Source organism: Bacillus sp. SM2101 (assembly GCF_018588585.1).
GTDB classification, from domain to species: domain Bacteria; phylum Bacillota; class Bacilli; order Bacillales; family SM2101; genus Nanhaiella; species Nanhaiella sioensis.
This window is the reverse complement of the sequence record NZ_JAEUFG010000001.1, coordinates 57,672-115,342: the sequence shown is the minus strand read 5'-3', so window position 1 is coordinate 115,342 and position 57,671 is coordinate 57,672. Positions and strand designations below refer to the sequence as shown.

The 57,671-nt window shown below is 34.8% G+C and carries 63 protein-coding genes and 2 riboswitches (2 of these 65 cut by a window edge); of the genes, 56 read left to right on the top strand and 7 right to left on the bottom strand.

The genetic code is table 11. The features are described from left to right. The 27 genes from JM172_RS00620 to JM172_RS00490 form a co-directional block, all read left to right on the top strand. Window positions 1-228, top strand: partial view of a segregation/condensation protein A gene (locus tag JM172_RS00620; RefSeq protein ID WP_214480108.1) — the final stretch only. The gene continues 525 nt to the left of window position 1, outside the view; 228 of the gene's 753 nt are visible here — the last part of the coding sequence; the start codon falls outside the window, past its left edge; it ends in the stop codon at window positions 226-228. Window positions 229-235: 7 nt separating this feature from the next. Beyond that, window positions 236-814, top strand: coding sequence for an SMC-Scp complex subunit ScpB (gene scpB, locus JM172_RS00615; RefSeq protein WP_214480107.1), 579 nt, complete (start codon window positions 236-238; stop codon window positions 812-814). Window positions 815-936: 122 nt separating this feature from the next. Then, window positions 937-1,344, top strand: coding sequence for a hypothetical protein (locus JM172_RS00610; protein ID WP_214480106.1), 408 nt, complete (start codon window positions 937-939; stop codon window positions 1,342-1,344). A gap of 32 nt (window positions 1,345-1,376) precedes the next feature. Next, window positions 1,377-1,865, top strand: coding sequence for a YpuI family protein (locus JM172_RS00605; protein WP_214480105.1), 489 nt, complete (start codon window positions 1,377-1,379; stop codon window positions 1,863-1,865). Window positions 1,866-1,961: 96 nt separating this feature from the next. Continuing rightward, window positions 1,962-2,858 (top strand): superoxide dismutase, encoded by an 897-nt coding sequence (locus tag JM172_RS00600; RefSeq protein WP_352222587.1) that lies wholly within the window; start codon window positions 1,962-1,964, stop codon window positions 2,856-2,858. Window positions 2,859-3,066: 208 nt separating this feature from the next. Further along, on the top strand, window positions 3,067-4,209 hold the full coding sequence (locus tag JM172_RS00595; protein WP_214480104.1) for a D-alanyl-D-alanine carboxypeptidase family protein: 1,143 nt from the start codon (window positions 3,067-3,069) through the stop codon (window positions 4,207-4,209). Continuing rightward, a complete protein-coding gene (locus JM172_RS00590) occupies window positions 4,202-4,795 on the top strand; it encodes a nucleoside recognition domain-containing protein (RefSeq protein ID WP_214480103.1) in 594 nt (197 codons plus the stop codon). Before JM172_RS00595 ends, JM172_RS00590 begins: the two co-directional genes overlap by 8 nt. A 1-nt stretch (window position 4,796) precedes the next feature. Continuing rightward, window positions 4,797-5,330 carry a spore maturation protein gene (locus tag JM172_RS00585; RefSeq protein WP_214480102.1) on the top strand — a complete coding sequence of 178 codons (534 nt, stop codon included), beginning with the start codon at window positions 4,797-4,799 and terminating at the stop codon, window positions 5,328-5,330. Between the two features lie 96 nt (window positions 5,331-5,426). After that, entirely contained in the window at window positions 5,427-6,167 is a 741-nt protein-coding gene (locus tag JM172_RS00580; protein ID WP_214480101.1) for a pseudouridine synthase, read from the top strand. Between the two features lie 146 nt (window positions 6,168-6,313). After that, the gene (gene resA / locus JM172_RS00575) at window positions 6,314-6,838 is read left to right on the top strand and encodes a thiol-disulfide oxidoreductase ResA (RefSeq protein WP_214480100.1); all 525 of its coding nucleotides are present in this window, start codon (window positions 6,314-6,316) and stop codon (window positions 6,836-6,838) included. A gap of 12 nt (window positions 6,839-6,850) precedes the next feature. Further along, entirely contained in the window at window positions 6,851-8,506 is a 1,656-nt protein-coding gene (resB, locus tag JM172_RS00570; protein WP_214480099.1) for a cytochrome c biogenesis protein ResB, read from the top strand. Between the two features lies 1 nt (window position 8,507). Continuing rightward, the gene (gene ccsB, locus JM172_RS00565; RefSeq protein WP_214480098.1) at window positions 8,508-9,680 is read left to right on the top strand and encodes a c-type cytochrome biogenesis protein CcsB; all 1,173 of its coding nucleotides are present in this window, start codon (window positions 8,508-8,510) and stop codon (window positions 9,678-9,680) included. A gap of 75 nt (window positions 9,681-9,755) precedes the next feature. Then, complete coding sequence (locus JM172_RS00560) at window positions 9,756-10,472, top strand: response regulator (RefSeq protein ID WP_214480097.1); 717 nt, start codon at window positions 9,756-9,758, stop codon at window positions 10,470-10,472. Beyond that, complete coding sequence (locus JM172_RS00555; protein ID WP_214480096.1) at window positions 10,469-12,244, top strand: ATP-binding protein; 1,776 nt, start codon at window positions 10,469-10,471, stop codon at window positions 12,242-12,244. Before JM172_RS00560 ends, JM172_RS00555 begins: the two co-directional genes overlap by 4 nt. Window positions 12,245-12,464: 220 nt before the next feature. Continuing rightward, window positions 12,465-12,718: riboswitch (cobalamin riboswitch) on the top strand. A gap of 283 nt (window positions 12,719-13,001) precedes the next feature. Further along, window positions 13,002-13,985, top strand: a complete 984-nt coding sequence (locus JM172_RS00550) for an ABC transporter substrate-binding protein (RefSeq protein ID WP_214480428.1) — start codon at window positions 13,002-13,004, stop codon at window positions 13,983-13,985. Beyond that, the gene (locus tag JM172_RS00545; protein WP_214480095.1) at window positions 13,951-15,003 is read left to right on the top strand and encodes a FecCD family ABC transporter permease; all 1,053 of its coding nucleotides are present in this window, start codon (window positions 13,951-13,953) and stop codon (window positions 15,001-15,003) included. Before JM172_RS00550 ends, JM172_RS00545 begins: the two co-directional genes overlap by 35 nt. Before the next feature lie 7 nt (window positions 15,004-15,010). Next, window positions 15,011-16,489: an adenosylcobinamide amidohydrolase gene (locus JM172_RS00540; RefSeq protein ID WP_214480094.1), complete on the top strand. Its 1,479-nt coding sequence runs from the start codon at window positions 15,011-15,013 to the stop codon at window positions 16,487-16,489. After that, a complete protein-coding gene (gene cbiB / locus JM172_RS00535) occupies window positions 16,489-17,451 on the top strand; it encodes an adenosylcobinamide-phosphate synthase CbiB (protein ID WP_214480427.1) in 963 nt (320 codons plus the stop codon). The genes JM172_RS00540 and cbiB overlap by 1 nt, the downstream gene beginning before the upstream one ends. Then, the gene (cobD, locus tag JM172_RS00530; protein WP_214480093.1) at window positions 17,426-18,502 is read left to right on the top strand and encodes a threonine-phosphate decarboxylase CobD; all 1,077 of its coding nucleotides are present in this window, start codon (window positions 17,426-17,428) and stop codon (window positions 18,500-18,502) included. Before cbiB ends, cobD begins: the two co-directional genes overlap by 26 nt. Then, entirely contained in the window at window positions 18,499-19,074 is a 576-nt protein-coding gene (locus tag JM172_RS00525) for a bifunctional adenosylcobinamide kinase/adenosylcobinamide-phosphate guanylyltransferase (protein WP_214480092.1), read from the top strand. The genes cobD and JM172_RS00525 overlap by 4 nt, the downstream gene beginning before the upstream one ends. Continuing rightward, the gene (gene cobS, locus JM172_RS00520; protein ID WP_214480091.1) at window positions 19,071-19,859 is read left to right on the top strand and encodes an adenosylcobinamide-GDP ribazoletransferase; all 789 of its coding nucleotides are present in this window, start codon (window positions 19,071-19,073) and stop codon (window positions 19,857-19,859) included. The genes JM172_RS00525 and cobS overlap by 4 nt, the downstream gene beginning before the upstream one ends. 20 nt (window positions 19,860-19,879) lie before the next feature. Continuing rightward, window positions 19,880-20,311: a bifunctional adenosylcobinamide kinase/adenosylcobinamide-phosphate guanylyltransferase gene (locus JM172_RS00515; RefSeq protein ID WP_214480090.1), complete on the top strand. Its 432-nt coding sequence runs from the start codon at window positions 19,880-19,882 to the stop codon at window positions 20,309-20,311. Window positions 20,312-20,327: 16 nt separating this feature from the next. Then, window positions 20,328-20,921: a cob(I)yrinic acid a,c-diamide adenosyltransferase gene (locus JM172_RS00510; RefSeq protein ID WP_214480089.1), complete on the top strand. Its 594-nt coding sequence runs from the start codon at window positions 20,328-20,330 to the stop codon at window positions 20,919-20,921. 161 nt (window positions 20,922-21,082) lie between these two features. Continuing rightward, the gene (gene sigX / locus JM172_RS00505) at window positions 21,083-21,631 is read left to right on the top strand and encodes an RNA polymerase sigma factor SigX (protein ID WP_214480088.1); all 549 of its coding nucleotides are present in this window, start codon (window positions 21,083-21,085) and stop codon (window positions 21,629-21,631) included. Then, a complete protein-coding gene (locus JM172_RS00500) occupies window positions 21,609-22,847 on the top strand; it encodes a GerMN domain-containing protein (protein ID WP_214480087.1) in 1,239 nt (412 codons plus the stop codon). The genes sigX and JM172_RS00500 overlap by 23 nt, the downstream gene beginning before the upstream one ends. An 89-nt stretch (window positions 22,848-22,936) precedes the next feature. Next, window positions 22,937-23,920, top strand: a complete 984-nt coding sequence (locus JM172_RS00495; protein ID WP_214480086.1) for a peptidoglycan DD-metalloendopeptidase family protein — start codon at window positions 22,937-22,939, stop codon at window positions 23,918-23,920. A 213-nt stretch (window positions 23,921-24,133) separates the two neighbouring features. Continuing rightward, window positions 24,134-24,949: a histidinol-phosphatase gene (locus JM172_RS00490; protein WP_214480085.1), complete on the top strand. Its 816-nt coding sequence runs from the start codon at window positions 24,134-24,136 to the stop codon at window positions 24,947-24,949. An 84-nt stretch (window positions 24,950-25,033) separates the two neighbouring features. Here JM172_RS00490 and serA read toward each other — a convergent pair whose 3' ends face one another. Next, on the bottom strand, window positions 25,034-26,608 hold the full coding sequence (serA, locus tag JM172_RS00485; protein ID WP_214480084.1) for a phosphoglycerate dehydrogenase: 1,575 nt from the start codon (window positions 26,606-26,608) through the stop codon (window positions 25,034-25,036). A 277-nt stretch (window positions 26,609-26,885) separates the two neighbouring features. Next, window positions 26,886-27,036: riboswitch (FMN riboswitch) on the top strand. Window positions 27,037-27,260: 224 nt separating this feature from the next. On the opposite strand from serA, the gene JM172_RS00480 reads away from it, so the two are divergent. After that, window positions 27,261-27,848 carry an ECF transporter S component gene (locus JM172_RS00480; protein ID WP_214480083.1) on the top strand — a complete coding sequence of 196 codons (588 nt, stop codon included), beginning with the start codon at window positions 27,261-27,263 and terminating at the stop codon, window positions 27,846-27,848. A gap of 40 nt (window positions 27,849-27,888) precedes the next feature. Here the strand turns inward: JM172_RS00480 and JM172_RS00475 are convergent, their stop codons facing one another. Then, a complete protein-coding gene (locus tag JM172_RS00475; protein WP_214480082.1) occupies window positions 27,889-28,137 on the bottom strand; it encodes a ferredoxin in 249 nt (82 codons plus the stop codon). Window positions 28,138-28,417: 280 nt separating this feature from the next. On the opposite strand from JM172_RS00475, the gene JM172_RS00470 reads away from it, so the two are divergent. The 5 genes from JM172_RS00470 to JM172_RS00450 all read left to right on the top strand — a co-directional run bounded on the left by JM172_RS00470 (window position 28,418) and on the right by JM172_RS00450 (window position 33,006). Beyond that, window positions 28,418-29,503 (top strand): YpbB family protein, encoded by a 1,086-nt coding sequence (locus JM172_RS00470; RefSeq protein WP_214480081.1) that lies wholly within the window; start codon window positions 28,418-28,420, stop codon window positions 29,501-29,503. Further along, a complete protein-coding gene (locus JM172_RS00465; RefSeq protein ID WP_214480080.1) occupies window positions 29,478-30,995 on the top strand; it encodes a RecQ family ATP-dependent DNA helicase in 1,518 nt (505 codons plus the stop codon). The genes JM172_RS00470 and JM172_RS00465 overlap by 26 nt, the downstream gene beginning before the upstream one ends. Continuing rightward, entirely contained in the window at window positions 30,992-31,594 is a 603-nt protein-coding gene (locus tag JM172_RS00460; RefSeq protein WP_214480079.1) for a CPBP family intramembrane glutamic endopeptidase, read from the top strand. The genes JM172_RS00465 and JM172_RS00460 overlap by 4 nt, the downstream gene beginning before the upstream one ends. A 5-nt stretch (window positions 31,595-31,599) precedes the next feature. Beyond that, a complete protein-coding gene (locus tag JM172_RS00455) occupies window positions 31,600-32,214 on the top strand; it encodes a LysM peptidoglycan-binding domain-containing protein (protein ID WP_214480078.1) in 615 nt (204 codons plus the stop codon). A 330-nt stretch (window positions 32,215-32,544) separates the two neighbouring features. Then, on the top strand, window positions 32,545-33,006 hold the full coding sequence (locus JM172_RS00450; RefSeq protein WP_214480077.1) for a YpbF family protein: 462 nt from the start codon (window positions 32,545-32,547) through the stop codon (window positions 33,004-33,006). 21 nt (window positions 33,007-33,027) lie between these two features. Here JM172_RS00450 and JM172_RS00445 read toward each other — a convergent pair whose 3' ends face one another. From JM172_RS00445 to JM172_RS00435, 3 genes are read right to left on the bottom strand one after another with little or no spacing between them, the layout of a single operon-like run. After that, window positions 33,028-33,597 carry a manganese catalase family protein gene (locus JM172_RS00445; protein WP_214480076.1) on the bottom strand — a complete coding sequence of 190 codons (570 nt, stop codon included), beginning with the start codon at window positions 33,595-33,597 and terminating at the stop codon, window positions 33,028-33,030. 37 nt (window positions 33,598-33,634) lie between these two features. Then, complete coding sequence (locus tag JM172_RS00440; RefSeq protein WP_214480075.1) at window positions 33,635-33,898, bottom strand: spore coat protein CotJB; 264 nt, start codon at window positions 33,896-33,898, stop codon at window positions 33,635-33,637. After that, window positions 33,895-34,125 (bottom strand): spore coat associated protein CotJA, encoded by a 231-nt coding sequence (locus JM172_RS00435; RefSeq protein WP_214480074.1) that lies wholly within the window; start codon window positions 34,123-34,125, stop codon window positions 33,895-33,897. Before JM172_RS00435 ends, JM172_RS00440 begins: the two co-directional genes overlap by 4 nt. A 166-nt stretch (window positions 34,126-34,291) precedes the next feature. On the opposite strand from JM172_RS00435, the gene JM172_RS00430 reads away from it, so the two are divergent. From JM172_RS00430 to JM172_RS00405, 6 genes are all read left to right on the top strand, one after another. Further along, the gene (locus tag JM172_RS00430; protein WP_214480073.1) at window positions 34,292-34,924 is read left to right on the top strand and encodes a CBS domain-containing protein; all 633 of its coding nucleotides are present in this window, start codon (window positions 34,292-34,294) and stop codon (window positions 34,922-34,924) included. 61 nt (window positions 34,925-34,985) lie between these two features. After that, window positions 34,986-35,381 (top strand): hypothetical protein, encoded by a 396-nt coding sequence (locus JM172_RS00425; protein WP_214480072.1) that lies wholly within the window; start codon window positions 34,986-34,988, stop codon window positions 35,379-35,381. Between the two features lie 9 nt (window positions 35,382-35,390). Continuing rightward, window positions 35,391-36,161 (top strand): metallophosphoesterase, encoded by a 771-nt coding sequence (locus JM172_RS00420; RefSeq protein ID WP_214480071.1) that lies wholly within the window; start codon window positions 35,391-35,393, stop codon window positions 36,159-36,161. Window positions 36,162-36,329: 168 nt separating this feature from the next. Further along, window positions 36,330-36,920 carry a genetic competence negative regulator gene (locus tag JM172_RS00415; RefSeq protein ID WP_214480070.1) on the top strand — a complete coding sequence of 197 codons (591 nt, stop codon included), beginning with the start codon at window positions 36,330-36,332 and terminating at the stop codon, window positions 36,918-36,920. Window positions 36,921-37,261: 341 nt separating this feature from the next. Continuing rightward, window positions 37,262-38,542 carry a Glu/Leu/Phe/Val family dehydrogenase gene (locus tag JM172_RS00410; RefSeq protein WP_214480069.1) on the top strand — a complete coding sequence of 427 codons (1,281 nt, stop codon included), beginning with the start codon at window positions 37,262-37,264 and terminating at the stop codon, window positions 38,540-38,542. 278 nt (window positions 38,543-38,820) lie between these two features. Then, complete coding sequence (locus JM172_RS00405; RefSeq protein WP_214480068.1) at window positions 38,821-39,783, top strand: YpdA family putative bacillithiol disulfide reductase; 963 nt, start codon at window positions 38,821-38,823, stop codon at window positions 39,781-39,783. A 214-nt stretch (window positions 39,784-39,997) separates the two neighbouring features. On the opposite strand, the gene JM172_RS00400 is transcribed toward JM172_RS00405, so the two are convergent. Next, window positions 39,998-40,966, bottom strand: coding sequence for an asparaginase (locus JM172_RS00400; protein ID WP_214480067.1), 969 nt, complete (start codon window positions 40,964-40,966; stop codon window positions 39,998-40,000). Between the two features lie 207 nt (window positions 40,967-41,173). On the opposite strand from JM172_RS00400, the gene prsW reads away from it, so the two are divergent. The 9 genes from prsW (at window position 41,174) to fni (ending at window position 49,671) form a co-directional block, all read left to right on the top strand. Then, on the top strand, window positions 41,174-41,842 hold the full coding sequence (prsW, locus tag JM172_RS00395) for a glutamic-type intramembrane protease PrsW (RefSeq protein WP_214480066.1): 669 nt from the start codon (window positions 41,174-41,176) through the stop codon (window positions 41,840-41,842). A 791-nt stretch (window positions 41,843-42,633) separates the two neighbouring features. Next, entirely contained in the window at window positions 42,634-43,422 is a 789-nt protein-coding gene (gene sleB / locus JM172_RS00390) for a spore cortex-lytic enzyme (protein ID WP_250886450.1), read from the top strand. Window positions 43,423-43,436: 14 nt separating this feature from the next. Beyond that, window positions 43,437-44,783, top strand: a complete 1,347-nt coding sequence (gene ypeB / locus JM172_RS00385) for a germination protein YpeB (RefSeq protein WP_214480064.1) — start codon at window positions 43,437-43,439, stop codon at window positions 44,781-44,783. A gap of 97 nt (window positions 44,784-44,880) precedes the next feature. Beyond that, window positions 44,881-45,531, top strand: coding sequence for a flagellar brake protein (locus JM172_RS00380; RefSeq protein WP_214480063.1), 651 nt, complete (start codon window positions 44,881-44,883; stop codon window positions 45,529-45,531). A 237-nt stretch (window positions 45,532-45,768) separates the two neighbouring features. Continuing rightward, window positions 45,769-45,954: a YpfB family protein gene (locus JM172_RS00375; RefSeq protein WP_320208488.1), complete on the top strand. Its 186-nt coding sequence runs from the start codon at window positions 45,769-45,771 to the stop codon at window positions 45,952-45,954. A gap of 161 nt (window positions 45,955-46,115) precedes the next feature. Then, window positions 46,116-46,787: a (d)CMP kinase gene (gene cmk, locus JM172_RS00370; RefSeq protein ID WP_214480061.1), complete on the top strand. Its 672-nt coding sequence runs from the start codon at window positions 46,116-46,118 to the stop codon at window positions 46,785-46,787. Between the two features lie 5 nt (window positions 46,788-46,792). Next, on the top strand, window positions 46,793-47,386 hold the full coding sequence (locus JM172_RS00365) for a lysophospholipid acyltransferase family protein (protein WP_214480060.1): 594 nt from the start codon (window positions 46,793-46,795) through the stop codon (window positions 47,384-47,386). 84 nt (window positions 47,387-47,470) lie between these two features. Next, window positions 47,471-48,610, top strand: a complete 1,140-nt coding sequence (rpsA, locus tag JM172_RS00360) for a 30S ribosomal protein S1 (protein ID WP_214480059.1) — start codon at window positions 47,471-47,473, stop codon at window positions 48,608-48,610. 11 nt (window positions 48,611-48,621) lie between these two features. Continuing rightward, on the top strand, window positions 48,622-49,671 hold the full coding sequence (gene fni / locus JM172_RS00355; protein WP_214480426.1) for a type 2 isopentenyl-diphosphate Delta-isomerase: 1,050 nt from the start codon (window positions 48,622-48,624) through the stop codon (window positions 49,669-49,671). A gap of 355 nt (window positions 49,672-50,026) precedes the next feature. Here fni and JM172_RS00350 read toward each other — a convergent pair whose 3' ends face one another. Then, window positions 50,027-50,167 (bottom strand): YpzI family protein, encoded by a 141-nt coding sequence (locus tag JM172_RS00350; RefSeq protein ID WP_214480058.1) that lies wholly within the window; start codon window positions 50,165-50,167, stop codon window positions 50,027-50,029. A 152-nt stretch (window positions 50,168-50,319) separates the two neighbouring features. On the opposite strand from JM172_RS00350, the gene JM172_RS00345 reads away from it, so the two are divergent. From JM172_RS00345 to spoIVA, 8 genes are all read left to right on the top strand, one after another. Then, a complete protein-coding gene (locus JM172_RS00345; protein ID WP_214480057.1) occupies window positions 50,320-50,919 on the top strand; it encodes a YphA family membrane protein in 600 nt (199 codons plus the stop codon). 1 nt (window position 50,920) lies between these two features. Then, window positions 50,921-51,817, top strand: coding sequence for a YIEGIA family protein (locus JM172_RS00340; RefSeq protein ID WP_214480056.1), 897 nt, complete (start codon window positions 50,921-50,923; stop codon window positions 51,815-51,817). Further along, on the top strand, window positions 51,814-51,999 hold the full coding sequence (locus JM172_RS00335; RefSeq protein ID WP_214480055.1) for a capping complex subunit for YIEGIA: 186 nt from the start codon (window positions 51,814-51,816) through the stop codon (window positions 51,997-51,999). The genes JM172_RS00340 and JM172_RS00335 overlap by 4 nt, the downstream gene beginning before the upstream one ends. A gap of 296 nt (window positions 52,000-52,295) precedes the next feature. After that, window positions 52,296-53,606: a ribosome biogenesis GTPase Der gene (der, locus tag JM172_RS00330; RefSeq protein ID WP_214480054.1), complete on the top strand. Its 1,311-nt coding sequence runs from the start codon at window positions 52,296-52,298 to the stop codon at window positions 53,604-53,606. A gap of 272 nt (window positions 53,607-53,878) precedes the next feature. Beyond that, window positions 53,879-54,916: an NAD(P)H-dependent glycerol-3-phosphate dehydrogenase gene (locus tag JM172_RS00325; protein WP_214480053.1), complete on the top strand. Its 1,038-nt coding sequence runs from the start codon at window positions 53,879-53,881 to the stop codon at window positions 54,914-54,916. A gap of 458 nt (window positions 54,917-55,374) precedes the next feature. Further along, complete coding sequence (locus JM172_RS00320; protein WP_214480052.1) at window positions 55,375-55,575, top strand: DUF2768 domain-containing protein; 201 nt, start codon at window positions 55,375-55,377, stop codon at window positions 55,573-55,575. Window positions 55,576-55,604: 29 nt separating this feature from the next. Next, entirely contained in the window at window positions 55,605-56,327 is a 723-nt protein-coding gene (locus JM172_RS00315; RefSeq protein ID WP_214480051.1) for a hypothetical protein, read from the top strand. A gap of 201 nt (window positions 56,328-56,528) precedes the next feature. Further along, on the top strand, window positions 56,529-57,671 hold the 5' portion of the coding sequence (spoIVA, locus tag JM172_RS00310; protein WP_214480050.1) for a stage IV sporulation protein A. Its footprint extends 336 nt past the window's final position; only the first 1,143 of its 1,479 coding nucleotides appear in the window; it begins with the start codon at window positions 56,529-56,531; the stop codon falls past the right edge of the window.

Sequence of the window (57,671 nt, the reverse complement as noted above, 5' to 3'; positions counted from 1 at the left end):
AAAATAACTCGTCAAGAAATTCCAATTGAAAAGAGAATGGAAGAAATTATAGAAGAGTTATCGTCAATTAAAGGGAGAAAAAGTTTTTTTGATTTATTTCCCTATGAAGATAAAGGGCACATCGTTGTTACTTTTTTAGCCATTTTAGAATTGATGAGAGAAAATGCGATTAATATTGAACAAGAAAAGAACTTTGATGAAATTTTTTTAGCTAGTAAGGTAAGGTGATTTGGCAATGAACATTGTCGAGTGGAAAGCTGTAGTAGAAGGGCTGTTATTTGTCGCCGGTGATGATGGACTGTCGTTAAAGCAAATAGCGCTAGTTCTTGAAATTGACGAAAATATTGCTCATGACATTATTATTGAATTACAGGAAGAATATAAAAATAACAAACGCGGATTGCTTGTTTCAGAAGTTGCAAATACATACCAACTGACGACAAAGAAAGAACATGCAGCCTTCATAAAAAGGTTGGTAGAGTCTCCTGCGTCAACATCTCTTTCACAAGCTGCATTAGAAACATTAGCCATTGTAGCGTACCGTCAGCCGATTACAAGAACAGAGGTAGAGGAAATTCGTGGTGTGAAAACAGAAAGACCACTACAAACATTAATGGCAAAAGCGTTAATTAAGGAAGTTGGTCGTGTTGAAGGCACTGGGAGAGCTATTCTTTATGGCACAACAAAAGAGTTTCTTGAGTATTTTGGTTTAAGAACTCTTGAAGAGCTCCCGCCATTACCAGAGCAAGTTCAAGAGGAATCCGTACAAGAAGAAGCCGATTTGTTTTTTGAAAAATTTCAAGAAATTGAGTAAATAAGTTAGTCATAAATTCAAGTGTCATAATATACACTCTTTTTTTTGTATGTTAAGATGGAAGTAAAATAACTATTTTTTTACAAGATGTTGACGATTGCACAAATGGGACGGTGGGCTGTATGCTAATAAAAAATTGTATTGGTTATGAGCTTGAAAAGGAGAAGCCAAACACCTCAGAAGACTTTTTTAATCGATCTGAGGTAACATTTGTTGAAGATGGTGAAGAAAGAACATTTCATTTGCTATATATCCGTTATTTTGATGAACGCTTGAGTGAATTTACACCCTACAACAGTGATCCTGTTTTTACAATAGGAGAAAAAGACATCCATTTCAAAGATATTGTAGGATTAATTTGTTTACTAAAAAAACCACAATATCTTTCACGTAAACGCGTATATATAAATAATATTAATGAATTTGTAGAATATTTTAAGGATGTACAATTTGAAAAACTTCCAGAAATATTTCAGTCGATTGAATATAATGAAGGATATAAGGTCGATTCAACGTTATTGTTTAGTTAAGAAATATACTAATAATAATTTGGAGGGCTATGATGGGGAACAGTATCGTACAAACACAAACAGTAGAAGTTGAAGAATTTTTAAGTAAAACAGTCAACACATTATCAACGTATTTGAATGGCATAACTATTCATACACTACTTAAAGAAACTCCAGAAAATCAAGTTTATTTTGAAGATATTTTATCAGAAATTAGAAGATTAGTTGTGTATTGTGAAGAAGGGCTTGAAGCTTGTAGAATTGTATTATCAAATGTTCCATTTCGAAAAGCTGCGGCTGAGAAAACACTTTATAAAATATATCATCAATGTATTGAAGAGTTCTTTTCACCTAAAAAAGATTTATGGTATGAAGATAGTCGTTCAGCTTACACAGGGAATAACTCAATTAGATTTCGAGAAGTTCCCCCATCTTCTATTAAAGAACTGTTAGCATCTTTGGAAAAAGGTTTTCAAACGATTCGAGAAGAACTAGAATATTATGAAACTGATTATCATACAAAAATAATTCAATCAAAATAAGCTTGAGGTGGCAATTGCCACCTCTTTTTTATAGTTAACTTTTCACATTAAGCCTATTTTTGAATACGATATGTTGGAGTAGGAAGGGGTGAATGTGTGAACGATACTAATAACTATAGAAGATATATGAGTGATGTTACACAATGGGGAAAGGATGTTTTAGCCCATTTAAATAAGAGTAATGTTCATAATGTTAGTCTACAAGAAAGGATTCAAAATGTAATCTCAGAGGTCCAAGAAAATCTAAATAGAGATAGAATAATTTTAAAAGAGGAAGCAACACAGATACATGATCAAGTGCTGGTCTTACATCGCGAAGTAGCAAACATACCGCAAAGTGAATATAGTAGGCAATCGTTTAATGATCGTGTTCCTATCGGAGAGCATAAGCTTCCACCGTTGCCATATGACTATAATTCCTTAGAGCCTTATATTTCCGAAGAAATTATGCGTTTACACCATGATAAGCATCACCAAAGCTATGTAGATGGACTTAATAAAGCAGAAAAAATGCTTCTTAAGGCAAGGGAGTCAAATGATTACTCTCTTATTTTACATTGGGAGAGGGAAGCGGCTTTTCATGGATCTGGACATTATTTACACACGATATTTTGGAATAATATGACACCGAATAGTAGCGGAAGTCCTCGAGGGTCGTTATTAAAACAGCTTATTTTAGATTTTGGTAGTCTTGAACAATTTGTTCAGAATTTCACAGCGGCAGCCAAAGCTGTGGAAGGTGTAGGGTGGGCTATCGTTGTATGGTCACCTCGTTCGAGAAGGCTAGCGATTCTACAAACTGAAAAACATCAGTTATATACTCAATGGGATACGATACCAATTATGGTCTTAGATGTTTGGGAACACGCTTATTATTTGCAATATCATAATGACCGTGGGACTTATGTGGATAATTGGTGGAAAGTAGTGAATTGGCATGATATTGATGAACGTTTTGAACATGCGAGAACCTTACGGTGGGATCCGTATTAATTGTAAGTAGCTAAAAATTACAAAGTAAAACATCTTCGAACCTATTACTAAGCGTTTATTGATGGATTGAGTCACTAGCGTTTTTCCGAATTTTTAATCATATAGAAGCCTGTCTTGCATACACTTGTATTAGTCCGGGTTCAATACGAGGATAGGCTTTTTTTTATCCTCTCATAGAAAAATCTCGGGAAAAAGGGACGGGGATTTAATGGTATGCATGAGAAAATGTATGACATTTCTATTAATCATTGTTTTATTATTATCAGTTAATCAACAAGCTGCAGTTGCGAATAATAACGTAAGTGCCAAAAGTGCTATTCTTATTGAACAAGAAACAGGTAGAATCTTATATGGGAAAAATGAGCATACAAAGATGAGAATAGCAAGTATAACAAAGATAATGACTGCTATAATTGCTATTGAGTCTGGAAAACTTGAGGACATAGTGGATATTAGTGAAAGAGCAATATACACTGAGGGGTCGTCCATACATCTCGAGCTAGGTGATCAGATAACATTAAAAGATTTAGTATACGGCTTAATGCTTCGTTCTGGAAACGATGCAGCCGTCGCAATAGCCGAACATGTTGGTGGTAGTGTGGAAGGCTTTAATTTCTTAATGAATGAAAAAGCTGCAATGATTGGTATGACAAACAGTGAGTTCTCGAACCCTCATGGCTTGGACGATCACGAAAATCACTATTCAACTGCGTATGATATGGCATTATTAACAAAATATGCAATGGAAAATAAAGCATTTCGTGAACTGTTCGAGACTAAGCTCTACCATCCAACATATAAAAGTAAAGCATGGAAGAACAAGCATAAGCTAGTGACCGGAATGTATTCTTATACAACTGGTGGTAAAACCGGATATACAAAAAGAGCCAATCGTACTTTAGTGACGACAGCTGAAAAGAATGGCTTAGAACTTATAGCAGTTACTTTAGATTCAAACTCGAATGACTGGAACGACCATATTAGTATGTTTGAAACGGGATTCGACCAATATAATCTTATTAATATATTTGGTCAGGATAATTTGGAAATGGTAAAGGATGAGTTTTATAAAAATAAAATATTTGTGGAAAGAGATGTTCTTTATCCTTTAAATAAAGAAGAAGAAAATGAAGTAAATGTTGCTGTTCAGCTTATAAAGCCTCAAAAATCTTGGAAAAAAAATAAAGACGTTCCAACGATTATAGGTAAAGTAGTCATTAGCCTTAGTGATGATACGATCGAAGAAATTCCTGTTTTTTATGATCATGGGAATAGAAAATCGAAAAAGTCATGGTGGCCAATATTTTCACAAGTGTTTGCTATGATTATTGGAGTAAACTCAGATGGTTAATATTATTTGGGTTCTAATGACAGTCGTTGGCATCGTTTTTTCATTGCTAAATGGAACGATTGAACAGGTCAATGAAGCAATATTTAAAGGTGCTAGAGAAGCGGTGACGATTTGTATTGGACTAATTAGCATTCTCGTGTTCTGGTTAGGGTTAATGAAAATTGCCCAAGAAGCAGGGATGTTAGACAAGCTGGGGAAAATTTTCAAACCACTTGTAAGTAGGCTTTTTCCTGAAGTACCTGCTGATCACCCCGCTATGGGTTACATATTATCAAATATGATGGCAAATATGTTTGGTCTAGGCAATGCCGCCACCCCGATGGGGATAAAAGCAATGGAACAGTTAAAAAAGCTAAACGGTGATAAAGATGTAGCTAGCCGTTCAATGATAACTTTTTTAGCAATCAATACATCTAGCCTTACGCTAATTCCAACTACCATTATTGCTATACGAATCACTTATGAATCTTCAAAACCAACTGAAATTGTCGGGACAACCTTAATTGCCACCTTCTTTTCAACTATTTGTGCAATTTTAATTGACCGCTATTTTTATTATAGAAGGTTAAGAAGGGGTGGGAAATGATATGGCCACACTTACATTAGTATCTTTATGGTTCATCCCTTTTCTTATTTGTTTTATCTTAATAGTTGCTACAGTAAAAAAAGTCCCAACGTATGAAGTTTTTGTTGAAGGTGGTAAGGAAGGGATCAAAATTGCATTTTCAATCATTCCATTTTTAGTAGGGATGCTTGTATCAATATCGATTTTTCGGGCATCAGGAGCGTTGGATTATTTTATAGGGATGATGAGGCCATTATTAGAAGGGATAGGTGTACCAGCTGAAATTATTCCCCTCGCAATAATGAGGCCGATTTCTGGAACTGCAGCATTAGGAATGACCTCAGACTTAATTGGCACGTATGGACCAGACTCTTTTATTGGAAGATTAGCTTCGACGTTACAAGGAAGTACCGATACAACTCTATACGTGCTCACAGTATATTTTGGAGCAGTAGGAATTAAGAAAATGGGCGATGCATTAAAGGTTGGTCTGCTTGCTGATTTATGTGGCATCATCGCGGCAATCATCGTTGTAACAATCATTTTTGCTAATTAAGGCGCATCTCAATAGAGTAGCGCCTTATTTTTTTTATTCTGAAAACTTGTGAAAAGATGTTCAAACAAGTAAGATGTTATCGAGGTGAATTTTAATATGGAACGACTACAAAAAGTAATTGCACAAGCAGGAGTTGCTTCTAGGCGAAAAGCAGAGCAATTAATTTTAGATGGAAAAGTACGTGTAAATAATAGCACAGTTAAGGAGCTTGGAACGAAAGTTAGCTCACATGATAAAGTTGAAGTGAATGGGATTCCGATTGAGCGTGAAGAACCTGTTTATTATTTACTATATAAACCAAGAGGTGTTATTTCCAGTGTATCAGATGAAAAACAAAGAAAAGTTGTCACAGACTTTTTTCCTCATCTAAAACAACGTATATATCCTATTGGACGCTTGGATTATGATACATCAGGGTTATTGTTGCTAACAAATGATGGTGACTTTGCAAATATATTAATGCATCCTAAATACGAGATCGAGAAAGAGTATGTTGCAAAAATAAAGGGTATTCCTACTCGTGAAAATGTGAAAAAGCTTGAGAAGGGGATTCGTCTAGATGACGGAGTAACTTTACCGGCAAAAGTGAAAGTTAAGTCAATTGATAAGAAGAAAAATACTTCAATCGTGCAAATTATTATTAGGGAAGGTCGAAATAGACAAGTTCGGAGAATGCTAACGGCGATCGGTCATGATGTAATGAAGTTAAAACGTGAAAAATATGCCTTTTTAGACTTGAAAGGGTTAAATACGGGGGATGCACGTGAGCTTTCTCCTCATGAGGTGAAACAGCTACGCTCGGTAGCGAAGACTGGTAATAAAAAAAATATTTATTAAGTTTATGAATCTGTCACACAACATTCAAAATGTAAACACTGTGAAAAACTTATTTAGTGATATAATGTGGAGTGGATTATACTAGGTAAGTGAATGAGCAAGATACAGGGGGATTTTATATCGTCCCTAGGAGGGGGATTGGGATCATGAAAAAACAGCAACGGTTAATTATGCGAACGGTCATTTTAGTTGTATTGTTGGCGGCCCTTGGATATGCCCTATACTCAAATATATTTATGACAAAGGAAGCGGTTGCAAAGGGAGATCAAGCGCCAGACTTTGTGTTAACAGATTTGGAAGGCAATACTCATCGATTGTCCGATTACAAAGGCCAAGGGGTATTTTTGAATTTTTGGGGGACATGGTGTAAACCGTGTGAACTTGAAATGCCCTACATGAATAATCAATATCAATATTTTAAAGATAAAGGCGTAGAAATCATTGCAGTTGATATTGATGAGTCTGAATTTAGCGTGAAGAAATTCGTCGACAAACACGGATTAACATTTCCAGTTGTAATTGATGAAGACAGCCAAGTGATGAATGCATATGACGTTGGGAATTTGCCAACAACTTTTTTAATAGACAAAGATGGAAAAGTTGTTGATATTGTAAACAAAACCATGAGTGAAAGTGATGTTAAACAATACATGGAAAGCATCATGCCATAGGGAGTTAGAGAAATGGAAAACGTTAAGTGTGAATGTGGACACGTAAATCCGCATGGAACGGTTTTATGTGAGTCCTGTGGAAGGCAGATTGATAATGTTAATAATGAAGAGCAAAAGCAAGTTGATATGCGCTATGATGGTAGCGCAAGGCGTTCACAAACATATAACAAAACGGTAATTGATAAAATATGGAATTTCTTTTCTTCTGTAAAAGTTGGTGTTTGGTTAATAGTTATTACTTTAATAGCTTCAGCATTTGGAACGATTTATCCGCAATTAATGTATATACCGAATACAGCTAAGGCTGATCCAGCAGCATACTATGAATCTCAGTATGGGGTGACAGGAAAATTATATTACGAATTAGGCTTTCATGAGTTATACGGCTCATGGTGGTATTTAATCTTAATAGGGAGTATCGGTATTTCTCTCGTTATATGTAGTTTAGATCGAGTGATTCCATTATATCGTGCATTAAAAAAACAAGGTATTTCAAGACATCATAGTTTTTTAAAAAGACAAAGGCTTTATAGTGAATCTCAACTAAAAGGTAGTGAAAATTCGTTAGCTACAGTGAGAGAGAAGCTATTAAAGAAAAGGTATAATGTCCGTGAAGAAAATGGTAATATTCTTGCTGAAAAGGGCAGGTTCTCACGGTGGGGGCCTTATGTAAATCATGTTGGACTCATCATTTTTTTAATAGGTGTACTCGTTCGATCGGTACCAGGGGTCTATATTGATAAGTCATTATGGATGCGTGATGGAGAGACTAATGAAATCCCAGGTACGTATGGAAAATATTATTTACAAAGTCATGGCTTTAAGTTAGATGTCTATGAAAAAGACTCTGAAAAAGATGTTTTTGAAGATGCGTTAGCGAAAATTGGCGATGGGGTGTTAGCAAAAAACTATCAAACTGATGTTACGTTATATGAGCGTGTTGGTGATTTTATTCCAGGTGCGGAACCGGAGCTTAAAAAAATCAAGGATTTTGCTATCCGTGTGAACGAACCTTTAAAATATGACCATTATGCGTTATACCAGGCAGACTTTAAATTAAATGAATTTCGTGAAATGTCCTTTAAATTAATAGAAAAAGAAAATGAGGATGTAAGCCTGGGTGAATTAACGATAGACCTTCATAACCCCCAGGAAGAGTATGATTTGGGTGAAGGCTATCAAGTAAAGTTATTGAAATACTTTCCTGATTACTATTTAAATAGTAATGGTGAACCTGATACAAAATTAAAAATACCAAATAATCCTGCTTTTGTATTTGAAATGTATACACCTGATACTCCAGAAGGTGAAAGAAGCTTTGTTGCGATAAGGCAAAATATTGAGCCTAATGGGGATAATCAATATAAGATGGCTTTTTCAGGAATTGAAACGGTGAATGTCTCAGGGCTAACTGTAAGGCGTGATTTTTCATTAGCTATTATAGCCATAGGTGGAGCAATATTTATGATCGGTGTTATCCAAGGGATGTACTGGAATCATCGTCGGATTTGGTTCAAGCGTGAAGGGGATTTGATTTATATTGCAGGACATACGAATAAAAATTGGTTTAGTTTGAAAAAGGACATTACATCAATTATCGAGGGTACTCAGCTCGTCATGCCAGTTGATCAAGTTGAAGATCGTAAGAAGCAGGCAAAGGGGGATTAATATGGCAGAATTAAGTAGTAATTTACTATATATTGCTTTTTTACTATATTTAATTGCAACAGTTTTTTTTGGTGGGACGATAGGCAACAAACGCAGTGATAATAAAAAAAACCGTTGGGCACAAATTGGGATTATTATAACGATCTTAGGGTTTGTGTCACAGCTTGGCTATTTTATTTTGAGGTGGATTGTAGCTGGCCATGCGCCAGTCAGTAACTTATTTGAATTTACTACGTTTTTTGGAATGATGTTAGTCGGCGCATTCATTTTTATATATATTATTTATAAAACTAGTGTACTCGGTTTGTTTACACTCCCAATAGCTATGCTAGTTATTGCATATGCTAGTATGTTTCCAACTGACATTTCTCCTTTAATACCTGCGTTACAAAGTGACTGGTTATACATACATGTTATTACTGTATCAGCAGGTCAAGCAATTCTTGCAGTAAGTTTTGCTGCTGGGTTAATTTATTTAGTTAGATCAGTAGATCAATCGAAGAAAAGTAAACGGACGTTTTGGCTTGAATTAATATTGTATAGCTTAGTAAGCACTATAGGTTTTATTACCATTACTAGTGGGTTTAAGGTTTTAGATTATGAAGCGACATTCTCATATGTTGACAAGAGTGAACAGCCACTTGAGGTTACTTATCAACTTCCAGCTTTAGTTGGACCATATCAAGGGGAGCTTCTTACAGCTGGACGCTTTGAGCCACTAATAAGTATGCCTGCAGTTATCGATGCACAAAAATTAAATACTTTACTATTATCATTAATTACAGGATTAATTATATACGGCATGCTGAGGTTAATACTCAGGAAAAGAATTGGAGCTGCATTGCAGCCTATTGTGAAAAATGTTAACTTAGATCTAGTGGATGAGATAGGTTACCGTGCAGTAACGATTGGGTTTCCAATATTCACATTAGGCGGGCTAATCTTTGCGATGATTTGGGCGCAAATAGCATGGAATCGTTTTTGGGGATGGGATCCAAAAGAGGTATGGGCGCTTATTACTTGGCTCTTTTATGCAGCCTTTTTACATTTAAGACTTTCTAAAGGATGGCACGGTGAAAAATCAGCATGGTTAGCGGTAATTGGTTTTGCCATTATTATGTTTAATCTAGTTGCTGTTAACCTAGTCATTGCAGGATTACATTCATACGCATAATCATAAAGACAGATACGCATAAACCTATACGTTAACAATTTCAACTATTAACATTGTCTGAGGAGGACGAGACATATGGAAAGAGAAATTAAGATATTAGTTGTTGATGATGAAGAACGAATTCGACGACTATTAAGGATGTATTTGGAGCGTGAAGATTACGTAATTGAAGAAGCAGACAACGGTAATGATGGTTTACTTAAAGCTCTTGAAAATGACTATGACCTCATTCTTTTAGATTTAATGATGCCTGGTAAGGATGGCATTGAAGTATGTAGAGAGCTTAGAGAAAAAAAGGCGACACCTACAATTATGCTAACTGCAAAAGGTGAAGAAGTAAATCGTGTCCAAGGGTTTGAAGTTGGGACAGATGATTATATCGTTAAACCATTTAGCCCGAGAGAGGTTGTACTTCGAGTCAAAGCATTGTTAAGAAGGTCTTCACCGACTTCTTATTTACAAACTGAAACAACTACAAAAGATGTAATTGTATTCCCTCATTTATCAATTGATAATGATGCACATCGTGTATCTGCGGATGGGAAAGAGGTCAGTCTTACACCTAAGGAGTATGAGCTTCTTTATTTTCTTGCCAAGGCTCCTGATAAAGTGTTTGATAGAGAGCAATTATTAAAAGAAGTTTGGCACTATGAGTTTTTTGGTGACTTACGTACTGTTGATACACACGTAAAACGTCTACGTGAAAAACTGAATCGTGTTTCTGAAGAAGCAGCAAAAATGATCGTAACTGTTTGGGGTGTGGGTTACAAGTTTGAGGTAACCAATGAATGAAACTTTGGCGAAGTGTAGTAGGGAAATTATGGTTTACCATTTTGCTATTAGTTTCATTCGTATTATCAATTCTAACCGTCCTTTTACTCCAGTTTTTTGAAAATTATCATGTCAATGAGGCAAAGAATGATTTAACAAAAACAGCGACCAAAATAGCCTCGATCATGGAAGAATATGATGATAAACAATTAGCACGGAATATTTCATGGGAATTAATTGATGAGATGACGAAAGTCATTATTGTATATGATAAAGATAATTATTGGTATTCACCTGATAGTAATGTACTAGAAAACCTACCAATATCATCGATCTTTAATGATAAACAACTAGCCAGGGTGTTTACGAACAGGGAAGTAATAAGCGAAAAGAAATACTTACATGAAATCACAGCTCCAGTTGATAAAAACAGCCAATTGTTTTTAGTTGCTGCACCTTTAAAAGTTTCTAACGAAGAAAATGGCGCAGTAATTATATATCAGTCATTAAGGGCTGTTGAAGAGACATCACATCAAACAACTAAACTAATACTTTTAGCTGCGGGAGTCGCAATTGTATTAACGACCATATTTGCTTTTTTCTTGTCAACTAGAATAACTTCTCCACTGCTTAAAATGAGAGAAGCAGCGTTCGAAGTGGCAAAGGGGAAATTTGATACGAAGGTACCGATTTTGACAAATGATGAAATTGGTGATTTAGCTACTGCTTTTAATCAAATGGAGCGACAATTAAAGTATAATATGAACGCGTTAAGTCAAGAAAAAGAGCAGTTATCTAGTATTTTAAGCAGTATGGTTGATGGTGTAATTACTTTTAATAAAGATGGCTCGATCTTAGTTTCAAACCCACCTTCTGAGCAATTTTTGCAAGCATGGTATTACGAGCAAGGCAATTTAGAGAAGCCAACAGAAGAGCTACCATCAGAGGTTCGAGAATTGTTTAAACAAGTTGTTTCTTTTGAGAAAGAACAGACGATAGAAATCACATTACAAGGTAGGAATTGGGTTATCGTTATGAGCCCGTTATATGATAATAAATTTGTCAGAGGAGCTGTCGCAGTACTTCGAGATATGACTGAGGAACGAAGGTTAGACAAGCTACGAGAAGATTTTATTGCGAATGTGTCCCATGAATTAAGAACACCAATTTCTATGTTACAAGGATATAGTGAAGCGATCATTGATGATATTGCTAGTAGCGATCAAGAAAAGAAAGATATTGCAAAAGTAATATATGATGAATCTTTACGTATGGGTAGGCTAGTGAATGAGCTATTGGATTTAGCTAGAATGGAAGCTGGTCACTTAAATTTGCATTTAGAAGAGATAGATATTCAACCTTACATTCAAAGAATAATTCGCAAATTTCATGGGTTGGCACAGGATAAGTTAATTACCTTGGACGTGCAAATTAACGTAGTACATAAAACAATTATGTTTGATCCTGATAGGATTGAACAAGTATTAACTAATCTGATTGATAATGCAATACGTTATACTGATGAGCAGGGAACTGTTGTTGTAAAAGTTGATTCTATAAAAGATGGTTTGAAAATTGACGTCAAAGACTCTGGTTCAGGAATTCCTGAGGAGGACTTACCATTTGTCTTTGAACGCTTCTATAAAGCAGATAAAGCTCGAACGCGTGGACGTTCAGGTACTGGACTGGGCTTAGCAATTGCTAAGAATTTGATAGAGGCGCACAATGGAAATATCTTCGTTCATAGTAAAATTGATGAAGGAACTACATTTTCATTCTTTATACCACAATAATAAAATGGACGATTGTGCCATGTTAAGTAATTGATAAGCAGTCAAATTATTCTTGTCAATATATTAATAATCGGGTATTATGAAAAAGAATTTTTAAAAGGGCTCATTTCGTATATGGTGTTACTATTGTTAGTAAATATGCTAGAAATGGATTTATGGCAATTAGTTTTATCCTAAACGTCTTTGCATGAATAACAATAATCAATGCGTAAACAGCCTAAAAATGAATAGTGCTAGGTGTCTTTTCTATTATACTACATAGGAAATAAAGGGAATGTTAAAACATTCTCATAAAGACTTAAAAGGGAATTCTAGTGTGAATCTAGAACTGCCCCCGCAACTGTATTTGTGGACGAAATGATATTACCACTGTATGGAATAATAATATTATACATATTTATTGTTAGCCATATGGGAAGGATCAAAGTAGGATGAAGCATGAGTCAGTAGACCTGCCAAGCACTATATACGTTTTCAATTCTTCGGGGATTGAGTATTGAGACGGTCGAGTAGTGTATTTTTTAGTAACAATACATTTATGATGCCGTCTAACAGCTCATCCAATTCGGATGGGCTTATTTCTATTTAGGCTTATTTCGTTAACATTGTTGTTACCTGAACAACAGAGGATTATAATCATTCTCATCGTTGTATAGAAGAAAAGACAACACGTAACTCTAGTTGTCCTAATACGAAAAACAACAATGAATACGAAAACTGCCATATTAAAAAAGAAGGAGAAAAAAAGATGTTAAACATTAAAAAGTACTTCCCTACTGTCTTTATCGTTATTTTATCATTCATTTTATTAGTAGGTTGTGGTCAAACAGAGGTTAAAAATAATGAAGCTTCTACAAATGTAGAACAGGAAACTAAAGTTGATGATAAAGCAGAGTCTAGCTTTCCAGTAACAATTACGGATGGATTAGGTAATGACGTGACAATAGAAGAAGAGCCACAAGCAATAGTGTCGTTAATACCAAGTAATACAGAAATAGCTTTTGCGTTAGGTTTAGGTGATAAAATGGTTGGTGTAGGTGATTGGGCTGATTATCCACCAGAAGTAGCCGATATAGCAAGGGTTGGTGGAACAGAATTTAATGTTGAAAAGGTGATTTCATTAAACCCAGACGTCGTTCTTGCCCATGCCTCAAGTGCGCATAGCTCTACTGAAGGTCTTCAACAACTACGAGATGCTGGTATAAACGTGGTCGTTGTTAACAATGCAACATCATTTAAAGCAGTTTATGACTCTATTAAAATGATAAGTGTTGTCACTGGAACAGAAGAAAATGCAGACAAGATCATAAGTGATATGACAGAAAAATTGAATCTGATTAAAGAGAAGTCAGCAGAAATTAAAGAAGCTGATCAAAAGGTAGTTTGGATAGAAATATCCCAAGCTCCAGATCTATTTACGACGGGAAAAGGTACCTTCATGCACGAAATGCTTGAAGCAATTGGAGCAATAAATGCAGCAGGCGATCAAGAAGGTTGGCCACAATTTACAGAGGAAGATGCGGTATTGCTTAAGCCAGATGTTATTGTTATTACATATGGGTATTATGTCGATAATGCAGTTGATCAAGTATTAGCGCGTGATGCATGGCAAGAAGTACCAGCTGTAAAAAACAAACTGGTTTTTGATATTAACTCTAATTTAGTAACACGTTCTGGTCCACGTTTAATTGAAGGAGTAGAAGAACTTGCAAAAGCTGTCTATCCTGACATTTATCAATAAAAACCGTTCTCTACCATATATTATTACTGTATGTTTTGTTATATTTTCAATTTTGTTAGGGGTTTCGATAGGGACGTTATCGATCCCCTTTTCTACTATTTTAAACGTGATCTTTTATAGTGTTTTTCATTTAGGATCAATAGAGACGATTGATACAACAGTAGTAAATATTATAATGGCGATTCGCTTACCCCGAGTGATTCTAGCTTTTATAGTCGGATCTTCTCTAGCGATTGCAGGGGCTGCATTTCAAGGGTTGTTAAAAAACCCATTAGCAGACCCTTATACACTTGGAGTATCTTCTGGAGCATCAGTTGGAGCAGTAATTGTGCTTTTTTTTGGTATACATATCCCTTTTATAGGGAAATTTACTTTACCTATATTTAGTATTTCTTTTGCGTTTCAGTCCCTCATACTCGTATTAGTGTTTGCCAGAGCAGTTGAGAAATCCATGTCTGTGGAAACGATTATTTTAACTGGGATTATATTTAGCTCATTTTTAGGGTCTATTATTTCTTTAATGATTGCACTTACGGGTGAAGAATTAAGACAGATCATTAACTGGTTATTAGGTAGTGTAGCGATGAGGGGTTGGGATTATATTAAAATTATTCTACCTTTTTACATGGTAGGCATTGTATTACTACTCGGTAATGGAAGAGAGTTAAATGCATTTTCATTTGGTGAAGAGTCAGCTAAAGTTTTAGGGGTTAATGTGGCAAAACGAAAAATGACCATTTTGGCAGCTTCTTCATTATTAACAGGTGCAGCTGTTGCTGTGTCAGGAACAATCGGTTTTGTAGGTTTAGTTATTCCTCACATAACAAGGCTTCTATGGGGTGCGAACCATGTTCGTCTATTACCATTATCAATGCTTAATGGGGGGGCATTTTTAGTTATTGCTGATTTAATCGCTAGAACAATTATTACTCCACGTGAACTACCAATAGGAGTCATTACTGCCTTAATTGGTGCACCTGTGTTTGCTTATATTTTTATATCGAATCGAAGAGGATGATATTGTCATGATTAATGTAACGGAAGCTAGTTATCATTATAATCAAAAAAAGGTGCTGGATGATATTAACTTCACTGTTAAAAAAGGAGAAATTATAGGTATAGTTGGGCCTAATGGCAGTGGTAAAACAACATTATTAAAATTAATTAGTGGAATGTTACATGCTATTACAGGTGATATAAGGATAAAAGGCCAGTCGATAACAAAATATGAGCAAAAAAAACTAGCGAAAATCATTGCTGTTTTACCTCAAACAATTGAAGCTTCATTTAATTATTCCGTTCAGGAAACAGTTAAATTAGGCCGATATGCTCACCAAACAGGGTTATTTCCTCAGTGGACCGATGAAGATGAGAACGTTGTAAAAAAGTCAATTCAACTAACTGGTTTAACAGGGATGGAGGAAATGAGCTTAGCGACTCTAAGTGGTGGAGAGCGTCAAAGAGTGTTCTTGTCCCGTGCATTAGCACAAGAGCCTGAAATACTCATGTTGGATGAGCCGACTAATCATCTAGATATATCGTATCAAATACATTTGCTAGATTCTTTATCACAATGGTCTAAGACATCAGACTTAACTGTCATTGCTATTTTTCACGACCTGAATCTAGCAAGTTTTTATTGTGATAAAATTCTGCTGCTTAATAATGGAAAAATGATTGCAATGGACGCACCTAATAAAGTATTGAATGAAAAAGATTTAACGAACGTATACCGAACACAATTAACAGTAGGTGAGCACTCTACAGTACCGAAAACACTAATATCACTCGTCCCTAAATTACCTACTTTACCGCAAGAAAATGGGTTAATGTCACAAATATCAATGCACTTAACTAAAGAAATGATTGTTATTCAGACTAAACAACCATTTAAAACACTCTCTTCTTCAATAATTGGTGATGGAATCGGTTGGAAAAGCACCTTTGTAAACCGTCACGTCCACAAAAATTATAATTGTAATAGTCCAAGACAAGATATGACGTCATTTCTTCAAAGCCATAGTATGAATAGTCCTGATTGTATCGGTATGATGACTGCAGCAACATTAGAAGATGTAGCTACGGAAGCGCTTAATGTTAACAATCTTAGCATATTTACAGTCATAACCGCAGGTACCTCAAATGCAGTTGATGTGAGTAGAGCAATGCATAGGGAAGAAGAAGTGGTTTATCCAGGGACGATTAATATGATGATTTTTGTTGATGGAAGACTTACGGAAGCCGCATTTGTACAAGCAATAATGATAGCTACTGAAGCAAAGACAAAAGCGCTCCATGATGAACATATAATAGACCCATTGTCAGCAACTATAGCAAGTGGAACCTCGACAGATAGTATTGTCATTGCAGCATCTCAGACGAAAGAGCTTATAGAATATGCAGGATCTATTACTCAAGTGGGTAAAGCGATAGGGCATACTGTGTATGAAGCGACAAGGAAAGCTATTCAAAATAATAAAACAAGAAGAAGTGGTCATGAATGATAGAGCATATCTGTGCAATTATTATTGCTCTCGGTTTAGATTTTGTAATAGGAGATCCAAAGTGGCTTCCCCATCCAGTTAGAGGTTTTGGCTGGATGATTAGGAAGTGTGATCATGCGTTTAATGAAGGTAAATTTAGAAAAAGCAAAGGGGTAATAACAGTCATAGTTGTTTGTGGTTTTGCAACAGTCATTTCTGCGGCAGTTATATTTTACCTATATTCGTTACATTGGGTCATTGGCATGCTTGTTGAGGCACTTTTTATCTTCACAACAATTGCAACGAAAAGTTTAAAGGAAGCCGCCGTTGAAGTTAAGCTACCTTTAGTTGATAAAAATCTAGGTTTAGCTCGAGAGAAATTAAGCTGGATTGTTGGAAGAGATACGATTCATCTTGAAGAATCAGAAATTGTTCGTGGGGTCGTAGAGACTGTAGCTGAAAATACGAGTGATGGAATTACAGCCCCTTTATTTTTCGCAATACTTGGAGGTGGCCCTTTAGCTGTAATGTATCGAGCAGCAAATACGTGTGACTCAATGCTTGGCTATAAAAATGAAACCTATCGAGAATTTGGTTGGGCGGCAGCGAAATTTGATGATTTATTAAATTTTGTGCCTAGTCGAATTTCTGGAATATTAATGGTTGTTGCTAATGTAGCATTGGCAAAGCAATCATTAAAGGAATGTATGAAACTCTTATTTCGTGATGCTAGCAAACATCCCAGTCCTAACAGTGGTTGGCTAGAAGCGGCGATGGCTTCGATATTAAGTGTTCAGTTAGGAGGAATTAACTATTATAAGGGTGTTGCATCAAATAGAGCGACAATGGGTGAACCCATCGTTACACTGACTGTAAAGCATATAGATAAGGCAAATCAAGTGATGATCAGAACTGTTATTGCGTGTACTATTTTCTATGTTCTAGGAGGGATGTTCATTGAGAGTACCATCACATGGCGCTAACCCTAACAAACTGTACGAGGCATTTAATATCGTACCTCCAAAAAGCATAATAGATTTTAGTGTTAACACTAATCCTTTAGGAGCTCCTATCGCCTTAAAAAATGAATTCAACAAGAGCTTCCACTTTGTCACTGAATACCCAGATATTGAGTCAACTGAACTATATTCGGCTATTTCCCACAGTGAGAATATTCCAGCTTCAAAACTATTTGTCGGGAACGGTGGATCCCAATGTATTTATTTATTATCCCAACTGTTTGCTGGAAAGAAGGTAGGATTACTAGAGCCAACTTTTTCAGAATATCGAACTGCTTGTACCGCTTATTCATGTCAAATTCAATCGATTCTATTAAATGAATTTAATAACTGGCAACCTCAAATTAAGCGTCTTAAAGCTCTCATAAGAGAAGTTGATGTGATGTTTCTTTGCAATCCGAATAATCCTACAGGTACTGTAATAGATGAGGCTATACTACTCGACATTATTGATTATGCAAGGATACATCATACAACAGTCATTTTCGATGAGGCGTTTTACGATTTTTGTGAAACTTCAATTTCAATGATCAAGTATATCAACGAATACAGTCATATTATTATTTTACGCTCACTGACTAAAATGTACCATTTAGCAGGGATCCGATTAGGTTATGTGGTTGCATGTGAAAATATAATAGAACGTTTAAAGACGCTACAGCCACCATGGAGTGTAAACGGGGTCGCTCAACATTTAGGTGTGTTATGCATAAGTGATAAAGCTCATGTTACTAAGACAAAACAATTGGTTGATGAAGAGAGAAGGAGAGTATTCCAACACCTAGCACAGCTTCATTATTATGTTTCTCCTTCGACTGTAAATTATTATTTACTGAAAGACCCCGTATATAATAATCAACAAGATCTGCTAATCTATTTATTGAGGCAAGGGATTGTACCTAGACACACGTATAACTTTTCAGGGCTTGATGGTATGTATATAAGATTAGCTATACGGACAACAGAAGAGAACGACTTTCTGCTTGAAGTTTTAAAGAGGTGGAAGAACAAATGATGATATTTGTCTCTGGGGGTGTGAGAAGCGGTAAAAGCAGTTTTGCTGAACAAGTAGTTGAAGAATTAGCTGATGATTCAGAACAAGTTCATTATATTGCTACGTCAAAAGCTGTGGATGCAGAAATGATTGAACGAATTAGCAGACATAAACAAGATCGAATAGCTTTAAACCGCGATTGGATACTTTGGGAACAACCATACGATATAAAAAAGCTTATTTCTAATTTTTCAAGTAGCAATCTTATTTTAATTGACTGTTTGACGATTTTAGTAGCAAATGAATTGTTTAGAGAAGGGTATAATTGGACGAGTGAAGAATATGGTAAGAAATTAATACAACAGCTTTTAAGCACGTTCTATATGTTAAATGAAAAATGTAAACATATTGTCATTGTATCCAATGAATTATTTTCAAGTGGGGTAGCTTCAGATAAGGGGTCCTATATGTATATGTATGTGCTTGGTAATCTTCACCAAGCAATCGTTCAAGCGTGTGACGAAGCTTATTTTGTTCAATTTGGCATTCCTCAATTAATGAAGAGTAAAAATGAGATGAGGGAATTACGTTGAGAATCATCAATGGCTTTTTATTAGCAATTCAATTTTTTACGACTATTCCTTTTCAAAAAAACATACAATGGGATTCAAAAAGTGGAAGATGGTGTGTCCGATTTATTCCCCTTATTGGTCTTATTTTAGGTGTTTTACTAGCAAGTATACATACGTTATTCCTTAATTACTTTCCGATATCAAACGCGATGATAGCATTATTTCTTATGTTTTTCTCAGTTTTATTTTCTGGTGGACTACATGTTGATGGATGGATGGATTGTAGTGATGCATTTTTTTCGTATAAAGATAAAGATCGTAGACTAGAGATCATGAGTGACGCTAGAGTTGGTGCTTTTGCTGTGATCTCATTGTTATTCTTATTCGGCTTTCGTTATTTATTCATCTTTGAATCTATGGGTTCCTCTATCATAACTATCGCTTTACTAGTTATACCCATCTTATCTAGAACGTTTATGGTGTATTTGCTTGTTACAACACCACTTGCAAAACACGAAGGAATGGCGGCTGCATTTAAAAAGCATCTAACATCAGCTGATAAGTATTTTGTTTATGCTACTGTTATCTTGGTTTTAGTACTACTATACTTCTTCACTCATTTAACCTCATTGCTATTTACAGTAATATTAATGCTCGCATCTTTCTTTCTTTTTTTTAGAGGAAGAGCTTTTATTGTGAAGCATTTTGGGGGCATGACAGGAGATACATTAGGTGCCTTTGTTGAAGGGACAGAAACGGTGTTATGGCTCATTTGTTGGCTTTATGCTTCTTACTACATATTATAATCGAATGAGGGGGAAGTACAATGCATTTTGTATGTGGAGGTGCCTTCCAAGGAAAACGGAAATGGGTAGTGGAAACATATCAGTTACTAAATAAAGAAAGCTGTTACTGGATATGTGGATATGATGACGAGGCAAGTGAAATAAAAAAAGGTTTTTCGATCGTAGTTATCGAAGGAGTAGAAGCGCTAATAAAAAAATCCATCGATCATTGTGTAGATCATCAGCTGCGTAGTTTATGGCAGGAGAAAATTACTCAATGGTTAGATTGGGAGAATGAGTCTGAAGAAAATCTAGTTATCCTTATCGGTACAGATATTACTCAAGGTCTTGTGCCAATTGAAAAAACAGAACGTCTATGGCGAGATATTGTAGGTTGGTGTTATCAAGATATTGTGCAACAATCTATTAGAGTTGATAGAATTTGGTGTGGTATAAGTGAAAGAATAAAATAAAGAGGAGTAGATTACTTTGAAGCTATATACACGATCAGGTGATAAAGGACAAACAAGTATAATTGGTGGTAGAGTGGATAAAGATCATATTAGAGTAGAAGCATACGGAACAGTAGATGAGTTGAATTCCTTTGTCGGACAAGCTATGACTTTACTTAAGGAAGAAACATTCGCTGATATATATAGTGAGTTAGAGAAAATTCAGCACGAACTGTTTGATTGTGGTGGAGATTTAGCTGTAATTAACAATAAGCGGGCTTATAAGGTACAGTATGACATTGTTGAATTTTTGGAGACTCGAATTGATGAATATATTAAGGAGGCCCCTGCACTAGAAAGGTTCATATTACCAGGAGGGTCAGCACCATCTGCAGCCATTCATATTGCTAGAACAGTTGCCCGGAGAGCTGAACGAAAGATTGTGACGTTACAAAAGCAAGATGAAATCAATGATAATGTTTTAAAATATATTAATCGACTCTCTGATTATTTTTTTGCAATTGCACGTGTAATTAATGCTCGTGACGGAGTGAAAGATGTAGAGTATGAACGAAGCGCGATTGTTTTTAAAGAAAGAAAGATAAGGGATGTAAAGAAAGAAGATAAATAGCAAATACCATTAAAGGAAGAATTTACTTCAAAAATTCTTCCTTTTTGTTAAAATGATTAGTGTAGTTATCAAAGACAGGTATTTTTAATAATTGTAATATAATTTGGTTGTAACTTTTTAAGTGAAAGTTACGTCAAATACATTGAAACGGGGGGAAAGAGATGAACACCGTTTTCCAGAACTTCTATGAGAAATATCATCAAGATATTTTTCAATTTTTGTTTTATATGGTGCGTAACAAGGAACAAGCTGAAGACCTTGTTCAAGAGGTTTATATAAAAGTGTTGAAATCATCGGACCAATTTGAAGGAAACAGTAGTGAAAAAACTTGGTTGTTTTCAATTGCAAGACATGTTGCTATCGATTATTTTCGTAAACAAAAGGGCTGGAAGCAAAAGATTATAGACTCTTTTGATTGGCATAAACAACCAGTAAGAGATCAAACACCTCTTCCGGAAGAAATTGCAGTTCAAAATGAGGAGATTCAGCTGATGTACAAGTGCCTTGACAAATGTACTGTCGATCAGCGACTTGTGATTGTCATGAGGTACTTGCAGTCGTTATCTATCTCCGAAACCGCAGGGGCGTTAAATTGGACAGAGAGTAAAGTGAAAACAACTCAACATCGTGCGCTAAAAGTGTTAAAACGATATATGTTGGAGTATGCAGATAAGGAGGGTAACATACATGAAAAAATCACAGTTGAATGAAGAACGGATTGAAGAAATACTTAGGAAGATGCCTTCAATTAAGGACGATCGTGATCCGTTATCCATATATAACCAAGTATCCTCATCTGTAAATAAAAAAAGGAAGGTAATCTGGATTTTACCTAGCTTTGCAACAGCTGCTGCTATGATTATTGTTTTTATACTGCTGCAACCAATAATGAATGACTTTAATAATCAGGCTACCGAGGAGAGCACTGATAAATCTTTAGCAAATGAACAAATACAAGAAGCTACTACTGGAGAACTTCGAGATAGCGTGTCTGAGGCGAAGAAATCAGGAGAAGTAAAAAGTGATGAAGAGGCAAGTGAAAAATCGATAGCGAATGAAACTAATATCATTTCGCCAAAGGTTGAAAATAGTCGTTTTGTAGTGACTGAAGAGCAATTAAATGATAAAACACTCGTTACCTTTGCCATTCCTGATAAGAATATGCAAAATGTTATTCCAATTAGTTATTTAAGTGATACTACGAATCGATCAAGTATTGAATTAATGGAAAGTATGAAATTACAATTACCAGTTGAAGAGTGGGGGTTATCAGAGTTTGCTCTTAACGACTACTCTATAATTGAAGTGAATGATGATAATGAAGTAGGAAAAACGATTATTGTTGATATTCCACAACTAGATCAAGTACAAGATACGGGAACGTCTGAAGAAACTATATTAAGCAAAAGTGTCTCTGAAACATTTAGATGGATGGGTATCGAATCCGCTAAATTCATGTCAGAGGGGCAAGATGTTGAATTTGGTCATACAGATATGGGAGCTGTCAGCGAGATTAAGAAGGTAAACAAGAAAGCATATCTTCTATACCAAGCAAATGAACAATACCCGACATTTTTAACTCCTACTGAAGAATCGTTTAGTAGCTTAAAAGAAGCATTGATAAGTATGACTGTAGTGAATAAGCAGTATAATCTTAAACCTTCTATACCTGAAGGTGTAGAAATTGTAGCTGTTGAGTCTAGTGGTGATGGAACTCATGTTAATATTGAATTTTCAAAAACAACGGCACTAAGTGATTCCGAGCAGTATAGAATAATGATTGATGCAATCATGTTAACTGCACGTGAATTTGATATTCAAACTGTTTCATTTCCTGGAGCAAATATTTCTTCAATAGGTAATGTAGAATTGTTAGCAAAAAATCGAGTACCAGTGGCACCTAATTTAATGGATTTAGACGATTGAGGGATGTTTTTTCATCTCTCTTTTTGTTCTATTTTTGTCCAAGTCCTCATATATAAGATAACGATATATTAATGGGGAGGCTAACAAAAATGTTAGATTTTTTTAGACGCTTATTCGTTGTCTTAATGATAGCTTTCTGTATAGGGTTATTATTTGTAGGAGGGAGAATTGCAAAAGCTGAAGGGTTGTCAATAGAAGAACTTACAAAAAATTGGGTTTGGCCTGCTGAAGGTGAGCTAACAGATAATTTTACTGCTCGGAATGGCAGACATAAAGGTTTAGATATATCTGGCCAAAGTGGGAGTCCTATTATGGCTGCTGCTAGTGGTACTGTTCTGAAATCATATTATTCTAATACATATGGAAATGTTGTGTTTATTAAACATAATAACGGTATTGAGACCGTTTATGCACATATGAAAAATCGTTATGTTGTTGAAGGAGAAGAAGTGAAAATTGGGCAACAGATAGGCGAACTTGGAAGTACAGGTCGTTCAACAGGCCCACATTTACATTTTGAAATACACGTCGGAGAATGGAATTATGCTAAGACAAATGCAATTGACCCCTTATCTGTATTAAAATCTCCTCAACAACAAAATAAGAGGCTGTCTAATGAAGCAATAGCTAGTAATTATAAGCGGTTAATAACCGAAATGGAATTTAATAATGAAATCATTGAATGGCAAACAATTGATGTTGAAAATGGTGAGCGGTCTTCTGAAATAATTATTGGAAACCAGCTACTAAATTATGAAGATGTGCCTAAACCTGATAAGAAGATTACTGTGAAAGTTGAAGAAAATGATTCTCTTTGGAAAATTGCTTTAGAACATGAAGTTGCGATTAATTCTATTAAACAATGGAATAATTTACAATCGGATATCATTCATGTTGGCCAAGAGATCGTACTATATCCTAATAGTGAAGAAGTGTATATTGTAAAAGAGGGCGATTCCTTACCAGCAATAGCAGCTAAGTTAAATGTGACAGTTGACGAAATTAAGAAGTCAAATCAACTTACGAAGGATGTCATTTATCCATCCCAAGTGTTAGTCGTTTCAGGAAGATAACGGTTTATATCCTAAGACTGTTTTAGTATGGAAAAATAAAAAGGAATCTTTTTTCCTCGTTAAGTTAATGGTGCATTATATCTCTCAAAGTCGTTAAAATATATTGACAACAGCAACAAAGTTTTCGCAATGCGTTTATACTAATAATGTTATTGTTGTCCCGCGCTCATTGACAGGATATAATGAGAAAAAACATGCGGGAGGAACAGTCACATGCTTACAGATTATCATAATCATTTAGAAAAAGGTACATTAACGATCGATTATTTAAAGCAATTTACGGATGAAGCAGCTAAGAAAAAGATTGAACATTTTGGTATTTCAGAGCACGCTTATCACTTCTATCAAACAAAAGATATTTTGAGTAATCCTTGGGTTGATGAGCGCCGTTATTATGATATGGATGATTATGTTAAGCTATTTCATGATGCGTGGAATGATGGAATTGATGTGAAAATGTCTATTGAAATGGATTATACACCTAACAAGCATAAAGAAATGGAAGCTTTTATACAAAGCTATGATTTTGACTACGTAATTGGTTCGATTCATTGGGTAGGTGATTTCGGTATTGATTTGGCTGAATATCGCAAAGAATGGGACAGAAGAGATTTATATGATACATACCGAAAATACTTTGATCAAGTTGTGACGTTAGCACAGTCAAATTTATTTGATATCGTCGGTCATTTAGACTTAGTAAAAATTTTCAAATACGTACCTACTGATGAAGAGTTTCTACTTGAACAATATGATCGTGCTACATCGGCTTTAGCCAATTCTAAAACATGTGTGGAAATTAGTACAGCGGGTCTTCGTAAGCCTGTTGGGGAATTATATCCTGACCCACGCTTATTAACTATGTGTTTTGATAAAAAAATTCCAATTGTACTTTCATCGGACGCTCATGTACCTGAAGATGTTGGGCGAGATTTTGATCAGGCTATCAAATTAGCAAGAGATGTTGGATATAAAACACTTACAACCTTTCAAAAAGGTCAGCGAAAAGAAGTACCACTAGGCGATTAATCGTTGTTGCGATAACGTGTTTCACGAGTGAGATCAGGTCCTCAAAAAAAGAAGGAGCGTATGCTCCTTCTATCATCTATAACATTACAGATCTATTTTTCTTATAGAAACGATATCATCAAGAGTAGCTAGTGTAGCTATCATTTCTTCATCAAGCGGTTTATCAAATGATAGCATCATTATCGCTTCTCCACCAACCTCTTTTCTACCAACTTGCATAGTTGCAATATTGATTTCAAGGTCACCTAATATTTTACCAACTCTACCAATGACACCTGGTTTGTCTGTGTGTTGTATATATACTAGATTTCCAACAGGATGAAAATCGATTACAAAACGATTTAAGCTAACGATCCTTGGACCGTAATCTTTTATATTCGTACCTTTAATTTCAAATGACTTATCTTCACCATGAACGGTTACAGTTATACTATTTGAGTAACCATTTGTATCAGAAATCAGCTTTTCACCAACAGTAATACTCCGTTCTTTAGCAATCATTGACGCATTAACTTCGTTAACAGTGGAATCAACTCTTGGTTTGAAAAATCCAGATAATAAACTTTTAGTAATAAAATCTGTTTCTAAGTCTGCAACACTACCTGAATAGGCAACTGAAATTTCTTTTACAGGCTCATGCATACATTGCGATAATATCGTTCCCATTTTTTTCGCCAATTCATAAAAAGGTTTAATTTTGTCAAATACGTCTTTTGAAAGTGTTGGTAGATTAATAGAAGATGATACAGGTTGTCCTTGTAAATATTGAACAACTTCTTTTGCAACTTGAGCTGCTACGTTCAATTGTGCCTCTTTCGTTGAAGCACCTAAGTGTGGAGTTGTTATTACTTGCTCTAGTTGTATTAGCTGAGGGTTGGTCGGTGGTTCGACCTCATAAACATCAAGTGCAGCACCTGCTACATGGCCATCTTTTATAAATTGTACAAGGTCGTTTTCATTAATGATTCCGCCTCTCGCACAATTAATAAGGTACACACCTTTCTTTGTTTTAGACAAATTTTCTGTATTAAGGAGATCCTTGGTTTCCTTTGTTAGAGGCGTATGCACTGTTATAATATCAGCTGTTCGTAATAATTCGTCGAGAGAAGATGATATAACACCCATTTTTTCGGCACGTGCCTTCGTTAAAAACGGATCAAATACTTGAACTGTCATTCCAAAAGCTTTCGCTCGTTTAGCGAGTTCACTCCCTATTCGACCTAAACCAACGATTCCTAGATTTTTACCGTACAATTCAGTTCCAACATAAGAGGATCGATTCCACTCCCCAGATTTGACTGTTGCATTTGCTTGAGGGATATGCCTCATTAATGATGCCATCATAGCAAATGTATGCTCAGCAGTAGAAATAGTATTACCATCTGGAGCATTAATAACAACGACACCATGTTTTGTTGCAGCATCTATATCAATATTGTCTACTCCAACACCTGCACGGGCAACGATTTTTAAGTTGTCCATTTTTGCTAATAGGTCGTTCGTAACCTGTGTACCACTTCGAACTAACAATCCATCAAATTCATGTAATTCATTTTCAACTTCACTAGCTTTCTTTTGAACAATCTCCACATCATTTGACTGCAATAATGGGGCTAATCCCTCTTCACTCATTTTGTCGGAAACAAGAATGCGATACATGTAAGAATCCTCCTAAAGTTCTGGAATGTGTATAAATTTCTGATAATTTACCATAATAAAGTACCCATGTCAATGGAATAAGAAATAGTCAAAAAATTGAAAGCGTTTTATTAAACAAAGCTTTATTTTCACATGTAAGGAACTAATATAGAGTACACATAGAGCTTTTTATAATACGTAGATTTATTACTAAACTGAAATGTTTGAATTAAAGATTTTATGATTCACAAATAAGGTCATATGAGGTATAATAATTGGTGTATAAAAAATTTAATAGGTCTATCTTCGGGGCTGGGTGAAATTCCCGACCGGCGGTGATGAGTGATTTTTTTAACATATTCAAGCTCTAAGCCCGCGAGCTATTCATAATAGCAGGATCTGGTGTGATTCCAGAGCCGACAGTATAGTCTGGATGGGAGAAGATGGAGGTTCTAGCTACGTCTTAAGGTTGTCCATACCTTTTTGTAAGCTTTATTTGTTATGTGATCAAAAAGGAACTGGCAAGTATCAAGAATACCCTTAAGTGCAGCTTATTAAGTATACCTTTCATTCAAAACCCTCATGCCTCTTGCATGGGGGTTTATTGTTGGTATCGAAAAGAACCTTTCCGCTTTTCGTGGGGTGGACTGAAAGACGAAAAGGAGAGAGGAACATGGGAAGACAGAACAACGTTAGAAAATTAGTTACAGTAGGGGTGTTAAGCAGTATATCATTTATTTTAATGATGCTTGATTTCCCACTGCCAGGAATACCACCGTATTTGAAAATCGATTTTAGTGAAGTGCCAGCTTTAATTGCAGCCATCGTTTTTGGGCCAGCAGCAGGAATTACTGTAGAGGCAATTAAAAATATTTTACATTATTTCTTTATGAGTAGCGCAGTAGGTGTACCTGTAGGGCAAGCAGCTAATTTTATTGCGGGATTATTGTTCATTTTACCCGTTTCATATATATACCGAAAATATAACTCAAAAACTGGTTTAACATTTGGATTAATTGTAGGAACGATTGTAATGACGTTAATGATGGCGGTTTTAAATATGTTTATTATTTTACCAGCATATACGATGTTTTTAGGTTACCCTGCCATGTCCAATTTAGAAACAATGAAATTAATTGCTGTTGCATTCATGCCATTTAACTTGATTAAAGGAGGAGTTATAACGATCGTATTTTTACTCCTTTTCACAAGAATGCGTACTTGGTTAGAACAACAGCAAAGAGCATTGCATAATGCATAAGTAAAAAGCCCTCTGACTTGTCAGAGGGCTTTTTATTATGCTATTCAAATTTTAATGCATCGCCATCAAATGCTTCGTCTGCAACTTTGATTGAATCTGTAGGGCATCCTTCAAGTGCATCCATCATATCATCTAATAGAACATCAGGAATTTCAACAATTCCTTGATTATCGTCTAATGTTACGAATGCAATACCTTCATCATCATAATCATAAATATCAGGTGCAGCTGCTCCACATGCACCACATGCGATACATGTTTCTTTGTCAACAATTGTGTACTTTGCCATCAAAATACCTCCCAAAGTTATCTATTAATAAATTAGTTCCTCATAAAATGGAAATGAGTTGCTCATTCCTATTGTAAAACTGTTTTAAAAACTTTTCAATAGAAAAGTCATTGAGAATACTTATCATATAAGGCTTTCTAGCTTGTTAAATAAAAGTCATAATCAGTAATGAAGACGTTTTTTATAGAGGTTTGACGAGAATAGTTCACATTACTTCTTCAATATTTGCTAAAATAAATATATCTATTCATTTTGAGTTTATTTATCTTAAGGTGATCATATGAAAACTCTCAATTATTTTTCTGTAGTAGTTTTATACTGTCTTAAGAAATTGAAAGGTGAGCGATCTGTTGCTGCCGTGCACCATCTATTAAAAGGCAAAAAATCGTCACAAACAATTCATGATGGTAAGCTATACCAATTATCAAATTTGTTTTCGGTCTTACCGGATCATTCCATACACGAAGTTACAAAAGCTGTTCATTTATTAAAAGAACAAAATTACATTAGAGAAATTGAGAACGATCATTATGTCGCAACAATAGCTGGTGAAAAAATAGTTGCACAATATTTATTGGAAAGTCCATTTCCGGAAAAGCTTGACGGTTGGAAGTATAACAATGTGGCTAGTCATTTTTGGAAAAGACTAACCTTAATTGTTCAGGTGCTCTCAAATATTTCTTATAAAAATCAGCAATATACACCTATTCAGACGAACGAAAGTGTTCAAAAATGGGTCAAGGATTTTTTCAACCACTTTCAAGGAAACAAATTAGTGCTGATAAATAATATAGTTAATGAATTAGAGCTATTACTTTCCATGTTGTCAGAAAAAGAAGCGAACCTTTTTGTTCTTAGGCTATCAAGTTTTGACCGCATAGGCCTGACATATAAACAACTATCAACAATGTATCGTGAAGATGAAACGTATATTGTTCTTACTTTTCAAGCTATATTACACGAAATGGTTAATTTAGTTGAACAAAACAAAACTCAAGTGCCTATTTTAGCTAAGATGATTGTTGATATTAACTTTCCATATCCACTAACAGTTTCTGCTCGGAAAACGCTAGCTTTAATTAACAACGGGAAATCAATAGATCAAATTTCTAAAATAAGGGATTTAAAAGAGAGCACAATTGAGGATCATATTGTTGAGATTGCCCATAACATTGAAAATTTTAGTATAGAACCGTTTATTAATACAAATAAGGTAGCACTCATTCAAGCCCAAATAAGGGAGTTGCAAACGAATCAATTAAAGCTTATTAAACAGGCATTAAATTCAACCTTTTCATATTTTGAAATTCGTCTTGTTTTAGCTAAAAGTGGTGGAGTAAATGAAGTTGGAAACACAATTAAATAACCGATTTGGATATCAAACATTTCGAACAGGTCAAAGGGAAATCATTGAGGATATATTAGCTGGAAATGATGTTGTAGGGATGCTGCCAACGGGTGGGGGGAAATCAATCTGTTACCAATTACCAGGTTATATGTTGAGTGGCAGTATTATAATCATCTCACCATTAGTATCTCTAATGGAAGACCAAGTTCAACAGCTTAGGATGAATGGTGAAAAAAAAGTAATCGCACTAAATAGTTTTTTACGAACGGGTGCTAAACGCCTTGCTATTAGAGATATAGCTAGTTTTCGCTTTATTTATATTTCTCCGGAAATGCTGCAATTACCTCATATAATTTCAGCGCTAAAGAACATCAATATTTCACTATTTGTTGTAGATGAAGCCCATTGTATATCACAATGGGGACATGATTTTCGTCCAGATTATTCTAAGCTAGGTGAAATAAAAGAATTGTTAGGAAATCCAACTTGCCTGGCATTAACTGCAACAGCAACAAACGAGGTAATTACAGATATTAAAAGATCTTTAAACTTACATGATGCGAATATGCATATTTATTCTGTAGACCGCCCAAACATCGCTTTATTAGTTGAAAAAGTTAATACCATTGAAGAAAAAATCGACAAGCTCCTACATTTCATTCGTTCTCTGAAGGGACCAGGAATCATTTATTTTTCTAGTAGAAATTGGACTGAAATAATAGCAGAAAGATTATTAAACGAAGGAATAACTGATGTCGCTTATTATCATGGTGGTATGGACCAAGAACAGCGTATGTTAATACAACAACAGTTTCTCCACGATCAATTACATGTTATTTGTTGTACGAGTGCATTTGGTATGGGTGTTAACAAACCTAATATCAGGTTTGTGATTCACTTCCATTTTCCAAGCCAATTTGAATCTTATGTTCAAGAAATAGGTCGTGCGGGGCGTGATGGTAAAAATAGTATTGCAATTCTACTTCATACCGTTGGTGATGACAAATTACAAAGAAACATTATCGAACATGAGTTTCCGACAGTTAAGCAGGTTGGCAAAGTAGTTGATTACTTAGATCAGACAGGGAAGATAAGTAGCGTTGCCACTTTTAATAAACAACATGATATAAACATCATAGACAAATATCATTTGACAGAAGTACAGTGGCGATTATTAAAGCATCTAATCATGCAGCTTCCAAAGTTGATGAATAGTCATGTCGATAAGGGTGAAATCGTCCGTGTAATTTATGAAGAAGTACAAAGAAGAATTGAAGAGAAATACTCGAAGTTACATAAAATGCTGGAATGGATTGAATGTAACGATTGCCGAAGAGAACATTTACTGGCATATTTTTGCGAGAAGCTAGAAAAGAAACCCCCTAGTTGCTGTGATAATTGCTCATTTCAAATAAACAATTTTTATCAAAAATCTGAGGTTACAAAGCCTAAACCATTTCATTGGAGGAATGAGCTAAATCGAATGTTTAAAGTGAGTGAAAATAAATGATAAATAATAGGCAACAACGTTTATTACAAAATATGGACGATCGTGAAATTTTATTTCATTTGTATGCAACACAAACATTAATGATTGTGGCCGCAATTATTTTTGGTTTTTTTCTATTTCCAGATTTCAAATCATTCAAAGAACTATGGAACTTATTCGATTTCCGAATCATTTTATATGGTGGTGGAATAGCGTTATTTGTAATTATAACTGACTTGCTATTTATGAAATATTTACCAAATGAGCTAATTGATGATGGTGGACTAAATGAAAAAATTTTTCAGCATCGAAGTATACCGCATATATTCTTTTTAACTATCGTCATTGCCTTCTCAGAAGAGCTATTATTTAGAGGTGTTATACAAACTCATTTTGGCATTGTAGTTGCTAGTGTAATATTTGCGCTTTTACACTTTCGGTATCTTCAAAAGTGGGTTCTATTCACTTCAGTTATATTTTTAAGCTTTTTATTAGGATATATGTTTTTAAAGACAAATAACTTATTTGTCACAACCTTTGCACATTTTTTAATAGATTTTATATTAGCCGTTAGATTGCGACTAAATTATATAAGTAGCAAAAGACATAGTAAGAGGTGACAGGTATGTCTAATCAGAATGAAAAGTTGCATGATCAAGCTGAAGAATTAAGGGACAGGATTGCAAATGCTGAAGAGGAAAGTTTAGAAAAATCAGTGTTGCCTCCGAGAAGTCAGGTACATAAAGCAACAAAAAAGAAAACGAAATTTCGAATTAAATACCCGATTATTCGTTTATTAGCTCTGTTTTTTATCTTATTGCCCATTGTAATCCTTAGTATTGCATACCGACACGCTAATAATACTATAGATACAAATAGTAAGGGTCCTGTGAAAGTGAATATCCAATCCCCTAACAGAGAGAATGTGGAAGACGAAGAAACCTTTCAGCAACCTAATCCAATAGAAAGTGAAAGTGTTGAAGAAGACACCAACACTAATCATGCATCTAGCGAAACGAATATAGAAAATGGGGTCGAACAAGAGACCGAAATAATAGATAGTAATTCTTACATCATACATTATGTAAAAAATGACGAAACGTTATTTAGCATTTCAATGAAATATTTTAATAGTCAATCTGGAATTGAGATCATTAAACTAGCAAATAATATACAAGGAAATAGTATATTTACAGGGCAGAAACTTCTTATACCTACGAGACAGAACGAAAGCAAATAAGTGTGCTTTCGTTTTTCTTTGACGCGTTTTTCACTTTTTAACTGAGTGAAACGGTAAATAATGTTTAGTTCCATTGAATATTTCTCTTTGGGCTCATGTAAGCATAGCTACTTACAGAAGAAAGTGCATATTAACACGCTTACTAGTCAGGAAGGTAAGGTTTATTGCCTCTTTGGTTTGTCTAGCTATTCTGAGCCTTTTAAGTAGCTCGTTTCAAACCATAAAGGATAAAGCGCCTTTATGATTTGAAACTCCGGCATGTTAATATAGTAATGGCATAATACGTTGTCCAAGTTAATAGAATAGGAGTATAGTAAGCTGGGGGTGGTTATGATTGAGGAGAAAATAAAGCAATTACATACAAATACAGATCAAGTTACAAAACAATTGCTTCAGCATCTCGTTGATAGAAAACGTAAATTTGAACTTCTGAAACAAAGAGTGAAGCTACTACAGTATACTTTACTATTTCTGTGCATCATATTCTTTCTATATATTTTATTTTTCATTGTACAGCCATTTTATTATTCTACGAGTAGGATCATGTCTACCTTCTTAGGAGATGAAATTCATTTATTCGTATTGCTCACCATATTTTCCGTGTATGGTACAATTCTTTATTATAAAAAGAAGGTTGACAAAGCTGAGAAGGAATTTCATGATTTACGTTGTGAAGTGATAAGAAAGAGTATTGAACTATGGCCACAACCTATTAAATGGCATGAAAGGGAGCGAGTTTTTGATTTAATGCAGACAGAATATGATATAAATTTATACCATGAAAGTAAATAGCTAATGAGTTAAAGTCATTAGCTAAAAGAACCTCTTTTGATCTTTTTCCTCTTTTAATATTTCTACAGCCTCTCGAAAACGTTGCGCATGAATAATTTCTCTTTCTCTCAAAAAACGTAATCCATCATTCAAATCAGGATCGTCACTTAAATTGATAATCCATTGATAAGTTGCCCTAGCTTTTTCCTCAGCTGCAATATCTTCATATAGATCAGCAATCGGATCACCTTTTGCTGCAATATAGGATGTCGTAAATGCATCACCACTTGAGTTTTCGTAAAACAAGGCTTTTTCATGGTTTGCATAATGTGAACCTAAACCAGCTGCTTTCAATTGTTCAACAGTAGCGTCTTTTGTAAGTTTATAAACCATCGTTGCAATCATTTCTAGATGGGCAAATTCTTCAGTACCAATATCGGTTAATAAACCGATAACTTTATCAGGAATCGTATACCTTTGATTGAGGTACCTTAGTGCAGCAGCGAGTTCTCCATCTGCACCACCGTATTGTTCAATGAGGTACTTTGCAAGTTCTGGATTACATGTACTAACCTTTACTGGGTATTGTAGTTTTTTTTCATATATCCACATATCGTAAGAACACACTCCTTTTAACTTATGTCATTTGTTATATTTGCCATGGCCAAGGAGATTCGTTCCAATTCCATGGGTAGCCAGCATAGCTATTTCCATATTGTTGCAAAGGACCGTAAATAGGCTCAAGTTGTTTTGTTACTTGGTGTTTTTTTGTTACATAATGATTGAATTGTTGAATTGCTTCATAGTCTCCAGGGTGTGTATCTAAGTACAAAGATAATTCAAGGAGCACAAAATCTATCGACTGCAGTTCCTCCATCAGTGAATAAAATTGTTCGGGTAATTGTTTATTCATTGTGATTCTCCCCGCTCTTCTACCTCATTTGGACCATAGTATGGATCATAAAAGATAGGCCATAATGTTCCTTTTCTTAATGCTTCTTTTGCTGAATATTGTGGTAGCCGGTTTGGTTGGAATGTTATATATAGATTAGGTGGGGTAACGAAATATTTTTCGTATATGGGGTTACACGGATCATGTGGGCTAATATACGGATGATATGATTTTCTAAAAGTAACCATTGATAACCTCCCTGTTTAAATTCTTTTTCAAAGTATCATTCCATTTTTATGTTTTATTTTAAGGTTTCATGCCCACAGAATAAAAAAACATATACTTATAGGAGGAAAACTATTTTCTTTGTAGTATAATATATTATAGAGATAATATAGAATAGAGGTGTTTTTTATGTTTGTAAAGAGCCTACTTATCCCAAAAAGTAAATGTATATCGGTAGCTCATGATGAGTCTATCCAAACAGCTTTGAAGAAATTAAATGATCATCAGATTGATGCACTACCTATCGTAATGAACGAAAGTTATGTTGGTACCTTAACCCGATATCAAATATATGAAAGTTACTTTCAATCAACGTATAGCAAAGAAGAGTTTTTATCGAAAACGACAGCAAGTGAATTAGCTACTCATCAGGATACATACCTAGAAGGTGAAGAGGTTTTTGAAAAGACGTTAGTCCAATTAAAAGATTTTCCTTTGCTAGCAGTTGTAGACGAAGATAAAACATTTTTAGGGATTGTCACTCGTTATGATGTATTGAAACAGTTCCAAAGTGCATTTGGCATGCAAAAACCTGGTGTTAGAATTGCGTTTTCATCTGTAGAAACTGAAGGAAGAATAGCTAGGTTAGCAGAAATAGCAAGGAGTTTCCATGAGCACATTATTTCATTGGTCACTTTTGACGAGACAGATAAGTTAGTTCGAAGAATTGTCATGAAAATTGAAAAAAAGGACAATATTGATAAATTTGTTGCGAAGTTAGAGCAATCTGGTTTCCGCGTTCTAGATATATACGAAGACTAAGCCTTTCTATGTTCATGATTTAATCCTTCCATACATAAATGTAGTATGGGGGTTTTTTTTTATGTTAATGAAGATAATGAGTTTAATTACCGGTTTTTTATGTGGCTATGTCTTTATTCGTTGGATTCCAATTGAATCTCCAGTGACTTTGTCAGGACTTTTAAACAACCTTATATTTGATCCGTTAAAGTTCATTGCTGCGATGATCTGCTTTTTTGTAGGTTTTATTTGTAATGCCTTTTTAATAAGAAGTGCTATTGAACAAACTTATTTAATCTTCAAAAAAAATAAAGTTTCTTTTCTTGATATTGCTTTATCCTACGCGGTTTTACCTAGCTTTTACTTGTTATTTAATATGGGGTACTGGCAATCATTAATTTATTTATGCTTTGCTGTGATTTATGGTATGATCTCAATAGACTTGAAGAGGAACTCAGTTATTGAGCTAAATCGTTAGGGAGGAAACATGATTTTTTTTGTTATCACAATAATTTTATTAGGATTTTTAATTAGCTATATGTTTTATGAGGCGTTTCAAAACAATGTGAGAGAAATTACTCTTGAATTCAACACCTTTCCTGCTAGCATAGATTCATTTAAGATGTTTTTTATTTCAGATATTCATCGTAGAAATATTGCTGACGAGATTATTAACAAAGTTAAAGGGGAAGTTGATTGTGTAGTCATAGGTGGGGATTTAATGGAGAAAGGTGTCCCCTTTTCTAGAGTAAAGGCTAACCTTCAGAAATTAAAGGAAGTCGGACCGATTTATTTCGTATGGGGAAATAATGATTATGAAGTTGATTATCACCAATTAGATGCCTTACTCCTTGATTACGGAGTGAAAATATTAGACAATACAGCGGAGACCTTAGAATCGGCACAAGGTGAAAAGATTATTATGATTGGTGTCGATGACATGACATATATGCGCGATCGAGTTGATCTAGCACTATTAGACGCTGAGCAAGATGGGTTTAAAATTTTGATAAGTCATAATCCAAAGATTATCCAAAAAATAACGATGGAAGATGACATTAAACTGATTTTGAGTGGACATACTCATGGGGGGCAAATACGTTTTCTTAAATGGGGACTTTATGAAAAAGGCAAATTAAGAAAGGTCGATTCAACCAATATACTCGTTAGTAACGGCTATGGAACGACAGGTTTACCTCTTAGGCTAGGAGCTCCTTCTGAAACACATCTTATAACGTTAAAAAAATGTGATGAATGAACGGTAGGTATTATTCATACATGAGGAAGAAACTTGCTTAATTAATGACAAAATGCTTGTATTTATTATATAAAACATTGTAAACTGATAATTAAATCTAAGAACCTTTTGTTCGATTGAACATAAACTATAAGAAACTTGAGGATGTGTAGGTGGGGAGAGCTGATTATGAGACTCGAGCGTTTGAACTACAATAAGATTAAAATTTTCCTAACATTTGATGATTTAGTCGATCGTGGTTTGACAAAAGATGATCTATGGCAGGATTCTATAAAAGTCCAGCAATTATTCCGTGACATGATTGATGAAGCAAGTGAAGAGCTGGGTTTTGAAGCAAATGGATCAATAGCAGTTGAAATATTCTCCATACCAGCTCAAGGGATGGTCGTTATTGTAACGAAAGACCATGCAGATGTGGATGTAGATGATGAATTTTTAGATGACTATATCGAAATGAAGGTTACTTTAGATGAAAGCGATGATTTATTTTATGAGTTTTCATCAATTGAAGATGTTATTCAGTTAGCAGGACGACTATTTTTGTTAAACATTACCGACGGAAAATTATATTCGTATAATAATCGTTTTTATATTCACTTTGATGAAAAAATTGACTTGTATAAAGAGCATTTTATCGCAGTTGTAGCTGAGTTTGGAAATCCTGCAACGATTACTACACATCGTGTTCATGAATACGGTAAGTTGCTAATGGATGAAAATGCCATACAGCAACTTTATGAGTATTTTATCAAAAAGTAAAAGTCCTTTTTATTTTTTAAATAAAGAGGCTTTTTCTTGTGGAAAAAACAAAAATGAAACCGATTACATTTTTGGGTATAAAAATTAAGAAACTTGTTTTTTTCATCTTGCATTCTATGTAAGAAGGTGTATACTATGTCATGAAAGGTGGACACTAACCTTTAAAAAGTGTTGTTACAAATAAGGGATAAAAAGAACGGAAATGAAACTGAGGTAGGCACATAATAATTGCCATGTCATTTGACAACCGTTGAATCAGTATACTGTGAAGTATATTTGAAAAGCCTTTTTCCGGTTTTTTGACATCCTCTATAAGTGATTTTTTTCTAGGAGGTTTATCAATGGTAGCCGATAATAACACCGCTGGTGAGCATGGTAAAGAAGACAAACTAGATGTCCTAAAATCAACACAGACTGTAATACATAAAGCTTTAGATAAGTTAGGATATCCTGAAGAAGTTTATGAGCTATTAAAAGAACCAATTCGTATGATGACAGTGAAAATTCCGGTAAGAATGGATGATGGGTCAGTTAAAATTTTTACTGGTTATCGAGCACAACATAATGATGCAGTCGGACCAACAAAAGGGGGTATTCGATTTCATCCAAATGTAACTGAAAAAGAAGTTAAAGCGCTGTCAATTTGGATGAGTTTGAAGTGTGGTATTGTTGATTTACCTTATGGTGGAGGAAAGGGAGGCATCGTTTGTGATCCTCGAGATATGTCTTTTCGAGAATTAGAGCGGTTAAGTAGAGGGTATGTACGTGCCATTAGTCAAATTGTCGGACCTACAAAAGATATTCCAGCACCTGATGTATTTACCAATTCACAAATCATGGCTTGGATGATGGATGAATATAGCCGCATAGATGAATTTAATTCACCAGGATTTATTACTGGAAAGCCTTTAGTATTAGGTGGCTCACACGGTCGTGAATCTGCAACAGCTAAAGGGGTTACAATCTGTATACGTGAAGCCGCTAACAAAAAAGGTATTGATATTGAGGGTGCCCGAGTAGTAGTTCAAGGGTTTGGTAATGCAGGGAGCTATTTATCAAAGTTCATGAATGATGCAGGCGCAAAAATTGTAGGTATTTCAGATGCATATGGCGCTCTTTATGATCCAGATGGTTTAGATATTGATTACTTACTTGACAGAAGAGACAGCTTCGGAACAGTAACGAAGCTATTTAATAATACAATTACGAATAAAGAATTATTGGAACTTGATTGTGATATATTGGTACCAGCTGCAATTGAAAATCAGATTACTGAGCAAAACGCTCATAATATTAAAGCTAGTATTGTTGTAGAAGCTGCTAATGGTCCTACGACAATTGAGGCGACTGAAATATTATCAAAACGTGATATACTACTTGTTCCTGACGTATTAGCAAGTGCAGGTGGTGTTACAGTATCGTATTTTGAATGGGTACAAAATAATCAAGGTTATTATTGGACAGAAGAGGAAGTAGAAGAAAAGCTTGAGAAAGTAATTGTGAAATCATTTAATAATATATATGAAACATCAAAAACGCGCAGAGTCGATATGAGGCTAGCTGCATATATGGTTGGCGTTCGTAAAATGGCGGAAGCCTCACGCTTTCGTGGCTGGATTTAAGGTCAACCAAAATTTAAAAATATGTATAATTAATAACGTTAGTGTAAATATCGTTGCATGTAATTATAAAATCCCCTATCATTTTGATAGGGGATTTGCTTTTGGAATCTGTGATTCTGTACGCAGATCAAAAGCATCTCGAGTTGACTAGTTAAACCATCTATCCCTTTAAGAATTAACGACATATCAACTGAATAACGTACTTCATAAACTGTACCTCCAGAGCTAATGGGCAGGGAGGTGAGTATTCGTATATATTCAGCAAGGAGTGAAATATCATGCAAAAGGAAGACGTAATAATTGTAGGTGGTGGACCATGTGGTTTGGCGGCAGCTATATCGCTACAATCTAAGGGTTTTTCTCCACTTATTATTGAAAAAGGTAATATTGTTAATGCAATTTATCATTATCCTACACACCAAACCTTTTTTAGTTCTAGTGAAAGGTTAGAGATAGGAGATGTACCTTTTATAACAGAAAACCGTAAGCCAGTTAGAAACCAAGCATTAGCTTATTATCGAGAAGTAGTCATTAGAAAAAATTTACGAGTGAATACATTTGAAAAAGTAGCTAAAATTTCAAAAAGTAACCGTGGAGTTATAGAAGTAGTTACTTCTAATCAAACATATGAGACAACAAATGTGATCATTGCAACAGGATATTATGACCATCCAAATTTCATGAACGTACCAGGCGAAGAACTAGAAAAAGTACATCATTATTTTAAGGAGGCTCACCCCTACTTTGACACGGATGTTGTAGTTATTGGAGGCAAGAATTCTGCGGTGGATGCTTCGCTTGAGCTTGTTAAAGCTGGTGCAAGAGTGACAGTGTTGTATAGAGGTAATGAATACTCAAATAGTATTAAACCATGGATATTGCCAGAATTCGATGGCTTAATTCGAGATGGTGTTATTAAGATGGAATTTGGAGCTCACGTTACACAAATTACTGAAGATAAAGTATTTTATCATGTTAATAATGAGGAAAAATGTGTAAAAAATGATTTTGTATTTGCGATGACAGGCTATCATCCAGATCATGCATTTTTGAAAAATATCGGAATAGATATAGATGTGAAAACTGGACGACCTGTTTTTCACCCAGACACGATGGAAACAAACGTGTCAAGTGTTTTTGTGGCAGGTGTCATAGCAGCCGGAAATAACGCAAATGAAATATTTATAGAAAATGGACGTTTTCATGGAGAACAAATTGCATCATATCTTAAAAAAAAATAGACAGGGTTAAATGTATTTAGTTTATGTAGTATCTTTAATCAGGTGGAGAGTCTATTCCACCTGATTTTCTTATGTATGTTTATCTTTTTACGAAAACCACCGTTTTATAGAAGAAACGATCTGCGTGGTTATACGTGTTAAAGGCTCTCTTGTAGACTATCGCATAATTGCATTATTAAAAATGATTTAGCTTTAATGGCATAGGCGATTTAATTTATGAAAAAAAGTTGTTAATTTGTTCATGATTGTTAGTAACTTCTAAAGCGATCATCAATTTAATTCTTGCCTTTTGACCATTTAGTCCATTAGAAAAGATAATACCAAGATTCTTTAATTCTTTCCCACCACCTTTATATCCATAAATATCTTGTACAATCCCATTGAAACAGCGAGAAACTAACACGATTGGTATGTTATCTTCAATAAGATCTTGTAGTCTACCTACAGTGTTAGGGGGAAGGTTACCTTGACCTAATGCTTCAATAACTAAGCCATCAAGTTGAATTGATTTAATCGCGTTAAATATTGAATCATCCATACCTGCATAAGCTTTTAATAATACAACGTTCTTCTGAATGCTTTTGATAGAAAATTTATCTCGGCTAGAAGGAATGTGGTGGAAAAACACCCCCCTTTTTGTAACGATGCCAATTGGACCATATTGTGGACTTTGGAAGGTCGCAATATTGCTAGTATGTGTCTTTGTAACATTTTTGGCAGTATGAATTTCATCATTCAGAACAACTAACACACCTTTCCCTCTAGCATCTTCACTTGATGCAACTTTAACTGATGAAATTAAATTATATAAACCATCTGCACCAATTTCGTTACTTGACCTCATCGCACCTGTAATGACAATTGGCACGTCAACTTGTATAGTTAAATCAAGAAAATACGCGGTTTCTTCTAATGTATCCGTTCCATGTGTGACAACTACGCCTTCAATACAGTCACTAACTACTTTCTCTTCAATTTGTTGTTTAAGCTGTAGCATTTCAATAGGCGTGATATGAGGTGAAGGAAGGTGAAATAGTTCTATTACCTGGACCTGTGCGATATCAGATAAAGATGGTGTACTATCATGCAATGGGTTTATTTCATCAGGTGCAACATTGCCTGTTTTTTCATCCTCTTTCATAGAAATGGTACCACCAGTATGAATAATTAATATCTTTTTCACTTAATACACTCCCTTTTAAGAATAAAAATATTTCAATTTTCTATAAGTCTAACCTTTACTATCCTGTAATTAAATCATCCCAAGTGAAAAATTAAATGCTTCATCTTTTTTCCAATTAACACCTGAAAATGTATATGGATGTTATTTTCAAATATAGTTTATCATGGTACGATACATTTAACATTTAAAAAGAAAAGAGGACAGATGATGATAGCGGTTGTTTCCGCAGGTATTGCTCCTGGCCTAGCTTTGTTATGTTATTTTTATTTAAAAGATGATTATGAGGTTGAGCCTATATCTATGGTTGTAAGATCTTTTATTTTTGGCGCAATCTTAGTTTTTCCTATTATGTTTATTCAATATGTAATTCATGAAGAATATAATATCAGCTCAAATTTTATTGATTCATTTCTCGTAACAGGCTTACTTGAGGAATTTATTAAATGGTTCATATTATTTTATACAGTATATCAACATATAGAATTCGATGAGGTTTATGATGGAATTGTTTACGGTGTAAGTGTTTCATTAGGGTTTGCAACTGTCGAAAATATATTATATTTATTTGCGCAGGGGGTAGAGACTGCAATTATGAGAGCGATGTTACCTGTCTCAAGTCATGCACTGCTAGGGGTTGTGATGGGGTATTATTTAGGTAAGGCACGTTTTTCCGAGGAAACGAGCAAAAATAAATGGTTAATCCTGTCTCTGGTGACCCCGTTTATGCTACATGGATTATACGATTATATCATTTTAATAGCACAACAATTAGTACAAGAAAAGTGGATTTTATTTATCATCCCTTTTATGATATTCCTATGGTGGTTAGGTTTACGCAAGGTGAAAAAAGCACGTGCTATCAAACATATATATTAGATACAGGGTATAAATGATATTTATACTGCGGATAGTTATTTCACTATGTTCAAAACTTACTTGTGCGAGTTCCTTTAAGATTGTCTCTTGCAATAGAGGCGATCTTTTTATTTTGCATTTTCGAATGATTTGTAGCTTTTCGTCATGAGACCTAAATACAGAAATTCAACGTTTCTTCTCTAAATACTATAAAAATGATCTATTACACATCAGTTCCTGCAATAAAAGTGAAAAAAGTCATAAAGTTGACGAAGAAGAACCTTTTTCTTATGACTGACTATACAACAATCAGCGGCTCGTAAAAGAAGGTGTCATTTAGCTATTTTGAGATATTAGAAAAGCTTGTAAATCGACAATTTATGCAATGAAAATCCTTTCATTCACAGCATGACAAGCTAGTGTTCAACGTTATTATGGAAATCCAAGGCTGCCATGCAACTCGTGCTGAGGTATTCCTACATAATACCTTTTACCCAATAAAGTGAAAACGAATGTTAAAAAGATAAATTTTTTATCGTGAACTCACTTTAAAAGTATTTTGATATTTTTCTTTGCAAGAACAACCTCATTGCACTGTTTTAAAGAAGAATAGATGCCATGAAAGCTAGTTTCTTTTTATTAAATCTACATATGACGACAATCTAAGCAAAAACAATCTCTGAATAAAAAGTCTATGTCTACGGAAATCTAATAGTTGAAATTGTAGTATGTGAAAAGAGTTGGAGGTTAACAGAATGGACAAAAAATTATGTAATAAAGTATTTTTACTTGCCCTAACATTTACTTGTCTCATGCTTACAAACACTTCACCGATCGTCACAAATGCTTTTAGTAATCAAGTCATACAAAAAGGTGCTGTCGGTGACGACGTTATAGAATTGCAATCTCGCTTACAATTCATAGGTTTTTTTAAGGGGAAAATAGATGGAGTATTTGGATGGGGCACATATTGGGCTGTACGTGAATTTCAATCTGAGTTTGGATTACCAGTCGATGGTATAGCAGGACCTAGTACAAAAGATAAGCTAGCTAATGCCTCAAAATTTAATAAAGATTTTGTTTATGAACAAATTAATAAAGGAAATCATTTTACTCATTATGGAAACGTTGATTTAGAAAAGCAAGTAAAACAAAAAAAGCAGCAAAAAGAGTCTAAACCAGCGAAGAAATCGCAAAAAGGAACGGCACCTAAAAAGTCAACTGCAATGAATATTCCAAGCGGTTACTCGCAAAATGATATTCAACTCATGGCGAATGCAGTATATGGAGAATCTCGAGGAGAGGAATATATCGGGCAAGTAGCAGTGGCCGCAGTCATTTTAAATCGAGTAGAAAGCAGTTCCTTTCCAAATACAGTCTCAGGTGTCATATTTGAACCTAGAGCATTTACAGCAGTTGCTGACGGTCAAATATGGTTAACTCCTAATGAAAAAGCGAAAGAAGCTGTTTTAGACGCAATAAATGGATGGGATCCTTCAGAAAATGCACTTTATTATTTTAACCCAGATACAGCAACAAGTGAATGGATTTGGACCCGTCCACAAATCAAAAAAATTGGTAAACATATGTTTTGTAAGTAGAGAGGCGGGATATTTTGATTAGAGGAATAATAATAGGAATATTAACATTAGGTGTAGCGAGTGTATCGTACTGGGGGTATCAGGAACATAGAGAAAAAAACGCAATTTTAATTCAGGCAGAAAATAATTATCAACGTGCATTTCATGACTTAACTTTTCAACTTGATTTGCTACAAGATAAGATAGGAACAACATTAGCTATGAATTCTCCTTTATCGCTTTCTCCTGCACTAGCGGAAGTATGGAGAATTACATCAGAAGCACATTCTGATGTAGGGCAATTACCTTTGACGTTATTACCTTTTAATAAAACGGAAGAATTTTTATCAAAGATTGGTGAATTTAGCTATCGAACTGCGATTAGAGATTTAAATAATCAGCCATTATCAAAGGACGAATATGAGACATTAAAAGTGCTTTATGGAAATGCTGCTGAGATTCAAAATGAGCTAAGAAAAGTACAATACCTTGTGTTAGAAAATAACTTACGGTGGATGGATGTTGAATTAGCATTGTCTACCGGCGACGAGCAAATGGATAATACGATTATAGATGGGTTTAAGACAGTAGAAAAAAACGTCGAAGGCTATTCGGAAACAAATATGGGACCAACATTTACGAGTTTAAATATGAAAAATGAAGGCTTAGAGCAAATAAAAGGTGAAAAGATTGATGAAGCCAAAGCTCAAAAAATTGCGATTGACTTTCTTGGTTTAAAGGGAGATGAGAAAATAAAGATTAGTGAAAATGCTGACGGTTCAAACTATGATTTTTATAGCTTAACAATCGAGGATAACAAAAATAAAGCTAATACGTATATGGACATAACTAAAAAAGGGGGCTACCCTATTTGGGTGATTCAGGACCGAGAGGTTAAAGAACAACAAGTAAGTTTAAATGATGCAGCTAATAAAGCAGCTACATTTTTAAAAGAGAATAAGTTTGAAAACCAGCAGCTTTTTGAGAGTGCTCAATATGCAAATATAGGAGTGTTTACGTTTGTTACCGAGAGGGATGGTGTAAGAATTTATCCTGATTCAATAAATATGAAAGTAGCCCTAGATAAAGGGAATATTATTGGATTCTCTGCTCGGGATTATTTAACGGCTAAGAGGGACAGGGACATCCCACAAGCAACATTAACAGTAGAAAAGGCAAAAGAAAATATAAACCCTGATGTAACAATAATGGAAGAGAGACAGGCGATCATTGTAAATAACTTAGGAGAGGAAGTTTTGTGCTTTGAGTTTATAGGTACGATCGACTCAGATACTTATCGAATCTTCATAAACGCAGAAAATGGTTTCGAAGAAAAAGTTGAAAAACTAAAAAATGCAGAGCCAATCTACGAACAGCTTTAAGGCTGTTCTTTTTCGTGGTTTCATGATTTAATAGTATTAATATATTAACATATTTTAGTGTATTTTTGGTTTGATTAATTACATAGGAGTGGTTTAGATGTTGAAAGTAGGGGATACGATTATACTTTCTCAAACAAGTGATGAACAGACAGATACATATAAATGTAGAATTGTTGAGTTGAATAAAAAATACATCTATATTGATTATCCAATTAATACGTCAACAGGAAAATCAGCATTTTTTACGAACGGTACTCACTTTAATGCTAAATACATAAGAAAAGATCAGCAAGTTTATACATTTAAAACACATATTACTGGCAAAACTAAACAACAAATTCCTATGATTACGTTAGAAAAGCCAGCAAAGGACAAGTTTGTAAAGATACAAAGAAGACAATTTGTTAGAATTGAGACTTCTGTCGATGTTGCGGTACATCCTAAGTATGATGACTTTCCTCCTTTTTTAACTGTTACGAGTGATTTAAGTGCAGGTGGAGCAGCCTTGATTATGCCTCAAGGTGTAGAGGTTGCACCTGATACAGAGATGTCAGTATGGTTTGTTCTTCCTTACCAGTCAGGAGAGTATAAATATTTGAAAATTCCATGTAATGTCATTCGGGTAGTTGGAGAGGATGATAATGACAGAAAAAAAGCGACAATTAATTTTCTTGACATGAAAGAAACCGAACGCCAAATGCTGATTAGATACTGCTTTGAACAGCAAGTAGCCATGAGGAAAAGATAATTTTAGTTATTTTCTTTTGATTTGAGCGTTTATATTAAAGGCTCTTGTAGGAAATTTGTTGTTATTGAGAATTTAGAACCAGTTTATATTATTTTAAATGAGAAAAGATACAACGAATGCTTGGTTTATGCGGAATTATTACTAATTACCAAAAGTAACAATTAATACAAAAACAGCCATATAAAAATGTTGATTGCATAATTTACTCTGTTTTTTAGCACAATAATTAAAAACGGAGTGTTTAAATTGAAAAGATTTGAAGGTATTATCATGAAGCTAGTCATCATTCAAGTTATTTTTTTAATCATAGCTCAAAGTTTATTAGCTCACAATGATGTAAAGCCATATATATCCAAATTGGTTGACTATGAGGGAGTGCAAAAAAATAACTTTACAATTGTGCTTGAAACGTTCGACCAGTAGGTCAGTGTATGTTACAATATAGAGGGAATTTTATTAAAGATATACTCTGCGCTTATGTGTGAAAAGGAGATTTTCATGTTTTTTATGATCTGCAGCATGTTAATTTTCTTGTATTAATGAGCGCTTTTTATTTATCTTTGTAAGTAGTTGTAGGAGGCATCATGAAAAAACTGATTTCAATAGCGATTGACGGTCCAGCAGCCGCAGGAAAAAGTACAGTTGCAAAAATTATAGCAGAGCAATTATCCTATATTTATATTGATACAGGTGCAATGTATAGAACTATTACGTATAATGCATTGCTGAACCAACTTAATCTAGAGGATGAAAAAGTATTAATTCATTTATTAAAAGATACGGATATTCAATTAAAGCCATCAATAGATGGACAAATTGTTTTTATGAATGGAAAAAATGTTACAGAAGAAATTCGCACAGATGATATTTCTAATCAAGTATCAATAGTAGCTAAACATAAACTCGTTCGAGAAGAAATGGTACTTAGGCAACAACGATTTGCTCAAGACGGCGGCGTGGTTATGGATGGAAGGGACATCGGTACTCATGTACTTCCTGATGCTGAGGTAAAAGTATTTTTATTAGCATCTGTTGAAGAAAGAGCCAAAAGACGCCATGAAGAAAATATTAATAAAGGTTATGATTCAAACATCGAACAAATAATGAATGATATAGAATTAAGGGATAAACTTGATTCCGAGCGTGAGATTGCACCTTTGAAAAAAGCTCCTGATGCGATAGAGATAGACACAACATCGTATTCGATCCTTGAGGTTGTTAATATGATTATGGATATCGTTAAAGAGAGGATTTGATAAGGTTGGCTTTTTATACAATAGCAAAAAATATTGTTTGGGGGATATTAAAGCCGTTATTTCGCATAAAAATTATCGGATCAGAAAATATCCCTAAAGAAGGATCAGTATTAATTTGTTCAAACCACATATCTGTATTAGATCCACCCGTTGTTGGCATTACTTCAACTAGACCTATTCATTTTATGGCAAAAGAAGAACTTTTTCGAGTGCCAATATTAAAAACAGCGATTAGCAATTTAAATGCTTTTCCAGTAAAGCGTGGCATGGGTGACAGGAGCGCTATTAGGAATGGCTTAGCAATATTAAATGATAATAAAGCATTAGGAATATTTCCTGAAGGCACTAGAAATAAAGAAGGAAATCTCGGTAAAGGTTTAGCTGGCGTTGGGTTCTTTGCACTCCGATCAAATGCACTTGTAGTACCATGTGCGATCATTGGACCGTATAAACCGTTTCGTAAGCTTTATGTGGTTTATGGGCGGCCTGTTGATATTACTGAGATGCGTAAACAAAAAGCATCAGCAAGTGAAGTGACCGATGTAATTATGAATGCAATTGGTGAAATTCTTGAAAATTATGATGTTAAAGCAAGTTAACACTTGACAAAAGGTTTTATTTGTAAGAAGTTATTAAAAAGAACTTTTAAAGCTGTTGTTGGGGAATTAAGGAGGTAAATAGAGATGACTGAGGATTTGAATCAAGTGGAAGTAACAACCTTTGAAGTTGGCGATGTAGTAAAAGGACAAATCACAAAGGTAGAAGAAAAGCAAGTATATATTGATGTAGAAGGTAGTAAACTAAGTGGTATCATTCCAATAAGTGAACTATCTAGTTTACATGTAGAAAAAGCAAGTGATGTAGTTTCAGTTGATGATATGTTAACAGTAAAGGTTAAGAAAGTAGAAGAAGATGCATTAATTTTGTCTAAAAAAGAAATTGATGCTGATCAAGCATGGGATGATTTACAACAAAAATTTGAATCTGGTGAAATTATTGAGGCAGAAGTAAAAGACGTTGTAAAAGGTGGACTAGTTGTAGATATTGGCGTAAGAGGATTTATTCCAGCATCTCTTGTGGAAAAATTTTATGTAGATGATTTCACGGAATATAAGGGTAAGCAATTAACATTTAAAGTAGTCGAGTTAGATAGAGATAAAAATAGAGTTATTTTGTCACACAGAGCTGTCGTTGAAGAAGAAATAGAAACGAAAAAACAACAACTACTAAATACTTTACACGAAGGTCAAGTGTTAGAGGGAACAGTCCAAAGATTAACGAACTTTGGGGTTTTTGTTGATATTGGTGGAGTTGATGGTCTTGTACATATTTCACAACTCTCACACAATAGAGTAGAACAGCCGGCAGAAGTTGTTGAAGTAGGTCAAGAGGTTAATGTGAAAATATTGGCTGTTGATCGAGATAATGAACGTATATCCCTGTCAATAAAAGAAACTTTGCCTGGCCCATGGTCAAACATTTCTGATAAGTTAAAAGCTGGTGATATTCTTGAAGGAACGGTTAAGAGACTAGTATCATTTGGTGCATTTGTAGAGGTATTACCAGGAGTAGAGGGGCTCGTTCATATTTCTCAAATATCAAACTCTCATATAGGAACACCTCATGAAGTGTTGAAGGAAGACCAAAGCGTTAAAGTGAAGGTATTAGATGTTAACGAAGCTGAAAAACGAATTTCGTTAAGTATTAAAGAACTTGAGGAAAATGTGAAAGAAGAAGTAGAAAGTAATTATCAAGCTTTAGAGGAAAATACAGGGTTTCAGTTAGGCGAAGTCATTGGTGATAAACTAAACGAATTTAAATAATGGTGATGGATTTGAGTAGAGCAAAAAGGAAGCAAGAGCATATATTGTTTGCACTTGAAACAGGGCAGAAGCGAAATAATGGTTTCGATGATGTCCAGTTTGTCCACCAGAGCTTACCAAATATAGCATTAGACAATATTGATGTTAGTACAGAATTAGGCGAACTTAAGTTAAGTTCGCCTATTTTTATCAATGGAATGACTGGTGGTGGTGGAGAGGAAACGACAAAGATAAATAAAAGCCTTGCTATAGCTGCTAATGAATGTAATGTTGCCATGGGTGTTGGCTCAGGAATGTCAGCACTTAAAGATCCAGCTGAAAAAGAATCGTTTCAAATCATTAGAAAGGTAAATCCGAATGGGATTGTCTTCGCAAATATCGGTAGTGAAGCTACGGTGCAGGATGCACAGCGAGTAGTTGAAATGATCGAGGCTAATGGCTTACAAATACACTTAAATGTAATCCAAGAGCTAATTATGCCCGAAGGTGATCGTGACTTTACAAGTGCGTTACATAGAATTGAAAAAATCGTACATGGATTAGAGGTTCCTGTTTTAGTTAAAGAAGTTGGCTTCGGTATAAGTAAAGAAACAGCTCAACAGTTGTTTGATATTGGTGTGAAAATCATTGACGTAGGTGGATACGGAGGAACTAACTTTTCTAAGATTGAAAATAAGAGGCGTATAGACACATTAAGTTACTTTGATAATTGGGGGATTCCAACAGCTGCTTCTATTTGTGAGGTGCGAGCTAGCCAATCTGAACTTTCAATCGTAGCGTCTGGTGGCATACAAAATGCTTTAGATGTGGCCAAGGCAATTGCGCTAGGAGGAAATGTAACTGCTTTTGCTGGTTACTTTTTATCAATATTAACTAACCATGGTTTACACGGCTTAATCGATGAGATTACGAAGCTTAAAGAGCATTTAAAGATAATTATGACAGCTTTAGGTACGAGAACGATTCCAGAACTTCAACATAGCCCTTTAGTCATTAAAGGGGATACGTATCAATGGCTATGTCAAAGAGGAATTAATATAAGTCAATATAGTAAAAGATAAGGCTGGGACATAAGTTGAAAACTAACTGATTATTATATATTACGCAAAAATAAAACCGCATGAAATCAAGGTTTTTAAATTTGATTTCGTGCGGTTTCTTCATTTTATATTGGGTTTTGTCCCAGCCTCTTTTATCGCAACAACTGGTTTAATGCGTATGTCATCGTTTTTAGAAAAGGCGCCCCGAAATCTAGTTACGTACGTATTTATATCTTAATACGAAAATAACAATCATTGCGAAAACATCCTTTTTATAAGGATGTTTTATTTTGTTCGATTAAATTACAACGGCTAAATGAGTTTTATGCAATGGTCTTTCTGTAGCTACCTTTAGAAAACAACAAACACTCAGGTGTTACTGTTCTTGCCCATTGCGTAATCTAGCTTGACTAGGACTCTCAAGTTCTGTTGCACCACGGTAATGTAGAGCTTGATCTCTATCAGATTCAGTTTGCTTCCTTTTTTGCAGTTTTTTTTCCTGTCGATCTTTTCCCATTCAATAACCTCCAAGTTGTTTGTTTTTAAATAACACTAACAAGATAATTCTAATATTCGTTTTAATAAAGCTATCTATTCATGATGTTTTTCATTTAATTGGATTAAATTTTTTGTTTTGTAGCAATAATGGTTATGAAGGGAGAATTGGTCGTGGAGGGACAATTTTTTTATTGGTTCTTTTGGTCTTTGTGGGTTATAGCAACTTTTTGTCTAAATAAGAGTACGAAGAGATTAATGATAGCGATAGTTGCATTATTAACAATCATACTTTCGGTAAGTACGTTAAAAAATGACAGCATGTCTGTGTCATATAGTTATGTAATGTTACTAGTCGTATGTTATGCAGTCATATCTAAAAAGCGCTGGAACCAACAAATATATACGTTTATTTCAATGATTACCATTACATTTGCTTATGTTAGCTTTCATTTATTTGAGTTGTTTGATCCCGTTTGGGTTTTATTTGATCGAAAGTGGATGCTATCTATCCCATTAGTATATGTCACTTTTATGCTTGCTAAAAATGCAAAAGATAGAGTGGTTTTATTTGTAACCGGATTATGTCACGGTGAGTTATTATACTTTATCATTTTACAGAGATTTAACTTTTATTATGAGATTGGTTCACTTAATTTTCTAGATGTAGTCTCCATAGGGTTATTTTTAATTATGAGTTGGGCTGCGTTTGAATATTTTACAAAATATTTTGATCTGTTAATTCATAAAAACATAAAGGAGAAACAAGGCTAAGATGAATGAATATACGTATCCTATTTTATTTGGTGTCATTTTTGGTACTATTGCACGTTTATATATGCTTCGTACAGATTATAGGCAATATCCGACATACCTTCATGGCAAGATTATTCATATAGCTCTTGGGTTTATCGCTGCAGGTTTAGGAACAATTGCTGTACCTGCCATTATGGAAGAAGATTTTTCTGCAATTACTTTTTTAGCATTAGCTGCATCACAATTTCGGGAAGTAAGGAATATGGAAAGAAATACATTAAATGAACTAGATCAATATGAACTAGTTCCAAGAGGTAGTACTTATATTGAAGGAATAGCAATCGCTTTTGAAGGTCGCAATTATTTAGTTATTTTTACTTCGCTCATTGCAACATTAACCTATTTAGCGTTTGGGATGCTGGCTGGAACAATAGTTGGGTTTATCGCAATTGGCTTATCAAGAAAGTTGATGACTGGTGGAAAATTAAAGGAAATAGTAAGTGTGGAATATGTTGAGCCTCGATTTGATGGAAGTGGATTGTATGTAGATGATATCTATATTATGAATATCGGGTTACCAAAGAGACAAGAAGAGGTACTACAATACGGAATGGGTTTTATTTTATCTCCCAAAAATTTCGATGCCCGTTCAACGATCGCGAATTTAGGACAACGCCAAGCGATTCTCCATGATATATCTACCGCATTAGGTGTATATAGAGATTCTGGTACACCTGCGCTCATTCCTTTAGCAAAACGAGATTTAGATGATGGTAGGGTTGGCATTTTTATTTTACCACAGGAAAAAGACGTAGTAAAAGCAAGGGAGATCATTGGTGAAGTACCTACATTAGAAAGTGCAATTCGTATGCCTACAGAATCTAAAGCTAATGAAAAGGGGCGTGAGCTTAAATGAATCTCGAAAAGTATATTCTTGCAGTAATTACTACAAAAAGTAATAAGGTAGCAGGAGGAGCCCCTACGTTTACTTGTGATAGTACAGCAGAAATGGAAAAGGTTGCGGCAAATTTGGAAGCAATTTTAGACGGAATTGCACATGGTTTGAGCGATGATTTATATATCATTGTAAAACATTAAAATAAGATGCTGTAATCGCCCTTACCTTTGTATGTGTTCTGATTATACAGATGGTATTTATTATCGAGAGAGATTTCAATCTTGAAGAATGTACTTTTTAACTTGTTCAAGTTCACTAAGGGGTTTGTCCTGTTGTTGGTTTTCTGATAATATATAAAAGTTAAACCCTTCATTATTGAAGGGTTTATTTATTAGCATTACTTCTTTATTATATATATGATTGATATAAAAGCACTTTGATTCAAATACGACATTCATATTTTTAATATAGATAACAGAGAGAGGTTGACAAAATTATGACTAAACCAGTTGTTGCAATTGTAGGTAGACCAAATGTAGGGAAATCAACAATTTTTAACCGATTAGCAGGCGAGCGGATTTCTATTGTCGAAGATATACCTGGAGTAACACGAGATAGAATATACAGCTCAGCTGAATGGTTGAATTTTGATTTTAATATTATTGATACAGGTGGGATTGATATAGGTGATGAGCCTTTTATAGAGCAAATCCGTCACCAAGCAGAAATTGCGATTGAAGAGGCTGATGTTATCATTTTTATGACAAATGGTAGAGATGGCATCACGGCATCAGATGAAGAAGTAGCAAAAATATTATATCGATCTAAAAAACCAGTAGTTTTAGCTGTTAATAAAGTAGATAATCCTGAAATGAGAGATCAAATTTATGATTTTTATGGACTAGGTTTCGGTGAACCATTTCCTATTTCAGGTACTCATGGCTTAGGGTTAGGAGATATGTTAGATGCTGTCGCAGCTCACTTCCCAAAAGATTTAGTTGAAGAATATGATGATGAAATTATTAGGTTTTCACTTATAGGTAGACCGAATGTTGGAAAATCTTCATTAGTTAACGCTATTTTAGGAGAAGATCGTGTAATTGTAAGTGATATAGCTGGAACGACAAGAGATGCAATTGATACTGAATATCAGTTCAATGGGCAAGACTATGTTATTATTGATACAGCAGGGATGAGAAAAAAGGGGAAAGTATATGAAAGCACTGAAAAGTATAGTGTGCTTCGAGCGTTAAAAGCGATAGACAGATCTGATGTTGTATTAGTCGTACTCAATGCTGAAGAAGGAATCATAGAACAGGATAAAAAAATCGCTGGCTATGCCCACGATGCAGGAAGAGCCATTGTGATAGTAGTGAATAAGTGGGATACAATTCATAAGGATGAAAAAACGATGCGTGAATTTGAACAGAAAATTCGGGATCACTTTTTATTCTTGGATTATGCACCAATTGTATTTTTATCTGCAAAAACGAAGAAACGTATGCATACGCTTCTTCCGATGATCGGTTTGGCAAGCGAAAATCACTCGCTACGAGTTCAAACGAATATCTTAAATGATGTAATTATGGATGCTGTAGCGATGAATCCAACACCAACTAGTAACGGCAACCGTTTGAAGATTTACTACGCTACACAAGTAGCAGTTAAGCCTCCTGCTTTTGCTATATTCGTAAATGACCCTGAGTTAATGCATTTTTCGTATGAACGTTTTTTAGAAAATCGTATTCGTGATGCTTTTGGTTTTGAAGGGACACCTATAAAAATATTTGCACGTTCCCGTAAATAGGGTATGAAATGTAAGTGTTTATAGCATTTGATCGTAAGGAGAGGGTAATATTGGATATTACGAGCCCTTAAATCATCCACCGATTACCCTTAATAACTTAAATTGTATTAAATTAAAAAAATATTGAATTTATTTAGTTAACATCATTTTTTGAATAAGCAAATATGCCACGAACACTTGGTTTATACGTAGATATTTCTTAGTATGAATAGCAACAATTAAAGTGTAAAACATCCATAAAGTTATGAGATAATCAAGAAGGGTGTGGAAAAATGGATAGTATTGCAGTAATAGGTTCAGGAAGTTGGGGAACAGCTCTAGCAATGGTACTAGCTGATAATGGTCATGATGTACGGATATGGGGGAGAAATAAGAAGCAAATTGATGAAATAAATACCGCTCATATGAATACACAGTATTTACCAGAAATTGAATTATCACCAAAAATTATTGGATATAGCTCTTTAACAGAAGCTTTACAAAATGTGAGGACTGTTGTATTAGCGGTTCCAACGAAAGCGATAAGAGATACGCTTAAAAAGGTTAAACAAATTATTTCTGAGCCGATTACAATTGTCTCAGTAAGTAAAGGTATAGAACCAGATACTTTATTAAGAATTTCAGAAATAATAGAGCAAGAACTCCCTGAAAGTCTTTTGACAGACGTTGTAGTTCTTTCTGGACCAAGCCACGCAGAGGAAGTAAGTTTACGTCACCCAACTACTGTAACAGTAACTTCTAAAAATATGGATATAGCTGAAAATATTCAAGATATATTTATTAATCAACACTTTAGAGTTTACACGAATCCAGATTTATTAGGTGTTGAAATTGGTGGGGCACTAAAGAATATCATTGCGCTTGCTGCCGGGATTACTGATGGTTTAGGCTATGGGGATAATGCGAAAGCTGCCCTAATTACTCGAGGATTAGCTGAAATCACCCGCTTAGGTAGTGCGATGGGTGCAAATCCATTAACATTTGCTGGTTTAACTGGGATTGGAGATTTAATTGTAACTTGTACAAGTGTTCATTCAAGAAATTGGAAAGCAGGTCATATGCTTGGAAAGGGAGAAAGCCTTTCAGAGGTATTAGACAATTTAGGTATGGTCGTTGAAGGTGTCCGTACGACCAAAGCAGCCTATCAACTTGCGAACAAAATGGATGTGACAATGCCGATTACAAACGCGCTGTACGATGTTCTGTTTGAAGATAAAACTGCAAAAGAAGCTCTTGATTCACTCATGCAACGAACAAGAACTGGTGAGATGGAGGAACTTTTAAATATCATAAGTATTAATAATAATTAGCTAAAGGGTACATATTTATTGCTAAATGTAATAAAAAATGGGCAGTTGATGATACAACATAGTTCATTTTCGCATAAAATGGAACGTACGACCATATGAGCTTGAGCTAAGCGAAATGGGTTACATTGTCATATGCTGGAGTAGAGCTGCCCCTCTTTACTTCAGCATTTTCTGATGATGAAATAGGATAAGCTGTGATTGTAATTTAACTAAAGCTTGTATTTAAGATATGTAGAGGCGTTAATCGTGGTCATCCAACGACTCGAAGGTGCTAATTGTATAACTTTTGCAACTTCGACCACAGCCACTCAACCCTTTCCGCAAAGCAAAGGAGCCGTTTAGTTAATGGTTTTCAACAGGAGTGCTTAATATCCAAAGAACTTACTGATTTCTCATTGTTGATAACATTTTCATGTGGTAAGATATAATATGGTTTTAAAAAGGAGAGATAGTTAAGAATGTCACCAGGAATGTTTAAAATGTGGATATCGCTTGCAGCTATGGGCTTTATGTTTCTTGCTATTATAGCGATATATTTTAGTAGATTTAAGTTAAAAGGTGTGTTGAAAGGTATTGTTGCACTTTTTGCGTATTGTTTCATGGTGTTAGCAGGTATTATTATCTTTTTTGTTGTTTTTAGTGGTCCTGTAAGTGAATAGATATACATAAAATTAAGGAATGATTTACAATGAAATTATTCATTAACAGTGGGGTTACACTATTACTTCTTATGTTACTATCGGGATGTTTATACCCTGAAGCTAACTTGGAAAATAATCAAATCCCACTCGAAAATCAAGTATCAGATGTTCAGGAAGCAGTGGTTAATTATCAAAAGGACCAGCAAGGATTGTTGCCGATAAAAACGAGAGAGGCATCTACTCCTATATATCAAAAGTATCCAATCGACTTTAACAAGCTAGTCCCACGTTATTTATCAGAAACGCCAGGAACAGCGTATGAAAGCGGTGGACTGTTTTCATATGTTCTTGTAGATGTTGAAACAAACCCTATGGTAAAACTTCTAGATTTAAGGATAGCGGAGCAAATTAGAGAATTAAATACACGTTTAATGTTCTATAGACAATCAAATGGTTACCCTCCATATAAAGAAGTAGTTGATGAGGGTGTCTTTACTCTGGATTATGGGAAATTAGGATATGAAGAGCCACCGTTTGTAGTCAGTCCATTTTCAGGACTCAATCTTCCATTAATCATAGCGTCTGATACAGAAGTTTATGTTGATTATAAAATAGATTTATTTAAAGTATTACAAGAGGAAGACTACTCTTTTAACCAAGATGAAGATATTAGGCATATATTAGTGGATCAGTCAATATTTGTGCCAGCGTATTCGATGCCTTATACAATTGATCCTAAAAATGGCGAACCAATTTTTTTATATAAATAAGTCATGAACCCTTTACTTAGGAATACAATCTAAGTGAAGGGTTTTTTAGTAATCCTTTGTTTAGGTCATTGTATGCCATTAAAAAAATTGTTCATAATAGTCATAAATAAATAGGACAACATCATAAACATATAATGTCCCCTATTATCAAATAACTGGATTAAATATATTCCAAGAACTCTAAGACCGGGAGGGAATCATTTGGAAAAGGTAGATATTTTTAAAGATATCGCAGAACGCACTGGTGGAGATATTTATTTAGGTGTGGTAGGTGCTGTTAGGACGGGAAAATCTACTTTTATTAAAAAGTTTATGGAACTCGTTGTATTACCTAATATTGGTAACGAAGCTGATAAAGCGCGTGCACAAGACGAATTACCACAAAGTGCAGCCGGGAAAACAATTATGACTACTGAACCGAAGTTTGTACCAAATCAGGCGGTATCAGTACATGTCGAAGAAGGCCTTGATGTAAATGTTAGATTAGTAGATTGTGTTGGTTATACTGTACCAGGAGCCAAAGGGTATGAGGATGAGAATGGACCAAGAATGATTAATACGCCATGGTATGAAGAACCTATTCCATTCCATGAAGCGGCTGAAATAGGGACTAGAAAAGTTATTCAAGAGCACTCTACAATCGGCGTCGTCATAACAACCGATGGTTCCATTGGTGAGATTCCTAGAATGGACTATATCGAAGCTGAAGAAAGGGTTATGGAAGAGTTAAAAGAGGTAGGTAAACCTTTTATTATGGTAATTAATACGGTTAGGCCGCATCATCCAGAAACTGAAGAGCTTAGAAGAAAACTAACAGAGAAGTACGATATCCCTGTATTAGCAATGAGCGTAGAAAGTATGAGAGATACGGATGTATATAATGTGTTGAGGGAAGCTCTTTACGAATTTCCTGTGCTTGAAGTGAATGTAAATTTACCGAGCTGGGTAATGGTTTTAAGAGATGAGCATTGGTTAAGAGAAAGCTATCAGGAATCAGTAAAAGATACTGTAAAGGATATAAAGAGGCTAAGAGATGTTGACCGCGTTGTAGGTCAATTTAGTGAATATGATTTTATTGATAAGGCAAGTTTAGCTGGGATAGAAATGGGGCAAGGTGTTGCGGAAATTGATTTATTTGCCCCAGATGATCTATATGATCAAATTTTGAAAGAAGTTGTTGGAGTTGAGATTCGAGGGAAAGATCACTTACTACAATTGATGCAAGATTTTGCTTATGCAAAATCAGAATATGACCAAGTAGCTGATGCACTTAAAATGGTAAAACAAACTGGCTATGGGATTGCTGCACCAGCTCTATCAGATATGAGCTTGGATGAGCCAGAA

Bases quoted from the DNA above. Each gene is read 5' to 3' on its own strand.
- scpB (WP_214480107.1), top strand. From the start codon at position 236: ATGAACATTGTCGAGTGGAAAGCTGTAGTAGAAGGGCTGTTATTTGTC.
- JM172_RS00610 (WP_214480106.1), top strand. From the start codon at position 937: ATGCTAATAAAAAATTGTATTGGTTATGAGCTTGAAAAGGAGAAGCCA.
- JM172_RS00605 (WP_214480105.1), top strand. From the start codon at position 1,377: ATGGGGAACAGTATCGTACAAACACAAACAGTAGAAGTTGAAGAATTT.
- JM172_RS00595 (WP_214480104.1), top strand. From the start codon at position 3,067: ATGGTATGCATGAGAAAATGTATGACATTTCTATTAATCATTGTTTTA.
- JM172_RS00590 (WP_214480103.1), top strand. From the start codon at position 4,202: ATGGTTAATATTATTTGGGTTCTAATGACAGTCGTTGGCATCGTTTTT.
- JM172_RS00585 (WP_214480102.1), top strand. From the start codon at position 4,797: ATGGCCACACTTACATTAGTATCTTTATGGTTCATCCCTTTTCTTATT.
- JM172_RS00580 (WP_214480101.1), top strand. From the start codon at position 5,427: ATGGAACGACTACAAAAAGTAATTGCACAAGCAGGAGTTGCTTCTAGG.
- resA (WP_214480100.1), top strand. From the start codon at position 6,314: ATGAAAAAACAGCAACGGTTAATTATGCGAACGGTCATTTTAGTTGTA.
- resB (WP_214480099.1), top strand. From the start codon at position 6,851: ATGGAAAACGTTAAGTGTGAATGTGGACACGTAAATCCGCATGGAACG.
- ccsB (WP_214480098.1), top strand. From the start codon at position 8,508: ATGGCAGAATTAAGTAGTAATTTACTATATATTGCTTTTTTACTATAT.
- JM172_RS00560 (WP_214480097.1), top strand. From the start codon at position 9,756: ATGGAAAGAGAAATTAAGATATTAGTTGTTGATGATGAAGAACGAATT.
- JM172_RS00555 (WP_214480096.1), top strand. From the start codon at position 10,469: ATGAAACTTTGGCGAAGTGTAGTAGGGAAATTATGGTTTACCATTTTG.
- JM172_RS00540 (WP_214480094.1), top strand. From the start codon at position 15,011: ATGATTAATGTAACGGAAGCTAGTTATCATTATAATCAAAAAAAGGTG.
- JM172_RS00525 (WP_214480092.1), top strand. From the start codon at position 18,499: ATGATGATATTTGTCTCTGGGGGTGTGAGAAGCGGTAAAAGCAGTTTT.
- JM172_RS00515 (WP_214480090.1), top strand. From the start codon at position 19,880: ATGCATTTTGTATGTGGAGGTGCCTTCCAAGGAAAACGGAAATGGGTA.
- sigX (WP_214480088.1), top strand. From the start codon at position 21,083: ATGAACACCGTTTTCCAGAACTTCTATGAGAAATATCATCAAGATATT.
- JM172_RS00500 (WP_214480087.1), top strand. From the start codon at position 21,609: ATGAAAAAATCACAGTTGAATGAAGAACGGATTGAAGAAATACTTAGG.
- JM172_RS00495 (WP_214480086.1), top strand. From the start codon at position 22,937: ATGTTAGATTTTTTTAGACGCTTATTCGTTGTCTTAATGATAGCTTTC.
- JM172_RS00490 (WP_214480085.1), top strand. From the start codon at position 24,134: ATGCTTACAGATTATCATAATCATTTAGAAAAAGGTACATTAACGATC.
- serA (WP_214480084.1), bottom strand. From the start codon at position 26,608: ATGTATCGCATTCTTGTTTCCGACAAAATGAGTGAAGAGGGATTAGCC.
- JM172_RS00480 (WP_214480083.1), top strand. From the start codon at position 27,261: ATGGGAAGACAGAACAACGTTAGAAAATTAGTTACAGTAGGGGTGTTA.
- JM172_RS00475 (WP_214480082.1), bottom strand. From the start codon at position 28,137: ATGGCAAAGTACACAATTGTTGACAAAGAAACATGTATCGCATGTGGT.
- JM172_RS00470 (WP_214480081.1), top strand. From the start codon at position 28,418: ATGAAAACTCTCAATTATTTTTCTGTAGTAGTTTTATACTGTCTTAAG.
- JM172_RS00465 (WP_214480080.1), top strand. From the start codon at position 29,478: ATGAAGTTGGAAACACAATTAAATAACCGATTTGGATATCAAACATTT.
- JM172_RS00460 (WP_214480079.1), top strand. From the start codon at position 30,992: ATGATAAATAATAGGCAACAACGTTTATTACAAAATATGGACGATCGT.
- JM172_RS00455 (WP_214480078.1), top strand. From the start codon at position 31,600: ATGTCTAATCAGAATGAAAAGTTGCATGATCAAGCTGAAGAATTAAGG.
- JM172_RS00450 (WP_214480077.1), top strand. From the start codon at position 32,545: ATGATTGAGGAGAAAATAAAGCAATTACATACAAATACAGATCAAGTT.
- JM172_RS00445 (WP_214480076.1), bottom strand. From the start codon at position 33,597: ATGTGGATATATGAAAAAAAACTACAATACCCAGTAAAGGTTAGTACA.
- JM172_RS00440 (WP_214480075.1), bottom strand. From the start codon at position 33,898: ATGAATAAACAATTACCCGAACAATTTTATTCACTGATGGAGGAACTG.
- JM172_RS00435 (WP_214480074.1), bottom strand. From the start codon at position 34,125: ATGGTTACTTTTAGAAAATCATATCATCCGTATATTAGCCCACATGAT.
- JM172_RS00430 (WP_214480073.1), top strand. From the start codon at position 34,292: ATGTTTGTAAAGAGCCTACTTATCCCAAAAAGTAAATGTATATCGGTA.
- JM172_RS00425 (WP_214480072.1), top strand. From the start codon at position 34,986: ATGTTAATGAAGATAATGAGTTTAATTACCGGTTTTTTATGTGGCTAT.
- JM172_RS00420 (WP_214480071.1), top strand. From the start codon at position 35,391: ATGATTTTTTTTGTTATCACAATAATTTTATTAGGATTTTTAATTAGC.
- JM172_RS00415 (WP_214480070.1), top strand. From the start codon at position 36,330: ATGAGACTCGAGCGTTTGAACTACAATAAGATTAAAATTTTCCTAACA.
- JM172_RS00410 (WP_214480069.1), top strand. From the start codon at position 37,262: ATGGTAGCCGATAATAACACCGCTGGTGAGCATGGTAAAGAAGACAAA.
- JM172_RS00405 (WP_214480068.1), top strand. From the start codon at position 38,821: ATGCAAAAGGAAGACGTAATAATTGTAGGTGGTGGACCATGTGGTTTG.
- prsW (WP_214480066.1), top strand. From the start codon at position 41,174: ATGATAGCGGTTGTTTCCGCAGGTATTGCTCCTGGCCTAGCTTTGTTA.
- sleB (WP_250886450.1), top strand. From the start codon at position 42,634: ATGCTTACAAACACTTCACCGATCGTCACAAATGCTTTTAGTAATCAA.
- JM172_RS00380 (WP_214480063.1), top strand. From the start codon at position 44,881: ATGTTGAAAGTAGGGGATACGATTATACTTTCTCAAACAAGTGATGAA.
- cmk (WP_214480061.1), top strand. From the start codon at position 46,116: ATGAAAAAACTGATTTCAATAGCGATTGACGGTCCAGCAGCCGCAGGA.
- rpsA (WP_214480059.1), top strand. From the start codon at position 47,471: ATGACTGAGGATTTGAATCAAGTGGAAGTAACAACCTTTGAAGTTGGC.
- JM172_RS00350 (WP_214480058.1), bottom strand. From the start codon at position 50,167: ATGGGAAAAGATCGACAGGAAAAAAAACTGCAAAAAAGGAAGCAAACT.
- JM172_RS00340 (WP_214480056.1), top strand. From the start codon at position 50,921: ATGAATGAATATACGTATCCTATTTTATTTGGTGTCATTTTTGGTACT.
- JM172_RS00335 (WP_214480055.1), top strand. From the start codon at position 51,814: ATGAATCTCGAAAAGTATATTCTTGCAGTAATTACTACAAAAAGTAAT.
- der (WP_214480054.1), top strand. From the start codon at position 52,296: ATGACTAAACCAGTTGTTGCAATTGTAGGTAGACCAAATGTAGGGAAA.
- JM172_RS00325 (WP_214480053.1), top strand. From the start codon at position 53,879: ATGGATAGTATTGCAGTAATAGGTTCAGGAAGTTGGGGAACAGCTCTA.
- JM172_RS00320 (WP_214480052.1), top strand. From the start codon at position 55,375: ATGTCACCAGGAATGTTTAAAATGTGGATATCGCTTGCAGCTATGGGC.
- JM172_RS00315 (WP_214480051.1), top strand. From the start codon at position 55,605: ATGAAATTATTCATTAACAGTGGGGTTACACTATTACTTCTTATGTTA.